Genomic DNA, 57671 nt, shown 5'->3' with positions numbered 1-57671 from the left:
CCAACGACATCTCCGACAACGGCCCCAACACCTCGGCGCCCGAGTACAAGGGCACCTACCCCAACACCACGAACCCGCTCCTGAGCGGCAACTCCGCGGTCCCCGGCTACCAGGCCGGCTCGTCGTTCAAGATGTTCACCATGCTCGCGGCCCTCGAGGAGGGCCTGCCGCTGGACACCACGATCTACTCGCCCTACCAGTACACGTCGCAGTACGTCGTGACGCCCGGCGGGCCCTCGGCGTGCGGGAACCGCTGGTGCCCCAAGAACGCCTCCGAGTCCGAGGTCGGCGACTACAACATGTGGACCGGCTTCGGCGAGTCGGTGAACACCTACTTCGTGCAGCTGGCCGAGCGCATCGGCGTCGACAAGTCCATCGAGATGGCCGAGCGCCTCGGCATCCAGTTCCGCAACCCGACCGACCTCAGCCACGTCACGAACAACCCCGAGACCTTCGGGACGTTCGTCCTCGGCGTCACCCAGACCACGCCGATGGACATGGCCGCCGCCTACGCGGCGCTCCCGGCCGACGGCCTCTACTGCGCGCCGATCCCCGCGACCAGCGCCGTGACCGGCACCGGCGGGGCGATCACCTTCGCGAGCGACTGCGAGCAGGCGATCAGCACCGATGTCGCGCGCGCCGCCGTCGACGCGGCCCGCTGCCCGACCGCGGACGGCGCGGTCGCCGGCAACTGCACGTGGGGCACCGCCCCGCAGGTCGGCGACGCCGTCGACGGGCCCGTCGCGGGCAAGACCGGCACCACCGACGGGAACTCCACGAACTGGTTCGTGGGCTTCACGCCCAACGCCGCGGCCGCCGCGTTCGTCGCCGACCCCGACAGCCCCCAGAACGTGGTGGGCAGCGCGAACCTCGGCAAGCCCGCCAACGCGGTCGCCGACATCCTCGCCGCGCAGTGGGACCTGAACGGGGAAGGGGAGTTCACGCCCCCGACCGAGCTGGTGCATTAGCGGGCCGGAGGGCCGGACATCGGTCGCCGGGGGCTCGTGAACACCCCCTAGACTCACTTCGGTGAGCGCCACCGCAGTCCGGCCCGAGCAGCCGCCCGCCGCCTGGCGGCCGACCCCGCTCCCCGGCCCCCTCCCCGCCGTCCGGGAACGCCTCGCCGGCACCCTCCCCGGCGACGCCCGCCGCGCCCTCTGGGTGACCCTCGCGGTCACCGGGATCGCCGCGGTGCTGCGCCTGATCGGCCTGAACCACCCCAAGGGCCTCATCTTCGACGAGGTCTACTACGCCCAGGACGCGCACTCGATGCTCTCCCACGGCGTCGAATGGGACCCCGGGGCCGACGGCTCGGCGTACGTCGCCCACCCGCCGTTCGGCAAGTGGCTCATCGGCCTCGGCGAGACGGCCTTCGGCTACGACGAGGTCGGCTGGCGCATCAGCGCGGCCGTCGCCGGGATCATCGGCGTCGCGATCCTCATCCGGCTCATGCGCCGCCTCACCGGCTCGACCCTCCTGGGCGGCACCGCCGGGCTCCTCCTCGCCGTCGAGGGCAGCCACTTCGTGCTCTCGCGGACCTCGCTGCTCGACATCTTCATCGCCACGCTCCTCCTCGGCGCCATGTACTGCCTCGTCCGCGACCGCGACTGGCGCCGCGCCGGATGGCTCGCCGCGATCGACGACGGCCTCGACCCCGCCCGGCGGCGCCCCCGCCTGGGCATGCCGTGGTGGCGGATCGCCTGCGCGGTGCTCCTGGGACTCTCCATGGCCACCAAGTGGAGCGCCCTGTGGTTCATCATCGCCGCGATCGTCCTGTACATCGTGTGGGACTGGCGCCTGCGCGTCGACGTCGGCGCCCGCAGGCCCTTCCGGGACACCCTCATCTACGAGTTCGGGCAGAACCTGTGGTTCGGGCTCCTCGCCATCGGCGTGTACGTCGCCTCCTGGACCGGGTGGTTCCTCAACGACACCGGCTCCTACCGGCACTGGCTCGCCGACCAGGGCGAGAGCGAACCGCCCGTCGTCGGCGCGCTCGTGAACTGGTGGCAGTACCACATGAGCGTCCTCGACTTCCACGAAAACCTCTCGTCCGAGCACGCCTACCAGTCCTGGCCGTGGGAGTGGCTGTTCAACCTGCGGCCTGTGGTCTTCTACTGGAGCTCGGACGTGAACTGCGGCGCGGGCGAGTGCGCCGGCGAGATCCTGCTCCTGGGCACGCCGCTGCTGTGGTGGACGTTCGTGCCCGCCGCGCTCGCGCTCCTGGTGTGGGCGCTCGTCAAACGCGACTGGCGGGCCTGGTTCCTCCTGACGGGCCTCGGCGCGGGCATCCTCCCGTGGTTCCTCTACCCCGACCGCACCATGTTCTTCTTCTACACGGCCCCGGCCGTCCCGTTCTTCATCGGCGCGGTCACCTGGGCCCTCGGCATGATCATCGGCAGGCACCGCCGCGGCGAGCCCTCCCTCGGCTCACCGGAGCGGCGCCTGACCGGGGCGCTCGTCGCGGGGGCGTTCCTCGCCGTCATCGTCCTGTGCTTCGCCTACTTCTGGCCGATCTACACCGGCGAGGCGCTGCCGCGCGAGGAGTGGCACGCGCGGATGTGGCTCGACTCCTGGATCTAGGAGGGGCCCCCGAACGACTCGCGGGGAAGAGACCCGGCCCACACCGCTCCCTCGCGGGCCCCGTGCGGCGCTGTGCTAATCTTGTCGCCGCTGGGGGCTTTGGCGCAGTTGGTAGCGCGTCTCGTTCGCAATGAGAAGGTCAGGGGTTCGAATCCCCTAAGCTCCACCAGCTCAGGGCCGGTTTCCCATCACGGGGAACCGGCCCTGAACCGTTCTGGTAGCAGTAGCGGTAGCAGCGGGGGCGGCCACCCGGTCCGGTGGCCGCCCCCGTCTTGCTTCGCGCGGTCTCAGAGGCGCACGGGCGCGCCCGTGCGGGCGGCCTCGTACAGGCCGGTCACCAGCGCGACGGCCTGCCGGTTCTCCTCCAGGCCCACCCGGACCGCCTCCTCGCCGCGGAGCGCGGCGAAGAAGTTCCGGTACTGGCGCACGAGCGCATCCGGTTGCGCCGCACCGGCACCGTGCTCCCCGGCCTGGTTCGGGCTCTGGCCCGGGGCGCCCATGAACACCTCGGGGCGCTCGGTGCCCGCCGGCGTGCGGTGGAAGAACACCAGCCGGTCGTTCTCGATCACCGCCGAACCCCGGTCGCCGTGCACCTGGAGGCGCGCGGTCAGTCCCGGGTAGACGGCCGTGGAGGCGTGGATCGTGCCGACCGCCCCGGACGCAAAGCGCACGGCCCCGACCGCGACGTCCTCGGTCTCGAGCCGCTCGTGGGCGAGCGTCGCGGTGAACCCCACGACCTCCACCGGGCGGCCCATGGCCGCCACCAGCAGGTCCACGGTGTGCACGCCCTGGTTCATGAGCGCCCCGCCGCCGTCGAACTCCCACGTGCCCCGCCACGCGCCCGAGTCGTAGTACGCTTGCCCGCGCCACCAGTCGATGTTCGCCGTCCCCGACGTGAGGCGGCCGAGCTCGCCCGCGCGGATCGCCTCGACCACCGTCTCGGTCGCCGGGTCGAACCGGTGCTGCGAGACCACGGCGACGAGCCTGCCGGTGCGCTCCCGGGCCGCGATGACGCGGTCGATGCGCTCGACGGTGACGTCGGCGGGCTTCTCGATCACCACGTGCGCGCCCGCGTCGAGCGCCCGGACGGCCGCGTCCCCGTGCAGACCCGTCGGCGTGCACACGACGGCGACGTCCGCGCCCGTCGCCTCGACGGCGGTCTCGACGTCGCCGAAGGCCTGCGCGCCGCAGCGCTCGGCCATGTCCTCGGCCCGGGCCGGGTCGAGGTCGACCACCGCCGCCAGCTCGGCCTCGCCGGGGAACGCCCCGAGGGCCTCGGCGTGCCGGGCGGAGATGACGCCGGCGCCGACGATCGCGAACCGCAGCGTCACACCAGCACCGCCCCGGCCTCGGCCGCGAGCGCCGCGAACGCGCGGGCGGCCCGCCCGAACGCTTCGGGCCCTTCGCGGTTCGGCCCCGACGGCGAGGCCGCCAGGTGCGGTTCGAGGGACGCGAACCCGGTGAACCCGTCCGCGCGCATCGCCGCGAGGGTCTCCCGCAGCTGACCGTCGCCCTCGCCGGCCGGCACGACCGCGCCGGTCGCCAGAATCGCGTCCTTGACCTGGAGGTACTCGAGGTAGGGGCGCAGGATCGCGTACCCCTCGTCGAAGGGCCGCACGCCGACCTGCACGAAGTTCGCGCTGTCCCAGGCCACCCGGAGCGCGGGCGAGTCGACCGCGGCCATCAGGTCGAGGACGCGCTCGGGCGTGTCGCCGTAGATGCCCTTCTCGTTCTCGTGCAGCAGGACCAGGCCCTCGGCCTTCGCCGTGTCGGCGAGGGCGCCCATGCGCTCGAGGACGGCCTCGCGCACCGACTCGGGGGTCTGGTCGGCCTCGCGGTAGTAGGAGAAGATCCGCACGTAGCGGGTCCCGAACGCGTCGGCGACCCTGACGAGGCGCCGCAGCCGCTCCACCTCGTATCCGACCGGCTGCGACACCTGGCTCTTCCCGATCGGGGAGGCCACGGCCGACACGGCGGTCGACCGCTCCCGCAGCGCGGCCGTGACCCGGGCGAGGACCTCGTCGTCCATGTCGACGACGTTGACCCCCCATGCGCTGCGGACCTCGACGTGCCGCGCTCCGTGGGCCGCCAGCACGGCGGCCTGGACCGAGGGGTCGGGGTCGATCTCGTCGCCGAAGCCGGACAGCGTCCATTGCACCTGCATCTGCTCCAACCTTCTTCCTCACCGTTGCGGAAATCCAGAGCATCGGCGCCTCCCGGCCCTGCTCGCGGGCGCGATCCGGCCTCCGCACGGGGGTGCCGTGCGAGGTCCGCCGGGATTGGGAAGCGCTTTCCGGGCGACCTTACCCGGCCCGCGCCCCGCACGCAATCCCCGAGCGGCCCGAAGCACCGGCCGCACCGCGACGAAAGGCCGGCCTCCCGCGCGGGAGACCGGCCTTCCGCCGCAGCGCTCAGACCGGGACGGGGACCTTCCGGAGGTCCTCCACCGCCGTCGCGTACGCCAGATCCCCCAACGGCTCCTCGGCGAAGAACCGCGTCATCAGATCCACCAGCTGCGCCGGACGCTCCAGATGGATCAGATGATCGGCCCGGGCCAACTCCACATACCAGCTCTCCGGGCAGGTCAGCGCGAGCTCCCGGCACAGCTCCGGCGGCGTCAGCGTGTCGTGCTCACCGGTCGTGAACAGCACCGGCACCGCCGGCGGCACCGACGTGTCGATGATGTCCCGCGACAGCAGGCGGTTCGTGTTCGCGACGAACTTCGCCAGATCGCCCTCGTCGGCCGTCCCGAACCGCAGCGACAGGATGCGGCGCACCACCGCCTTCGCCGCGATCTCCGGGTGCGGGCTCATCAGCGCCTCCACCGCCGCGGGCCCGAACCGCTCGCGCGGCCCCGCCTCCGCCAGCGCCACCGCCGCCCGCATCATCGGCCGGGACGCCGCCGGAATGCCCGCCATCGTCCCCGCCAGGACCAGCCGCGCGATCCGCTCCGGATGCGTCTGCGCCAACCGGTACCCCACCGACGAGCCGTAGGAGCCCGCGAACAGGTTCACCCGCTCGATGCCCAGGTCGTCCAGCATCCGCACCAGCGCCTCGGCCGGAACGTCCGGACCCAGGTACGGCGGCAGCAGATCCGCCTCCCCCCAACCGGGCAGGTCCGGGCACAGCACGTCCGCCGACGCGAGCATCCCCTGCTCGACCCGGCCCCAGTCCTCCTTGCGGTGCATGGCCCCGCCCACCAGCACGACCGGATCCAGGCCGGGACTCTCCGAACGCGTCAGACGCGACCAGAACACATATCCCGCCAACCGGTGCTGGCGGACTGATGAAGGGACGGTCGTGCGCGGCATGGAGGCTCCCGTTCCAAGTTCGCGGCACGGGACGCCGTGCCGGTGATACGGGACTTCACCCTAGTGGTCAAAATGCGAATTTCTGGTATTTTGCAGGGCGTTATACGCATGTCGACCATTCGAGTGAGGCACCGCCCCGACCCCCGACCCGCAACGGCCGCGAACGCACCGGCCCCTCCGGCGCCCCGGACACGCCGAAGGGCCCGGGGCACCGCCCCGAGCCCTCCCTCGCCTCGCCTTAGGCCGCCACGCCCTTCCACGCCCACCACAGGTCCGCGTACGCGCCGCCCGCCTCCAGCAGCTCCGCATGCGAACCCTCCTCGGCGATACGGCCCTCCTGCACCACCGCGATCCGGTCCGCCGACTCCGCCGCCTGCAACTGGTGCGCGATCGCCACCACCGTGCGCCCCTCCAACGCCGCCGCCAGCGACGCCTCCACGTTCCCCGCACTGCCCGGATCGATCCCCGCCGTCGCCTCGTCCAGGATCACCACGTCCGGATCCGCCAGGATCACCCGCGCCAGCGCCAACTGCTGCGCCTCCGCCAGATTCAACTCGTGGTGCTCCTCCCCGAGCATCGTGTCCAGCCCCTCCGGCAGATCCGCCACCCAGCGCGCGTCCACCATGGCGAGGGCCGCCAGCAGCGCCTCGTCACCGGCCTCCGGCGCCGCCAGATTCAGATTCGACCGCAGCGGGGCCGTGAACACGTAATGCTCCTGGGTCACCAGGATCACCTTGCGCCGCAACGCCTCCAACGGCACCTCCGCCACCGGCGCGCCCCCCAGCGTCGCCGACCCCCGGCGCGGCCGGTCGATCCCCGCCAGCAACCGCGCGATCGTCGACTTGCCCGCCCCCGACGGCCCCACCACCACCAGGCGCTCACCGCGCCGCGGATGCAGACTCAACCCGTGCAGCACGTCCGGCCCGTCCCCGTACCCGAACGTCACGTCGTCCAGACGCACCTCGGCGCCCTCCGGCACCGCCTCGCGCACCTCGTCCGGCATGAGATGCACGCCCTCGACACGCGCCATCGCCGCCCCGCCCATCTGGAACTCGCTGAGCGCCATCGTCGTCCGGAACACCGGGCCGTCCAGCCGCAGCGTCAGCATCGCCACCGCCACCACCTGGCCCACCGTGACCCAGCCCTCCAGGTACCACAGGCTGCCCACGACCGTCACGATCACCGCCGGCAGCAGGAACGTCAAGTCCACCGACGGGAAGAACCACGTCTGGATCCGGATGATCCCCCGCAGCCGCTCCATGTGGGTCCCCGCCCGCGCATACCCGGCCCCGCCCCGCTCGCCCTGCATTCGGTACGCCGCCACCGTCTGCGCCCCCGCCGCCGAAGCCGTCAACGTCTCCGCGATCTCGCTCATCGCCGCCCGCTCCGCCAGGAACACCGGACTCGCCAACCGCAGATAACGCCGGGCCGTCAGTATCAGCGTCGGCACCCCCACCAGGAACAGCAGTCCCAGCACCGGGCTCACCACGAACGCCGCCGCCGTGATCACCACCGCCTCGATCGACGACACCGCGACCTCAGGGCCCGTCTTGCGCAGCAACTCCGCCACGGCCCCCACGTCACCCGACGTGCGCGTCGCCAGGTCGCCCGTCCCCGCACGCTCCACCGTGCCCAGCGGCAGCCGCAGCACCCGGTCGATGAACGACTCGCGCAGCCTCGCCGCCGCCCGCTCGCCCAACCGGTACCCCAGCTTCCGGCCCGTGCGCATGAGCACCAACTGGAGCACCACGCACGCGACGATGACCCCGCAGATCAGATCCACCCGGGACGCCGTCCACCCCGTCCCGATCCCGTCGATGACCTCACCGAGCATCACCGGCAGCGCCGCCCCCGCACCGGCCGCGGCCAGATACAGGACGACGACCCCCGCGAAAGCCGCCTTGTCCTCCGCCACAAGGCGCTTGAGCGCACTGAAGATCGCGGCCCGATCGGCCACGGGCAGGCGGCCGGCCACGGCCGGCTCGGGCGTCTGAACACTCATCAGGACTCCTGTCGCGAAGTGAGGGCGCGGTACTCGCGCTGACGGGACAGCTCGGCATGGGTGCCCGCGGCGCGGACCTTCCCGTCCACCATCCACACCACCGCGTCGGCCCGGGCGAGCCACAGCGGCGAGGCCGTGACCACGGCCGTGGTGCGGCCCTTGCGGACCGCGGACATGCGCGAGGCGATGAGGTTCTCGGTGTGCGCGTCCACCGCCGAGGTCGGCTCCACCGCGAGGAGCACCTCGGCGTCGGCGGCCAGCGCCCGCGCGAGCCGCAGCCGCTGCCGCTGGCCCCCCGACAGGTTCCGGCCCCCGTTGGTGACCTCGCCCTCGAGCGACGACCCGAGACTGGAGTGGACGTCCCCGGCGCAGGCCGCCTCGATCGCGGCCAGCGCCTTCGCCTCGTCCACGCGCAGCGTCTCCCCGAGGCTCTGGGCGAACAGGTAGTCCTCCCTCAGCAGCAGGACCCGCTCGCGGACCTCGTCCAGCGCCAGCGCGTCCAAGCGCGTCCCGCCCCACTCGGCATCCGACTCGCGATAACGCGCCAGGCGCTCCATCGCCGCCTCGGCGGGCTTGGCCTCGGCGCTCACGACGACGGTGAGCTTCCCCGGCTCGATCACGGCCGACGACCCCGGGTCCCGCAGCGGGCCCTCCGCCCCGCGCCCGGCACCCTCGTCGACGATGTCGCTGCGCGTGTTGAAGAACGCGGTGAGCCGCCGGGAGGCGACCTGCGCGGCGATCACCGCCTGCGCCATGCCGATCATCGCGCCCGAGTGCTGGGCCACGAGCGCGGTCATGCCGAACGCCGCCGAGAGCTCGCCCACGCTGATCGACCCGCCCAGGGCCAGCCGCGCCGCCACCCAGGTGATGACCGCGATGAGCGCCAGCGGCAGGCTGGTGCGCAGGCCCTGCACCCACGAGTCGGCCCGGGCCACCCCGTACCCGGCCTCGCGCAGGTCCGCCGAGGCCGCCCGGTAGCGCCGGGAGAACTGGTCCTCGCCGCCGACCCCGCGCAGCACCCGCAGGCCGCCCACGACGTCGGCGGCCTGCCCGGTGAGCGTGGCCACCGAGGCCCGGTAGGCGATCTGGTGGTGCTGGAGCCGGCTCAGGACCGGCCCCACGACGAACCCGATGAACACCACGCCCCCGGCGATCACGACGCCGAGCACGGGAGCGATGTTCCACAGCATCCCGGTGCCGACGCCGAGCATGACCACGCCCATCCAGCCGAATCCGAGCTGGAAGATGAACGAACCGGTCTTGTGGGCGTCCTGGGTGGAGAGGTTCACCATCTCACCCGGGGAGACGGCCCCCCGAACGCCCGTCCCGGCCCGGTTCAGGTGGTCGGTCAGGTTCTGCACCGTGCGCACGCGCGCGTGCGACTCGGCCATGAACAGCGCCCGGTACCCGGCGATGAAGATCCACGAGGACGCGATCGCGACCCCGATGAGCACGAGCGACCACGGCAGCAGCGGCCCGGTGTTCCCGGCGAGGAGCACCTCGTCGATGACCTTCGCGATGGCCCAGGGGAGCAGCACCCAGGACGTACCGGAGATGCTGAGCAGTACGAACCCGACCGCGACCAGGCCTGTGTGGGACCGGGCGACGTACCAGAGGTAGCGCCACGGGTCGGCGGGTATGTCCGCGGGGGACGGCGTCGGAGGGCGCAGCGGATTCGGCTTCACAACTCACAAAAGTAGGCATGCCCCTTGCCGCGCGACAAGCGCTTATCCGATGGCGCTTGGTGTGATTCACAGCGCGGCGTCGGGCCGGTGGTCCCGGGTCGGGTTCGGTGCCGGTGCCGGTGCCGGTGCCGGTGCCGGTTCGTCGTTCGTGGGCGGGGCCGGTGTGCCGGCGCGTCGGTGTGTCTGCTCGTTGCCGGTGGTGGCGGCGGGGTGTCCGGCTTGGCCGGGTCGGACACCCCGCGCGCCGCTCCGCGGAGGAGCGGCACCGGGCGGGGACCACGCGCGGGCGGCTTCCCGCGCGCGACCTCGGTATGGCGACGTTCGCGAATCCCCTTCTGTCGCCGCCGTCCCGCCGGTGCCGAACGGCTTTTTTGCTATCTATGCAACACGACGAGCGACCAGACGGCAACAACGAGTTCACCGCCTGTGGATAACTTCCCGCAGACGGCGTTCTCGCTGGTCGTTCGGTTGTGGATAACTCGGTGCGCTGGGCCCTCACCAGGGCCTCGGCGGCGGCGTGGAGGCCTGCCGTGAAGCGCGGGTTCGCGCCCATCACCGGTTCGGCGCGGGCGATCGCGCGCCACGCGTCGTCCTTGTAGGTCTCGTCGCCGGTGACCTGCCAGGCCTCCAGCAGCGCCGCGGCCGCCAGCGCCCAGCCCGAGGCCGTGGGGCCGTCGTGGACATCGGCCGGGCGCGTCACCAGCGACTCCGCGTCCTCGGCGGTGTCGAAGAAGCCGCCCTCGTAGTCGGTGAAGCGCTCGCGGACCTGCTCCAGGAGCCCCTGGGCCCGCGCGGTCCACTCGCCGCCCAGCCGCAGGAACCCGAGGGCGAGGGCCGCGTAGTCCTCCAGGATGCCCGGGGCCTGCGAGGCGGTCCCGCCGAGCGAGGCGCGCGCCAGGCGACCGTCGGCGCCGATGTGGACCCGCGCGAGATGGCCGGCGGCCCTCTCGGCCGCCAGGAGCGAGTCGCGGTGGCCCGTGCGGGAGGCGTACTCCGCGAGCGCGGCGATGGTGAGCCCGTTCCAGGCCGCGACCACCTTGTCGTCGCGCCCCGGCTGCGGCCGGGTGCGCCGGGCCGCGAGGAGGCGGCGGCGCGCCGCCTCCCAGCGGGCCGAGTCGTCCGGGTCCCGCGGCAGCTCCAGGACGTTCGCGCCGTGCTCGAAGTTCGGATTCGCCGGGTCGATCCCGAAGGCCTCGGCGGCCCAGGCGGCGTCCTCGCCGAGGACCTCCTCCAGCTGCGGGAGCGTCCACACGTAGGTCAGGCCCTCCACGCCGTCGGTGTCGGCGTCGAAGGCCGCCGCGAAGGCGCCCTCCTCGGTCGTGAACTGCTCCAGCAGGAACGCCGCGGTCTCGTCGGCGACCCGCGCGAACAGCGACCCCTCGCCGTACAGGCGCGCGTACAGCCACAGGAGCTCGGCGTTGTCGTACAGCATCTTCTCGAAGTGCGGCACCGTCCAGGCCTCGTCGACGCTGTAGCGGGCGAAGCCGCCCGCGAGCTGGTCGTAGATGCCGCCGCGGGCCATCCGCTCCGCGGTGAGCTTCACGTGGTCGAGCAGCACCCGGTCGCCGGTGCGCACGTAGGCGTCGCACAGGAAGCGGAGCGTGGGGACGCTCGGGAACTTCGGGGCCGCCCCGAAGCCGCCGTGCACGGCGTCGGCGGAGGCCAGGACCGCCTGCGCGGCGGCGTCGAGCAGTTCGGGGCGGATCGGCGGCGCGGGCGGGCACGGGCCGTCCAGGGGGCAGGCGACGGTCACGTCGGCGAACGCCGGGCCGCCCTTCGCACCGGCCTCCACGATCGCGGCGCCCTGGTGCGTCAGCTCCTCGCGCTGCTCGCTCCAGGCGGTGTGGACGGCGTCGAGGAGGCGCAGGAAGTGGGGTTTGGGGAAGTAGGTGCCGGCGAAGAACGGGGTGCCGTCGGGGAAGGCGAACACCGTCATCGGCCAGCCGCCCTGCCCGGTGATGGCCATGGTCGCCTGCATGTAGACCGCGTCGAGGTCGGGGCGCTCCTCGCGGTCGACCTTGACGGCGACGAACCGGTCGTTGATCGCCGCGGCCACGGTCCGGTCCTCGAACGACTCGTGCGCCATCACGTGGCACCAGTGGCAGGTCGAGTAGCCGATCGAGATGAGTAGCGGGACGTCGCGGCGAGCGGCTTCGGCCAGAGCTTCCGGGCCCCACGGCCACCAATCCACTGGGTTGTCAGCGTGCTGGCGGAGGTACGGCGACAACGCTCCGGCTAGACGGTTCATGGTCACCAGCCTCCCACAGCTTCAGTCAAGCGTCTCCAGGCCATCCAAAAGGTCGTCGGCCAGAGCGGTGTAGGAGTCGGTGATGATGCGCGGATCCACCAGAATGCCGACTGCTTCAACGACCAGCCGCACCAGGACTCCGCCTGGTTCGGTTCGATCGCTTCGCAGGAAATCGACTGCGGCCTGGGTGATCTCTCCGGCGAGCTCATTCGTGCTCAGCATGGTGAGAGATGCTGCGAGTGTCTCCGTTTCGACTGTCTGGAGTATCCGGAACACGTCCAGACCGTCTTTGGCCTGCATACGTTCGGGAGTAGCGGTCCGCTCGCGGATCTTGGTGAGTTTTGCGACCAGGAGAGCGGCGGGCCCGGCGACTTTGACGGTGAAGACTCTCGGGTCGACATCAGGCTCAAGCGAGCGGATGTCGACAAGGATGTTGTCAATGATCGCGGGTTCGAGCCCTGCGGTCTTCCTTGCAACGTCGTTTCCGTGCGGGCCGAGCCGTGCACCTCGCCGTCCCCCTCTCCCCGCCATCTGCGCTTCCGGCACCATAAGGTCCGCTAGCACCCCGTTGGGCGCTCTCCAGGTGCCTGGCGGAGTTTTCAGTTCGAACCCGGCTTCGACGAGGGCGCGAACGAGGTTCGGGTCGTTGCTCAGCAGTGTCGCGTCGATGGCGAGATCAGCGTCGGTTGTAGTTGGGGAGACGGCGAGCGTCCCGTCTCCGGTGTGCAGGTATACGGCTTGAGCACCGACGAGGATCAGTGCGTCGATGTGGAGTTGTAGCGCCTGGAGTACATCGAGGAGCGCCCGCCGTGCGCCGACAAATTCGCTGGAGGTCATAGCGTCCATTCTTCGTCTTGGTCCGCGAGGGTCTCGATGAGCTGTTCCGCTTCTTGGGGGCCTCGGCCAGGGCTGGTCAGCAGGTCGGCCACGGTCTGACTCGGGGCGGTGTAACGATTGCCGCCGCTTTCGCGAGCGCCTCTGAGCACGACCTCGTCGAACGGTTCGAGCAGTACCGCGTTCGCGGCGTATTCGGCATCGCGTAGCCGGAGTTCCCGCTTGAGGCGGGGAACATCGTTCGAGTAGACCGCTAGCAATGACAGGGGCGTCAGTGCGGCTACGCCTTTCGGCAGATATCTACGGAGCGCGGCAGAACCGGCCAACACATGCGGGAGGCGCCGTTCAACGAGTTGCTTCGTCATCCAGTCGAGTCCGCGAGGAACTACAACCGGTGTCACATGATTGGTCGACATGACGTGGTAGTCACGTGCCCATGCCTGTACAAGCGATCGTTTGTGTATGCGACGCACTGTTGCCCGTTCGTCGCGATCCACCAGGTGCTCTTGCGCCAAATATCCGAGGATCCGAGCACTTGTGGCCGCACCGACTCCGGCATGCTCCGCCAAGGCACGGACTCGAGTGTCGGATGCGCCGTCGAGCAATGCCCGCACGACCCTCGCGGCTCCCGGCCCTTTGAGCGACTTCTGTCGCCGGTTCTCAGTGTCAGGGCTCGGATTTCGGCTTGCGCCGGCTTGCTTGATGAACAATGACGGGCGCTCCGCCTCTAGCTTGACGTTCCCCGTTGAGTCAAACCACCCGATCTCGGTCTTCTCAAGCAATTCCCGGGCGCGTTCAGAGATGAAATTCGAGACGATCACAGGTAGTACCGCTCCTGCTTGCTGCCCTTCCAAAACTTCGCGTGCATGTCGCAGCCGCTTCACCACTCTCGGGATCTCTGCGGGGGTGGTGGAGCCGGGCAACGTCTTGACTATGACGAAGGTCTGGCTGCCGTCGGGGCCGTGGATCACGAAGTCGTACCCGTGGTCGGATTCGCTCCGCCGTGCGAGAGCCTGATCGACCTCCCAGCTTTGAGGCAAGGTCGTCAGGAGGAACTGTATGAGCTCGTCTTCGAGGTCTGATCCACTTTTCTGCCTGATCCGCGTCATGTGGATCAGTGTATATTGCGGATCAGACGAGATCGGGACACATAACGACAGTCTTGACAACCAGGGGGCGGGTCGAGCAGCCGATCGAGATGAGCAGCGGGACGTCGCGGCGGGCGGCGTCGGCCAGCGCCTCCGGGCTCCACTGGCGCCACGCCACCGGGTTGGCGGCGTGCTGGCGCAGGTACGGCGAAAGGGCTCCGGCCAACTCGTTCAGGCCCAAGCCTCGCACACGCGCGGGGCGGCGGACAGGACCGGGAAGGTAGGGCTGGCGGTACCGTCGCGCGGGTGCTGGCGGGGGGACCGATTCGGGTGTGCGCGTCACTGATTTCGCACCCTGATTTCGCGAGGCTTACTGCATGATCATTCATGCCCCCCTTGGCGACAGCTGGAGCACCCTCAAGGGTCTGACGACGGCCGGGTTCGCCGCGATCGGCGCGGGGTTCGCCGCGATGGTCGTCCTCCACGCCACCTCCGGGCTCAACCCGGTCAAGGTCGTCATCAGTCTGCACCTGTACACGCCGCTGGGCTGGCTGCTGCCGGTCGCGCTCGTGCTCTTCGGGCTCGGGGCGTGCGCCTTCGCGGCGGTGGCGCGGCGGGTCGCGGCCCCGCGCTGGATGAGCCCGATGCTGCTGGCGTGGGCGGGCCTGCTGGGCCTGGTCGCGCTGTTCCCGACCGACCCGCCCGGGCTGCCGGAGGTCTCGCTGGTCTCGGCGATCCACCGCTACGCCGCGTTCTGCGCGTTCAGCACGATGGCGATCATGGGGCTGTGCTTCGCCCGGTGGGCGAAGGGCCGCGACTGCCCCGAGAAGGTGCGGCGCGCGGTGCTGGTCTGCAGCGGGATCGCCGTGGTCGCGCTGGTGGCGTGCTCGACGCCGTACGTCGCGGAGTGGTTCGGGGTGCCGCGCACGCCCGGTGCGTTCGGGGCGGGGCTGCTGCAGCGCACGACGGTCGGGTTCGAGCTGGTGGCGCTGGCGTACATCGGCGCCTGGCTCAGGGGATCAGTAGAAGCCCTCGGCCTCGGATTTGGCCCAGGCGCCGCACGGGTCGTCGTACCGGCCGGCGATGTAGCCCAGGCCCCACTGGATCTGGGTGACCGGGTTGGTCTGCCAGTCGTCGCCTTCGGAGGACATCTTGCTCCCCGGGTAGGCCTGGGGGATGCCGTAGGCGCCGATCGAGTTGGCGGCGAGCTCGTTCCAGCCGGACTCTTTGCTCCAGAGCAGTTCCAGGCACGCGAACTGCTCGAGGTCCCAGCCCCACTCGAGGGTGAGCGCGCAGCCGGTGGCGCGGTTCCCGGAGTATTCGCCGCAGCTGGACGGGACCTCCACTGAGGTCGGGTTGGTGTTCATCGCGGCTTCCTCGGCGGCCTGGTCGGCGTCCTCTTGGGCGTCGTTCAGGCCTTCGGCCCTGTCCACGGCGTAGTCGGCGACGGCGGCGGCCTTGACGGTGACGTCGGCGCCGGCGGTCTCGGCGATGTAGTTGACGTGCCGGTACCGGACCTCGTCGATCGCCGCGTCGATCTCGGCCTGCTGTTCGGCGGCGGCCTGGCTGGGGTGCCGGGCGTCGGTGGTGGCGGGGTCGTCGGTGATCGCGGCGACGGCGATGACGGCGCCGATCGCCAGCACCAGGAGGGCGGCGATCCGGGCCCCGTAGCGGGTCAGCTTGGGGATCATGGGGTGCGGCTCCAGACTCGCGCCGCCGCCCGGCGCGGGGCGGCGGCGGGGGTGTTCGTTGGCGTCAGTACCAGCCGACGTCTTCGGAGTGGTTCCAGGCTTCGCAGGGGGTGCCGTAGCGGCCCTCGATGTAGCCCAGGCCCCATTCGATCTGGGTGACCGGGTTGGTCTCCCAGTCGGAGCCCTCGGATTCCATCTTGGAGCCGGGGAGCGCCTGGGGGATGCCGTAGGCGCCGATGCCGTTGGCGGCGAGCTCGTTCCAGCCGGACTCGCGGTTCCAGAGGGCGACGAGGCAGCCGACCTGCTCGAGGTCGAAGCCGTGCTCCTGGGCGAGCGCGCAGCCGGTGGCCTTGTTCCCGCTGTAGTCGCTGCAGCTGCCGGGGATGTCGACGTTGGTGCGGCCGGAGTTCGCGGCCTCTTCCGCGGCCGCGGCGGCGTCCTCGGCGGCCTGGTCGGCGTCCTCCTGGGCGCTGTTGAGGCTCTCGGCCCGGTCGGCGGCGAAGTCCGAGAGGGCGGCGACCTTCGTCGCCACGTCGGCGCCGGCGGTCTCCTCGATGTAGTTGACGTGCAGGTAGCGGACTTCCTCGTACGCGGCTTCGGCTTCGGCCTGTTGTTCGGCGGCGGCCTGGCTGGGGTGCCGGGCGTCGAGTTCCGAGGGGTCGTCGGTCACGGCGTTGACGGCTATGACGGCCCCCAGTGCGAGGACGAGCACGGCGGCGAGTTTCGCGCCGTAGCGGGTCAGCAGTGGGATCATTCGCTCTACTCCTGTGTCCCGGGCGTCTGTGGACAGACGCCCGGGACACAGCATGCCAGAGCTGGCCGGTCAGACTTCGAGCAGGTTGGTGACCATCTCCGCGATCTCCGAACGCTCACTGCGGGTAAGCGTCACGTGAGCGAACAGTGGGTGGCCCTTGAGCACGTCGATGACGCTGGCGACGCCGTCGTGGCGGCCGACCCGCAGGTTGTCGCGCTGGGCGACGTCGTGGGTGAGGACTACTTTGGATCCCTGCCCGATGCGGGAGAGCACGGTCAGGAGCACGCCGCGTTCGAGCGACTGCGCCTCGTCGACGATGACGAACGCGTCGTGGAGGCTCCGGCCGCGGATGTGGGTGAGCGGGAGGACCTCGAGCATCCCGCGTTCGAGCACCTCGTTGATGACGTTGTCGTCCGTGACGGCCCCGAGGGTGTCGAACACGGCCTGGCCCCACGGGCTCATCTTCTCGCCCTCGCTGCCGGGCAGGTAGCCCAGCTGCTGGCCGCCGACGGCGTAGAGCGGGCGGAAGACGATGACCTTCTTGAAGACCTCGCGCTCCAGGGTCTGCTCGAGGCCGGCGCACAGCGCCATGGCGGACTTCCCGGTGCCGGCCTTGCCGCCGAGGGAGACGATCCCGATCTCGGGGTCGAGCAGCAGGTCGATGGCGACGCGCTGCTCGGCGGAGCGGCCGTGGATCCCGAAGGCCTCCCGGCCGCGCACGAGGCGGATCTTCTTGTCGACGGTGACGCGGCCCAGCGCCTTGGAGCTGTTGCCGTTGAGGACGAGCCCGGTGTGGCAGGGCAGCTCCACGTCGTGGGGGAGCTCGACGTCGCCGCCTTCGAAGAGCGCGTCGATGGCGTCGTCGGCGACCGACAGCTCGGCCATGCCCGACCAGGTCGGGTCCACGGCCTGGCCGTGGCGGTACTCCTCGGTGGGGATGCCGACGGCGGAGGCCTTGACCCGCAGCGGCATGTCCTTGGTGACGAGTACGGCGTCGGCGCCTTCGAGCGCGAGGGCCCTGGTGACGGCGATGATGCGCGAGTCGTTCGTGTCCACGGCGAAGCCGGCCGGCAGTCCGGAGGTGTCGACGTGGTTGAGCTCGACCCGGATGGAGCCGCCGTGGTCCCCGATGTCGATGGGCTGGTCGAGACGCCCGTGCTTGATGCGCAGTTCGTCGAGGCGCCGCAGGCACTCCCGGGCGAACCAGCCCAGCTCGGGATGGTGGCGTTTGGCTTCCAGCTCGCTGACTACGACGAGCGGGATGACCACGTGGTGTTCGTCGAACCGTGAGAACGCACCAGGGTCTGATAGCAGAACCGAGGTGTCGAGGACGTAAGTGCGTTGCACTGGCACGGTCGCCTCCCGGGTATCGATGTGTGGGGGACCTGGCCCCGTTGGTACTCACACTGTAGTTGGGAGGTACGTCACTCCGCCACCATAAAATGCATCGAAAGCAACACTGGTAGTCACGGGAACGTCGGAAATCCGACAAAGCAGACACGCCGCGTTATCCGACGATCACGGAAAGCGGCCCCGTTCTCGGTGAGAATGAGCATTGTGTCCACCGTGAGCGTCGCCGAACTCAAGTCGGCCATCGCCGCCGCCCTCCAGCAGGTCCGCGACGGCCAAGCCGCCATCACCGCCGCCAGCCAGAACATCGAGTCCGCACAGGGGAGCCTGACCGCCGTCACCGCCGGATCGGGCCACGACGCCGTCGCCACCGCCCAGGCCGCGCTCGCGCAGGCCGGCGCCGAACTGGAGCAGTCCCTGGCCGCGACCTTCGCGGCCGCCGAGCAGGCCGAGGCCTACGCCGCGACCCTCTAGAACGGAGACCCCTGTGGACGTCGCCGCCCTCGCCGGGCGCCTCAAGACCCTGGCCGCCGACCTCCCGCTGCCGAGCCTCGGCACCGCCGACGAGTGCTTCGAGGCCGCCCAGGCCGAACTCAAGGAGGCCTCACGGGAGTCGAACGCCGAGATCGGGCTCCACAAGCTCGGCGCCGCCCGCGAACGGCTCGCCGCCGCCCGCACGCGCCTGAGCGAGGCGGCGACGGCCCTGGACGACTACCTCGGCGCGATCGGCGCCGGAGCCGCCGCCCCGCCGGCCCCGGCGACCACCGGGGGCAGGACCGCCCCGCCGGTCCCGGTGGACCCCCGCCGCTGGTGGACCGAGCGCGTCAACGAGCTGTGCGACCGCACCGGCGCGGCCGATCCGCAGCGCGTCCCCCCGACCAGGTTGTTCAACGAACTGCTCAAGGCCGCAGGCGACGGCAACGCCGACGCCTACTGCAAGCGCCTGCGCGACGCCGGACCCGAGACGGGCGTGAAGCTCCCAGGTCTGGCCTGGCCGCTCGTGCGGACCCTCGCCGCAGAGCACCTCGGCAGGACCCCCACGGCCCGCGACGTGCCCGCGCTGCGCGACAAGTGCGCCGACAAGGTGCGCTCCCTGGTGCCGAAGGCCGAACCCGACCACATCGGCGCGGCCCTGGCCTCGGCCTGCACGCTGGGCCGCGGTGGATCCGGCGACGCGGGCGACGCGGCCCGCACGGCAGCGGTGGGCCCCGCGCTCGTCGCCGCCCTGCACCGCCTGCCGAGAGAGGGGCGGTGAACCGTGGACGTCTTCGACGCGACGGCACCCGCCGCGCCCTCGTCCGCCGCGGCGTCGTCGGGCACGGCCCGCCGGGCGGCGCGCGGTGCCGGACCGCACCGGAGCACTGACGGGACCGAGCGGAAGGCGCGACCATGAGCAGCTGGCGCAGACGACTGGTGGCGGCCATGGGCGACGAGCTCGGGCGCGCCCGCGGCGAGGCCCGGCTCCTCGCCGAACGCACCGCCGCCGCGGCGGAGGCCGAGGCCCGCAGGGCCGAGCAGATCCTCGGCGACGCCGACCGCAGGCAGGCGCAGTTGCGGAGCCTCCACGAGAAGATGATCGCCACCCTGAAGGCCCGCAAGACCGCCGCCGTCCACGCCGGACACGAGGCGGCCCTCGACGCCGCCCAGGGCGCCGCCCCGGCGGCGGCCGGAGCGCCCTGGAGCGAATGGCGCCCCGAATCGGCCCTCGACCGAGGCCCCGCCCCGATGCTGCGCATCGGCCGCATCGCCGACAGCGGTGCCGACCTGCCCGGCTTCTCCCTCCCTTCCCCTTCCCCCTGCCCACCCGCCTCCACCACCTCCTCGACCGGCACCGCCGCCGCGGCGGCCACCGGCGGCGCCCCGGCCGGCAGCGCCGCGGTAGCGACCGATACCGCTGCTGCCAGTGCCGGAGCCGATCAGGCCCTGGCGGACCGGACTGCGGGCGACGAGGGCGACCGGCCCCTCGCCGACGTCGCGTTCACCGGAGCCGATCAGGCCTCGGCAGACCCTGGGGCCGCGGGCACCGGGGCCGACCGGGCGCCCGCCGGTACCGCGACCCCGAGCGCCGAGACCGGCCGGGCCTTTGCCGGCACCGTGGGCGTTGCGGCCGACCGGGCCCTGAGCCCTGCGGCCACAGGCGACGGAGCCGACCGCGTCGCCCTCGCAGACCCTGCCGCCCGCACCGGCGGTGGGGCCGCCCTTGCGCTCGCGGGCCCTGCCGCCTCCGATGGCGGGGCCGACCGCGCCCTTGCGGGCGCTTCGGTCGCCCTCGATGCCGCCGCTGCCGTTGATCCTGGAACCGGTCTCGTCCTCGGCGCCGCTGGCGGCGGTGACCGGGTCGATCCCGTCGCCGTAGGCGCTGCCGCCGTGGACCAGGCCGGTCCTGGCGCCGCAGGTGGTGTTTCCTGCGGTGCTGCGGATGCCCATGACCTCGCCGTTGTCGGCGACGGGGTCGACCGCGCTTTCGCCGATGCCGCCGCTGCTACCGGATTGGCCGCCCGCGGCCTCGACGGCGTCCTGGGCGCCGTGTCCACCGCAGGCGCTCCCGGCGTCTCCAGCGGCTCGGCCGGCGGTTCCCGCGTCGGTGGTACCCCCGACGCGGTCCCCGGTCCGGAAGCGGGACGCGCCGCCGCTTCCGGTGGCGCCGGCTTCCTCACCGGTCCCGGCCCGTCCGCTGCCGTTCCCGCCGAGTCCGCCTGCGCCGCTGTCGATGCCGGTCGCACTGCCCTCGGCGCCGCTTCCTCCTCTCCCTCTCGCGCCGATGCCGGTGAGGCGAGTGTGGCAGGGGGGTACGACAATTCGGCACCCTCGGTGACCGCGGTCTCACTGCTCGCACTCGTGCCGCTGCTCGACCGCGCCCATCTGCGCATCGACGCCGATGCGGCGCATGCGCTCCCCGGCCTCCTGGCGCGCGCCGTCGGATCCGTGCCCGCCGGGCTCGTGCGCCTCCACGTGTACGACCCCGAGCACCTCGGCGGGTCCCTGTCCGCGTTCGCCGCGCTCGGCAAGGCCGGCCTCCTCTCCTTCGTCGGCCCCTCCGGGCTCCGCGAAGAACTCGACACCCTGGTCGAGACCGTGCGCCGCGTCAACGCCGACGTCCTCGCCGGCGAGCACGCCTCCCTCGCCGACCTCGCCGCCGCCACCGGCCGCCGCCCCGAGCCCTGGCGCGTCCTCGTGCTCCTCAACGCCGACCTCGCCTCCTGGCCCGCCCACGACCAGGCCCAGCTCGCCCGCCTGCGCCGCACCGGCGTCGCCGCCGGCGTCCACCTCGTCATCGTCGGCGACGACACCGCCGGCCCCGCCGACCTCCCGCGCCTCACCGCCACCGGCTACACCGGGCTCCCCGGCGCCGCCATCGCGCTCGACGCCCCGCCACCGCCCTCCACGATCACCGCCGCCGCCAAGACCCTCGCCGAGAAGCACAGCGCCGGCAGGGAACCCGCGCGCCTGGTCGACCTCCTCCCGCAGCGCCTGTGGGCCGCCTCCTCCGCCACCGGCCTCCACGCCGCCGTCGGCGAGACCCCCGCCGGCGACGTCACCCGGCTCCACCTCGGCGACAACCCGCCCCACGCCCTCGTCGGCGGCCCCTCCGGCTCCGGCAAGACCAACCTCCTCTACGCCTGGATCGCCGGGCTCGCCTCGAGCTACAGCCCCGACGAGCTCGCGCTCTACCTCCTCGACTTCAAGGAGGGCGTCTCCTTCGCGCGCTTCGCCACCGGCCGCCGCGACCCCTCCTGGCTCCCGCACGTGCGCCTGGTCGGCGTCAACGTCAACGACGACCGCGAGTTCGGCCTCGCGCTCCTGCGCCACCTCAAGGACGAGCTGCGCCGCCGCGCCGAGGCCGCCAAGGCCCACGAGGCCACCAAGCTCGAAGAGCTCCGCGCCGCCGACCCCGGCGGCCACTGGCCGCGCATCGTCGCCGTCGTCGACGAGTTCCAGGTCCTCCTCGAAACCCGCGACGCCGTCACCGACGAAGCCGTGCAGCTCCTCGATGACCTCGCCCGGCGCGGCCGCAGCCAGGGCATCCACCTCGTCCTCGCCTCGCAGGACATCGCCGGGATCGAGGCCCTGTGGGGCCGCCCGAGCCTGGTCGCCCAGTTCACCCTCCGCATCGCCCTGCCCAAGGCCCGCCGGGTCCTCGCCGAGAACAACCACGCCGCCGACACCGTGCCCCGCTTCCACGCCGTCGTCAACGACGAGTCCGGGCACACCGGCGCCAACACCACGGTCGCCCTCCCCAACGCCGGGCACGCCGACGCCTGGGAGCCCCTCCAGCGCCGCCTGTGGGAGGCGCGGCCCGCCGGGAACGAGCCGCCCGCGCTCTTCGACGGCGGCCACGTCCCCGATCTCGCCGCGGGCGTCCCCGCCCCCGAGACGGCGCTGCTCGGCCAGACCATCGACGTCGCCGCCCGCGGTGCCGAACTCGCCCTCCACCGCGCCCCCGGCCGCAACCTCGCGGTCCTCGGCACCCGGGCCGGCGAGGCCGCCGACGTCCTCGCCGCCGCCGCGCTCACCGCCGCGCGAGGCCAGCGCATCGGCGTCGACCTGTGCTGCCTCGAGCCCGACGCCGCCGCCTCCGCGCTCGCCCTCGCCGCCGCGCTCGAGGCCGAAGGCGCCGACGTCGACTGGCACGACGACCTCGCGTCCCTGTGCAAGGACTGGGAGCTGCGCTGCGACGGGTCCCTGCGCCTCAACCTGGTCCACGCCGTCGACGCCGGGTCCGCCCGGTTGGACGCGGCCGGCTCGGCCCGCCTGCGCGCCATGCTCATCGACGGGCCCGAACGCCACCTCCACACCCTCGGCTGGTGGCGGTCCGTGCCGCGCCTGCGCGAGGACCTCGGCGGCTTCGCGGCCCGCTTCGACGCCGTCGACGCCTGGCTCGCCCTCGACGTCCAGGGGCCCGAGCTCGCCCCGCTCTCGCCCGCCGGCGGCGGCCCGGCCTGGTACCCGCGCGAGCGGCGCGGCCTGTTCTTCGACCGCGCCCGCCACCGCTCCCCGCAGGTGGTCATCCCGTACCTGACGACCGCGGCCCTGCCCAGGCCCGAGTCCGTGCTGGACCTGCCGTAGAAGGGGCGCCGCCGATGGGAACCGAGACCGACTACCCGGCCGCCGTCGCGGCCTACCTGCGCGAGCGCGCCGACGCGGCCGCCGAGATCCGGGCCGCCGACCGCGCCTGCCGGGCCGAGGCCGACCGGCTCGCCGCCGCCGCCGCGGCGGCCCGGGCCGCCCGCGACGAGGCCGGGCGGGCCGCCGCCGAGGCCGCGGCGCTCGTGGCCGAGACCGACCGGAACGTCGCCGTCCTGTGGCGCTCGCTCGGCGACTTCGTGGGGCACCGCCGCACCGGGCCGACGCCCCCGGCCGGGGCGCCCGACCCCGAGCCCGACACCGAGCGCGTCCGCGCCCGCCTGGAGCGCTCCGGGCGGCTCCTGTCCCTCGCCCGCCAGGGTGAACTCCCCATCGAGGCGCCCCGCCACACCGAGGTGACCGCCGCCGCCATCGGCGCCGGCGTCGGGGCGCTGGCCGTCGCCCTCGCCCTGTGGATCCTGCGCGTCGAGGACACCGCCGTGCGCCAGGCCGCCGCGGCCCTGACCCTGTTCCTGGGGGTCGCGACCGGCCCGGCCGTGCTCGGCGTGTGGCTGTCGTGGCAGTACCGGGTGCGGCCGCGCCCGGGCCAGACCCTCGCGTGCGTCGGGGCGGCGATCGCGGCGGTGTGCGCGCTGGCGGGCGTGTTCATGAGGGGGCTGTAGGAGCGCCTTGACGGCATGGGGTACACCTGATGCGTCACCGAAACGTGAGGAGACCCGTCAATGGCCGCCATCGACGACACCGGCTCGTGGCACTACGGCCCCCTGCCGTCCACTGACGACGCCCCCGCCTGGATCTACGGGATCGTCCCCGACGGCTGGATCGCCGGCATGCCCGACGTGACCGTCGACCGCGACGAGATGATCATCATCTGCCCGCTGCCGACCCCCGACCACCCCGCCGACGCGACCGAGTCCGACCGGGCCGCGACCGAGGAGGGCCGGATCTCGCGCTTCCGCGAGGCCACCCGCGACATGCGCGTGCAGATCGCCCAGCAGCTCCAGTACCGCTACCACCGCCAGTCCTCGTGGGGTGCGCGCTGCGGTTCGACGACGATGGTCTTCACGCACCAGTCCCTGCCGGTGACCACGCGCCTGCGCCAGCCCGAGCGGCTCGTGCTCGACACCCTCGTGGGCTCCGGCGTGGCCGCCTCGCGCTCGGACGCGCTCGCCTGGTGCGTGCGCCTGGTCGAGCAGCACGCCGAGGACTGGCTCAAGGAGCTGCGCGAGGCCATGGTCAGCGTCGACGAGCTGCGCCGCCGGGGCCCCTCGGTCTGACCTCCCGCCGACGCGCACGGCGGCCGCGGTCCACGGTGATCGCGGCCGCCGTCGCCGTGTTCACCTGAAGAGCAGGAAGACCGCCACCGCGGCCAGGATCAGGACCACGGCCGCGGTGCCGACCGCCACGGTCCTGGCGCGGTTGGACTGCGGTTCCGGTTCGCGGTGCGCCATGGGCCTCTCCAACGCCTCGACCTGGACTGCTCGTGCAGTTGCAGAACTGCATCTTCGCCCAAACCGCCACGTCATGCGGGTATTCGCGCCAAAACACCGCGCGCCCTTGCGCGAAACTTCTTCGCCACAGCGCGCTAACGCGCTCGTTCCATGATCGAAACCGTTCGCGTTAGTTGTGAGTGTGCGTCAAATCGAGTCGCTCATGCTCGATCATGCTCGGCAAAGCATGAATCGCAAGTAGTTGTGATCGTTTCGAGCCCGAATGCGCACGAGGCGGGAAATGATACCTGGAATCCCTGTTCAGCGCAGGCCCAATCGAACACAAGTCCCTGCGCGTTCCCCCGTGTTCACGTAGCGTCCGAAGAGACCGGTCCCGGCCGGAGCGCCCGCGTCACATCGCCGCCCGGTCGCGGCCCGCCGCGAGCCGCGCCAGAGCACCGAACCGAAGGAGCCACCGTGAGCATCGAAACCGCCGCATCCGCCGCACCCGCGATCGGACCCGAGGATCCGACCGCCGCCCGGACCGGCCTGAAGTCCGCACCCACCCGCCACCACAAACTCCTGGCCTGGGTGGGCGAGGTCGCCGAACTGACCGACCCCGACCAGATCGTGTGGTGCGACGGCACCCAGGCCGAATGGGAGCGCCTGACCGCCGAACTCGTCGCGTTCGGCACCCTCGTCCCCGTCCCCGCCAAACCCGACTCGTTCCTCGCGCGCACCGACCCGGGCGACGTCGCCCGCGTCGAGGAGCGCACCTTCATCTGCTCGCTCGACCCCGAGGACGCCGGGCCCACCAACAACTGGACCGCCCCCGACTACATGCGCGAGACCATGACCGGCCTCTACCGCGGCTCCATGCGCGGGCGCACCATGTACGTCGTCCCCTTCTGCATGGGCTCGCCCGAGGCCGAGAAGCCCATGTTCGGCGTCGAGCTCACCGACTCCGCCTACGTCGCCGCCTCCATGCACATCATGACCCGCATGGGCACCGAGGTCCTCGCCGCGATGGGCGGCGACGCCGACTTCGTCAGGTGCCTCCACTCCGTGGGCGCGCCCCTGGCCCCCGGCCAGGCCGACGTCCCCTGGCCCTGCAACGAGACCAAGTACATCTCCCACTTCCCGGCCGAGCGCGAGATCTGGTCCTACGGCTCGGGCTACGGCGGGAACTCCCTGCTCGGCAAGAAGTGCTACGCGCTGCGCATCGCCTCCGCCATGGGCCGCGACGAGGGCTGGCTCGCCGAGCACATGCTCATCCTGCGCCTGACCAGCCCCGAAGGGAAGGTCTACCACGTGACCGGGGCGTTCCCCTCCGCGTGCGGCAAGACCAACCTCGCCATGCTCGAGCCGACCATCCCCGGCTGGAAGGTGGAGACCCTCGGCGACGACATCGCCTGGCTCCGCTTCGGCGAGGACGGGCGCCTGTGGGCCGTCAACCCCGAGTACGGCTTCTTCGGCGTCGCGCCCGGGACCGACTACCGCACCAACCCCAACGCCATGCGCACCATCGCGAAGGGCCACACCCTGTTCACCAACGTCGCGCTCACCGACGAGGGCGACGTCTGGTGGGAGGGCATGGGCGAGCCGCCCGAGCACGCCGTCGACTGGAAGGGCCGCCACTGGACCCCCGGCTCCGAGGAGCCCTCCAGCCACCCCAACAGCCGCTTCTGCACGCCGATCAAGCAGTGCCCGGTGCTCGCCGAGCAGTACGACGACCCGCGCGGCGTCCCCATCGACGCGATCCTCTTCGGCGGCCGCCGCGCCACCACCGTCCCGCTCGTGACGCAGGCCCGCGACTGGGTCCACGGCGTGTACATGGGCGCGACCCTCTCCTCCGAGACCACCGCCGCGGCCACCGGCCAGGTCGGCGTCGTGCGCCGCGACCCGATGGCGATGCTCCCGTTCATCGGCTACAACGCCGCCGACTACTTCGGGCACTGGATCGCGATGGGCAAGGCCGCCACCGACGAGGCGCTCATGCCGCAGGTCTTCTACGTCAACTGGTTCCGCCGCTCCGACGACGGCCGCTTCCTGTGGCCCGGGTTCGGCGAGAACGCCCGCGTCCTCAAATGGGTCGTCGAACGGCTCGAAGGCCGCGCCGACGCCGTCGAGACCCCCATCGGGCACTGCCCGACCCCCGGGTCCCTCGACGTCGACGGGCTCGACCTCACCGAGGCCGACCTCGAGGCCGCGCTCCGGGTCGACCGCGAGGAGTGGGCCGCCGAGATCCCGCTCGTCGAGAGCTGGTTCGCCCGCTTCGGCGACCGGCTCCCCACGGTCCTGTGGAGCGAACTGGACGCGCTCAAGCAGCGGCTCGACGTCCAGTAGGAGTTGCCAAGCGGCCGTGGCCTTCCGGGGCCGCGGCCGCTTCGCCGCGCGAGGCCGGGGCGCCCCCGCGCCCGGTCCCCGGCGGCGCAGCCGAGGCGAAGCTGCGGGCGGCGATTCCGCGGAGCCTACAATTGCCGGTTGTGGCGATCTCGAATCTGCTTTACCTGATCTACGAGCGTCGGCTCGCACGCGAGCTGACCGGCCAGCCCCTGCCCCGGCACATCGGCGTCATGGTCGACGGCAACCGGCGCTGGGCCCGCGACATGGGCCTGACCGACCCCAACGACGGCCACCGGGCCGGCGCCAAGCACATCGAGCGCTTCCTCGGCTGGTGCGACGAGCTGGGCGTCGAGCACGTCACCATCTGGCTCCTGTCGACCGAGAACCTCTCCCGCCCCAAGGACGAGCTCGACCCGCTCCTCGACATCATCGACGAGCTCGCCGGCGAGCTCGCCGAGGACGGCCAGCCCTGGCAGCTGCGCATGGTCGGCGCCCTCGACCTCCTGCCCGAAGAGCACCAGGCCGCCCTCAAGGGCGCCCAGCAGCGCACCGCCGAGAAACGCGGCATGCAGGTCAACCTCGCCGTCTGCTACGGCGGCCAGCGCGAGATCGCCGACGCCGTGCGGTCGTTCATGCTGGAGCAGGCCGCCGCCGGCGCGAGCCTGGAGCAGGCCGCCGAGGCCGTCGACGCCGCCTCCATCGCCCGCCACCTCTACATGACGGGCCAGCCCGACCCCGACCTGGTCATCCGCACCAGCGGCGAGCAGCGCATCTCCGGGTTCCTGCTGTGGCAGTCGGCGTACTCGGAGTTCTACTTCTGCGACTCCAACTGGCCCGACTTCCGCCGCGTCGACTTCCTGCGCGCCGTCCGCTCCTTCGCCACGCGCGACCGCCGCTACGGCAAATGACGTCCCCGGCCGGTCCCGCTACTTGACGGCCACGCCCGCCCGCTCGAACTCCTCCAGGGCCTTCGCCCTCGTCTCCTCCGCCACCGCGGCGGTGTAGTCGAGCAGCACCGTGGTGCTGAATCCCTCGCCCGCGGCGTCGAGCGCCGTGGCCCGCACGCAGTGGTCGGTCGCGATGCCGACGACGTCGACCGCGTCGACCCCCCGCTCGCGCAGCCACTCGACCAGGCTCGTCTCGCCGGCCGAGCCCTCGAACCCGGAGTAGGCGGCCTCGTAGGCGCCCTTGTCGAACACGGCCTCGGCCAGCGTGTGGTCGAAGTCGGGGTGGAAGCCGGAGCCGCGGGTGCCGACCACGCAGTGCGGCGGCCAGGAGTCGCGGAAGTCCGGTTCGGCGGAGAAGTGCGGGCCCGGGTCGATGTGCCAGTCGCGGGTCGCCACCACGTGGTCCCAGCGCCCGGGGGCGGCCCCGATGAGTTCGGTGACGGCCGCCGCGACGGCGGCGCCGCCCGCGACGGGCAGCGACCCGCCCTCGCAGAAGTCGATCTGGACGTCCACCACGATCAATGCCCGGCTCATATCACCGATCCTAGTGACGGACGGCCGCGCGCGGTAGGGGCGGTGCGCCGCCGCGTCGATATTTCCGCCCCGGACGCGACGGCGGCCCGGGAGCGAATGCTCCCGGGCCGCCGTCGCACTAGGTCAATGCCCCTTGACTTCCTTCACCAGATGGCCCCACTTCTCGTCGAAGACGGGCCGCTCCGAGCGGATGCGCGGGAGGCGGTCGAAGTTGCGCAGCGGCGGCGGGCAGCTGGTCGCCCATTCGAGCGAGCCGCCGTAGCCCCACGGGTCGTTGGTCTCGACCACGCGCCCGGCCTTCCAGGACTTGAACAGGTTCCAGATGAACGGCAGCGTCGACAGGCCCAGGATGAACGCGCCCACCGTGGAGATCATGTTCAGGGTCGTGAAGTCGTCGGAGATCTTGTAGTCGGCGTAGCGGCGGGGCATGCCCTCCGCGCCGAGCCAGTGCTGCACCAGGAACGTGGTGTGGAAGCCGATGAACGTCAGCCAGAAGTGGACCTTGCCGAGCCGCTCGTCGTACATCCGGCCCGCGACCTTCGGGAACCAGAAGTAGACGCCGGCGTAGACGGCGAACACGATGGTGCCGAACAGCACGTAGTGGAAGTGCGCCACCACGAAGTAGGAGTCCGAGACGTGGAAGTCGACCGGCGGGCTGGCGAGCAGGACGCCCGAGAGGCCGCCGAGGAGGAACGTCACGAGGAAGCCGAGGCTGAACAGCATCGGCGTCTCGAACGTCAGCTGGCCCTTCCACATGGTGAAGATCCAGTTGAAGAACTTCACGCCCGTGGGGACCGCGATGAGGAACGTCATGAGCGAGAAGAACGGCAGCATGACCGCGCCGGTCGCGTACATGTGGTGGGCCCACACCGCCATCGACAGGCCCGCGATCGCGAGCGTCGCGGCGACCAGGGTCTTGTAGCCGAAGATCGGCTTGCGGCTGAACACCGGGAAGATCTCGGAGACGATGCCGAAGAACGGCAGCGCCACGATGTACACCTCGGGGTGCCCGAAGAACCAGAACAGGTGCTGCCACAGGATCGCCCCGCCGGTCTCGGAGTCGAAGACGTGGGCGCCCAGCTGGCGGTCGGCCATGACCGCGAGGAGCGCGGCGAAGAGGATCGGGAACACCAGGATGATCAGCAGGCTGGTGATGAGGATGTTCCAGGTGAAGATCGGCATCCGGAACATGAGCATGCCCGGGGCGCGCATCGTGATGATCGTGGTGATCATGTTGACCGCGCCGAGGATCGTGCCGATACCCGAGACCGAGAGGCCGATGAACCACATGTCGGCGCCGATGCCCGGCGAGTTCACCGCGTTCGACAGCGGCTGGTAGGCGAACCAGCCGAAGGACGCGGCGCCGCCGGGGGTGATGAACCCGGAGACCGCGAGGATCGACCCGAGCAGGTACAGCCAGTACGCGAAGGCGTTCAGGCGCGGGAACGCGACGTCGGGCGCGCCGATCTGCAGGGGCACCAGGTAGTTGCCGAACGCGAACACGATCGGGGTCGCGAACATGAGCAGCATGATGGTGCCGTGCATCGTGAACAGCTGGTTGAACTGCTCGGACGACACGATCTGGAGTCCCGGCTGGAACAGCTCCGCGCGGATCAGCAGGGCGAGGATGCCGCCGATGGCGAAGAACGCGAACGACGTGACGAAGTAGAGCAGTCCGATCTGCTTCGCGTCAGTCGTGCGGAGTGTGCGGGCGAGCCAGGAGCCGTTCGGCTCGCGACGCACCGGCCAGGGACGCGCGACGATAGGCGTTGGCTCAAGCTTCGGCTCAACCGTGGTCACCTGTGGGCCTCCAGATTCATTTCCAGGTAGCGAACGCAGCATAGCCCCGCGAAACGCCGCCGATGCGGAGGGGCGATGCCGATGCGGCGTGGCGGAGCGTGATGGGACGGTGCGCGTTCGGTGGTTGTCGCAGGTCGACCGCAGTGCGGATCACCGCGGTCGGGGTCGGGGGCGTGGTGCGCGCGGACCGCCGCCTGAGGCGGCCGCGCGCGGGTGAGCAATCTCCTACGGTGCGGTGTCGCGGCGGGCTAGGCGCCGCCGCGGGCGTCCGGCTCCAGCGCGGCGTAGACCCGCTTGACCAGCAGGGCGGTCTCGTAGCCGACCTGGCCGAGGTCGCAGCCGGCGTTCGCCAGGACCGCGAGCTGGGCGCGGTCGCCGACCGCCATGAGCAGCAGCACGCCCTCGTCCATGTCGATGACCGACTGGCGGATCCGGCCGGCGTCGAGCACCTTGGCCGCGCCGGTCGTCAGGCTCGCGAGGCCCGAGGTGATGGCGGCGAGCTGGTCGGCCCGGTCGGTCGACAGGCCGCGGGACGCGGCGATGGCGAGGCCGTCGACGGAGACCGTGAGCGCCTCGGAGACGTCCGGCACCTTCTCCACGAAGGAGGTCAGGAGCCAGTCGAGTTCACCGACGTTCTTGTCCTTGCTATCCATCTCGCTGCTTTCTATTGGCGTTGTTCGTGTGCGGCGGCCGCCGCGATGCCGGACGCGAAACCGGCGAGCCGGTCACGGATCTCGGCGGGATCGAGGTCGGCTCCGCCGCCGCCCGCGCGGGGGCTGGGAACGGAGCCGGGGAGCAGCCGGGAACCTGGCGCCCGACGGGGCAGTTCGGCGCCGTTGACACTGCCCGAGGTTTCGAGTGCTCTGTTCACCTTCCTGAAGGTAACATCCAGCGTCTCGGGAGCAGGCCCCGCAGGGGGCTGCGCACCGTTGCCGCCGTTGTGTGTCGCCCCAGCTACAGGCCGTGGTTCAGGGGTGGAGCCGGCCTTGCGCGGGCGCGGCACGATCGGGTCGACGGCGCTCGGCGCGGACGCCTCGGCGCCCGTCCCGGTCACCGGCAGGTTCGCGGCCCGGGCCGACAGGGCGAGCCGCGCGGCCGAGCCGCCGGAGCCGTCGGGGGACAGGCCGAGCTCCTCGGCGTGCGCGCTCGCCGGGATGCGCACCAGCGCGAGCGTGCCCTTGCCCATGGTCGAGTGCAGCTGGACGCTGATCGAGTGCTCGGCGGCGAGCCGGCCGACCACGAGCAGGCCCATGGTCGCGGTCAGCTCCGAGGTGAGCTGGGTCGGCTCGGCCAGGCGGCGGTTGATCGCGGCCATCGGCTCGGGCGCGAGCCCGATGCCGTCGTCGGCGATGGAGATGACGATCTCCGAGCCCGAGCGCCGCGAGGTCACCCGCACCGACTGGGTCGGCGGCGAGTACGCGGCGGCGTTGTCGAGCAGCTCGGCGAGGATGCGCACCAGGTCGCCGGCGGGCTTGGTCTCGAGGCGGGCCGCGACCTGGTTCTCGACCACGACGCGCCCGGCGTCCTCGATCTCGGCCACGGCGTCGCGGATGATCATCTCCAGGCCCGAGGGGTGGTTGTAGCGCCGCTGCGGGTCGCCGCCGGCGAGCAGGAGCAGGTTCTCCTCGTTGCGCCGCATGCGCGCGAGCAGGTGGTAGACGCTGCGCCACTCGTCGGGGACCGCCTCGTCCGGGGCGTCGTCGACCAGGGACTCCATGACCTGCTGCTGGCGGCGGATGAGGCTCTGCCCGCGGCGGGCGAGCGTCTTCATCATCGCCTCGACGTCGATGCGCAGCAGGGCCTGGTTCGCGGTCTGGCGCAGGGCCTGGTGGTGCGCGGCGCTGAAGGCCTCGGCGAGCGAGTCGAGCTCGTCGGCGTAGCGGGAGTCGCCCGACAGGAGCGTCTGGCGCTTCGCGGTCTGGAGCAGCCGGTCCACCTCGTCGGCGTTGGCGGCCTGGGACACCGCGGCCACGGTCTTGGGCAGCGTGTCGTACGCGGCGGTCAGGGTCGCCTCGCGGACGCCGTCGACGCGGAGGCTGATGCGCCGCGCGAGCATGGCCGCCGAGACGATCGCCGTCAGCGCCAGGACGATCACCAGCGCGAACGTGGTCAGGAGGGTCCGGGAGGCGGCCTCGCGCATCGCGGTGACGTCGTCCTCCATCGCGTCGATGACCGACGCCTGGGTCGTGTCGAGCGCGGCCACGACCACGCCCTGCCCGGCCGAGAAGTCCTCGGGGGCGATCGTCGGGATGTTGCCGCGCAGGTAGATGCCGAGGGCCAGCTGGGCGTCGGTGACCGCCTCGGTGTCCATGGCCTCCCGGTAGACCGCGCTGGTGTCGGCCGAGGCGTTGGCCTGGAACTCCACGATCTGGCGGTCGAAGGAGCCCGAGAGGTAGGAGACCGTGGCGAGCTCGGCGCGGCCGACCACGACCTCGCCGTCCTCCTTGAGCAGCGCCAGGTCGGCGGCCACGGTGAACTGGATCTCGGCGGCGATGCGGCTGGCCTGCATGACCGCGGCCAGGGAGTCGAGGTGCGCCGAGACCTGCGCGTCGTCCACCAGCCGCGGCAGGATCGCGGCGACGCCGACGATCTGGTCGGCGACGTTGCGGTAGACCAGGTAGGCGGCCTCGACCTCGTCGTCGGTGAACTCGGCGTCGCCGGTGGCGAGCAGGTCGAACGCGGCGCGGGCCTCCTGGAGGTCGGCGGCCTTGTCGAACAGCGCCTCCAGGTCGTCCCCGAGGTCGGGGAAGCGCTGGACCGCCGCGTCCGCGGTCGACTCCAGGGCCTCGAACGCCCAGTCGGTCTCGCGGCGGGTCACCGCGGCGTCGAACTGGCCGCCGCCGCCGTTGATGACCGAGGCCACCAGCGGGCCGGCCTCGGCCTGGTGCACGTCGAGGGTCTTGTTGAGGGCCTTGGAGAGGTCGGCGAGGACCTCGGCGTCGGTCGCGTTCTGGTACTCGTCCCACACGCTGACCGTCTGGAAAAGCCCGAGCACCATCATCCCCATGAGGGCCGCCGCGATCGGCAGCATCAGCTGCATGCGGATGGGGAGACGACTGGTCCGCTGCCGGGCTTTACGGGACATCGGGGGCGTCCTTTCTGAGGGCGACGGTCCGCGCTGCGGCGTGGTGGGACCATCTTCGCTTGTCGGTGGGGAGCCTCGTGAGGCGGGGCACACCTCTTGAGGGTTCGCGGCTCAGCCCACGAGGGGTCTGGCCTCGGGATATCGGTACATACGGTGCCGACTGCGCAAAGCCAGCGAGGCGGCGAACAGGACCGGTCCGATGCGCCCGGTGTACATCGCGATCGTCAGCAGCCACTTGGACGGCTCGGACAGGTCGTCGGTGATGCCGGTGGACTGGCCGAGGGTGGCGAACGCGCTCGTCACCTCGAACATGATGGGCATGAGCTGGAGGTCGGGCTCGAAGCGCTGCATGAGGAACACGCCGAAGGCGTTGCAGGCCACGTACACCAGGGCGACCGTGAGGGCCTGGCGGATGACGGGCGGGGCGATGCGGTGCCGGAAGGCCGTGACGTCGGGCTCGCCGCGCACCTCGGCCCAGATCACCAGCAGCAGCACGAAGAACGTGGTGACCTTGATCCCGCCCGCGGTGGAGGCCGAGCCGCCGCCGATGAACATGAGGATGATCGAGGCGAGCTGCGAGTCCTCGCGCATCGCCCCGATGTCGACGGAGTTGAGCCCGGCGGCCCGCACCATCGAGGTCTGGAAGAACGCCGGGAGGATCCGGTCGTACCAGGGCCACTGCCCGAACGTGGCCGGATTCGACCATTCGAACATCAGGAACGCGATCCAGCCGCCCGCCAGGAGCACCGCCGAGCCGGCCAGCGTCAGCTTGGTGTGCACCGACCACTGCCGGCGGCCCCAGTGGCGCCGCGTCATCTCGAAGATCACCGGCATGCCCAGGCCGCCGAGGATCGTCGCGAAGCACAGCGGCAGGCAGATCCACGGGTCGGTGGCGTAGCTCATGAGCGAGTCGGAGAACAGCGAGAAGCCCGCGCTGTTGAACGAGCTCACGGCGTGGAACACGCCGTTCCAGACCGCCTCGGCCGGGCTGAACCCGTAGGCGGAGAAGCGGATCGCGAGCACCAGCGCGGCGGCGGCCTCGACGACGAGCGAGAACGCCACGGTCCGCAGCAGCACCGCCTTGACGTCGCCGAGGTTCAGCGCCTGGCTGATCTCCATGCGGGTCATGAGCTTGGTGCGCAGGCCCAGCCGGCTGGAGACCAGCAGGCCCACCAGGACCGCGCTGGTCATGATGCCCAGGCCGCCGACCTGGAAGCTCAGCATGATGACGAACTGGCCGAACCGGCTCCAGTGGACGGGGGTGTCGACCACGGCCAGGCCGGTGACCGACACCGCCGAGGTGGCGGTGAAGAACGCGTCGGTGAAGCGCGTGGTCGCCGTCCCCACGTGCGACACCGGCAGCATGAGCAGCAGCGTGGAGGCCGTGATCGCCGCGAGGAAGATCAGGGGGACCAGGCGGGCGGGGTGGCGGAAGAAGGCCTTGACGCGGTCGATCATGTCAAGTGGTGGAGGCGAAGGCCTCGACCTTGGTGGTCGCGCCGGAGACGATGAGGGTGTCCCCGCCGGCGACGACGGTGTCGGGAGTGGCGTAGGTGAAGTCCTCGCCCGACTGCTTCACGCCGACCACCGTCACCCCGTACTTGGAGCGCAGGCGCGACTCGGCGAGGGTCTTGCCGACCGCCTCGGCCGGCGCCTTGGTCTTGACGATCGCGAACCCGTCGTCGAACTCGATGAAGTCGAGCATCTTGCCGCTCACCAGGTGCGCGACGCGCTCGCCCATGGCCGCCTCGGGGTAGACCACGTGGTGGGCGCCGGTGCGGTGGAGGATCTGGCCGTGCTTGGCGTTGATGGCCTTCGCCCAGATCTCGCGGACGCCGGCCTCCTCGCAGGCCAGGACGGTGAGGACGCTCGCCTCGATGTCGGTGCCGATCGCGACCACGACGTGGTCGAACTCGCCGATGCCCAGCTGGGTCAGGACCGCCGACTCGGTCGAGTCCGCCTGCACCACGTGGGTGAGGATCTCGGAGGCGCGCTGCACGATCTCGGGGCGCTCGTCGATCGCGAGGACCTCGTGGCCGAGCCGGGTGAGGGACTCGGCGACGGCGGAGCCGAACCGGCCGAGGCCGATCACGGCCACGGTCTCCTCTGTGGGGCGCTCGCCCCTGCCGAACAGGTTCATCGGCTCCCTCTGCGGATCGGTCGCCGCCTTGCGCGCGCGGACACGGTGTCTGATTGTGCCACTCCCGGCCCGCGGCCGGCGGCCGCACCCGGGCGCCGTCGCAGGTCCGAACGCGAATCAGGGCAAAAAGAATGAGGGGGGCGGTCGATAACCCCTCATGACCGCCCCCCTCGAACACCCCTAACACTCTCCAAGGATGGAGGAGTCTCAATCCTACTCCGCGAGCACGGCCCGAAGGAAGTCCTGCGTCCGGGCTTCTTGCGGCTCAGAGAACATCGCCTCGGGCGGGCCCTGCTCGACGATCTGCCCGTTGTCGAACATCATGACGCGGTTGGAGACGTCGCGGGCGAAGCCCATCTCGTGCGTCACGATGAGCATGGTGATGCTCGTGGTGTCGGCGATGTCCCGCAGCACGCCGAGGACGTCGTTGACCAGCTCGGGGTCGAGCGCGCTGGTGACCTCGTCGAGCAGGAGGATGTCCGGGTCCATCGCCAGGGCCCGGGCGATCGCGACGCGCTGCTGCTGGCCGCCCGAGAGCTGGCTGGGGTAGTGGTCGATCCGGTCGGACAGGCCCACCAGGTCCAGCAGCTCCTTCGCCTTGGACTCCGCCTCGTCCTTGCCGCGCTTCAGGGTGTGCACCTGGGCCTCGGTGACGTTGCGCAGCACGTTCATGTTCGGGAAGAGGTTGAACTGCTGGAAGACCATGCCGACCTTCTGTCGCGCCTGCCGCAGGTACCGCTCGTTGGCGACGACCAGCCTGCCGCCCTTCTCCATATGCGAGTAGGGCCGGCCCTCGACGTAGATGACGCCCCCCTCGGCCGCGGGGTCCTGTGCCGGCGTGACCTTCTCCAGGGTCATGAGGAGCCTGAGGATCGTGGTCTTGCCCGAACCGGAGGGGCCGATGAGCGTCACGCGCTCGCCGGGGTCCACCTGGAAGTTCAGCTTGTCGAGGACCAGCAGGTCGCCGAAGCGCTTGTCGACGCGGTCGAAGCGGATGATGGGCTGGTCAGAAGTGGGATTTTGCAAGGCGATTCTCCAATCTCCGCGCCGCGACCGCCACCGGGTACGAGGCGGCCAGGAACAGGATTCCTGCGATGGTGTAGCCCTCGACGGCACCGGTGTAGTGCTGGCCCTGGAACTTCTGGGCCTGCGCGATCATCTCCAGCACGCCGATGGCGAACAGGGTCGGGACCTCTTTGAACATGGCGATGACCCAGTTGGCGACGGCGGCGGTCGAGCGCCGCATCATCTGCGGGAGGACGACCGCGCCCCACACCCGGTGCGTGGGCAGGCTCAGCGCGGTCGCGGCCTCCCACTGGCCCTTCGGGATCGCCTCGATGCCGGCCCGGTAGGACTCGGAGGTGTAGGAGGCGTAGTGGACGCCCAGCACCGCCGAGCCGACGATGAAGGCGCTCCAGTCGGGGTTGATGTACAGGCTCGTGGCCGTCCACACGAACAGCAGCTGCACCAGCAGCGGGGTGTTGCGGACGAACTGGAAGAAACCGGAGACGACGCGTTTCAGCCAGGCGGGGCCGGTGCGCTCGCCGATGGCGACCAGCAGGCCCAGGAGCACGGCGATGAGGCCGGCGACCAGCGTGACCTGGAGGACGACGATGAAGCCGTCCCAGATGGCGGGGAAGACCTCGATGACGGTCTCGTTGTTCCACTCGTTCATCAGAGCACGCCTCCTGCGGCGTTGGCGCCCTCTTCCGGCGGGGCGACGGCTCGGGTCTTGGGAAGTCTCGTGTTGATGCCGACGCCCCGCTTGGCCTTGCGCTCAAGCGCCCGCATCCCGGTCCAGATGAGCCAGGCCAGCACGAAGTAGACGACCAGGATCAGCGCGAGGTGCGGCAGCTGGTTCGCGCCGCCGTTCGCCCCGCCGATGATCCTCGCGATCCCGGTGATGTCGAAGACGCCGATGAGCGAGACCAGCGCGCTGGCCTTGAGCAGCATGATCGCGAACGAGGACAGCGAGGGGATCATCTCGGGCCAGGCCTGGGGGAGGACCACCAGGCGCAGGCGCTGGAACGGGGTGAAGTTCACGGCGAGGCTGGCCTCCAGCTGGCCCTTGGGCACCGCGGCGATCGCGCCGCGCACCACCTCTGAGGAGTAGGCCCCGTAGTTGAGGCCGAGCGCGATGATCCCGGCGAGGATGAGGTAGTCGAACTGGATGCCGAGGATCACGGGCATGGCGAAGGCGAACCAGAACAGCTGCACCACGACCGAGGAGCCGCGGATGAACTCCACGAACACGCGTGCCGGGGTGCGCACCGCCAGGTGCTTCGAGCTTGTCATGAGTCCGAGGGCGAACGCCACGAGCAGCGCCAGGGCCGCCGAGGCCACGGTGACCGTGATGGTCACCAGCAGCGGCTCGGCGTACCTGGGCAGCGAGTCTATGACCGCTTGGAAGTCCATGACGCCTACTGGTAAGTGTCCGGGCAGAGGTCTTCGGCGGTCAGGCCGTCGGGGTGGTTCGTCTCGGCGGTGAACCCGTACGGGCTCACCAGGCCCTCCCAGGTGGCGGTGTCGGCCAGGAGCTCGTCGAGCTTCTCGTTGAGCGCGTCGCGGAACTCGGTGTCCTTGGGCTGGAAGACCGCGGCGCCGGCGCCGATGATGTCCTCGCCGGTCTCGGGGTCGATGAGCCAGAACCCCTCGGTGACCTCGACTTCGGCGTCGGCGTCGGCGGCCAGCTGGAGATTCGCCGAGGTGAGTCCGACCGCGTCGCAGCGCCCGGCCTTGAGTTCCAGGATCAGCGCGGGCAGGTCGGGCTGGACGTTGACGCGCTCGGCGTCGAAGATCGCGTCGGCGACCTCCTGCTCACTGGTGCCGTTCATGACGCCGATCACGCCGTCGGTCTCGGCCATCTCGTTGAGCGTGGTCCATCCGCCCGGATTGCCCTTCATGACCAGCAAGGCGTCGGGCATGACGTAGTCGGGGTTCGCGAACGCGACCGCCTCGCAGCGGTCCGGGGTGATGTACATGCCCGCGATGACCATGTCGTGCGTGGTGCCCAGACCGGTGATGAGCGAGCCCCATTCGGTGAGCTTCCACTCGATCTGGTCGGCCTCGATGCCGAGTTCGCCCAGCAGGTGCTTCTGCACGTCGACCGATTGGCCGGTGACCACGTCGTCGTCGCCGGTGTAGGCGTACGGGGCCTCGTTCGCGTAGGCGACGCGGAGCGTGCCGCCGTCCTGGGCGTCCTTCAAGAGGGACGAGTCCTCGTCGCCGCCGTCGTCCGTCCGTGAGCAGGCGGCGAGCCCGAGCGCGGCGGCACCGACGGCAGAGCCTCTGAACAGGTTGCGGCGGTTGAAATGCGGTTCGTTCGACACGGTGGTCGCCTCCTGTGTTCTACTCCAGTTGTCTTGCCGACCCTAACGTTCTATTGTACGTTTGTCGACAATACGATGATCGACGTTCGGTAACGAAACCGTCAATGCGTCGACGGCGGCCGCAACCGGGGCTTGTGGCGAAGCGTGAAGTACGAGCGGCGCTAAGATGCTGCCCAGAAGCGACAGAAGAGGGGCGGGCAGACGTGTCTGATCGCAACAGCGGAGTGAGCGGGCTCGTGAACGCCCGCCAGGTGGGGCGCCTGGCGCCGGTGCGACGCACCTCGACGGTGGACCTCATCGCCGAGCGCCTCCGTGAAGCGGTCGTCGACGGATCGCTCCCGCCCGGCGCGGTCCTCGGCGAGGCCGAGCTCGCCTTCCAGCTGGGCGTCAGCCGCGGCCCCCTGCGCGAGGCCATGCAGCGACTCACCGCCGAGGGGCTCCTCGTCATCCCCAAGCGCCGCGGCCTAGCGGTGCGCATCATGACCCCCGAGGACGTGCGCGACATCCACTGGCTGCGCGCCCGCATCGAACCCGAGCTCGGCCGCCGCATCCTCGCCCGGCCCGCCGCCGAGCGCCGCACGGTCCTCGCCGAGCTCGGCACCGAGGTCAAGCGCATGCAGCGCGCCCTGCGCAAGGACGACGCCCGCGCCCTCGGCGACGCCTACCTCGACTTCCACCGCGCCCTCGCCGCGTGGGGCGGGTCCCTGCGCCTGGCGCGCATGATGGGCACCCTGCTCATCGAGACGCGGCTGTGCACCTTCTCCATGTACGAGCACTTCGAGGTCCACCGCGACCTCGTCTCCGAGCACGCCGCCTTCGTCGAGGCGCTGGCCGCCGAGGACGCGGCGCGTTTCGCCGTCCTGGTCGAGGCCCACCTCGACGCCGAGGTCCGGCGCCTGCTCGCCGAGCCCGAGGCGGCCAAGGAGGACGACGCCGACCGGCTCCTGGCCGAGACGCCCGCCGGGCCGCAGCCGCTCGACCGCCTCGACCTCCCCGAAGGCCTCTGAGCACCTGCCACCGTCCATGCGTCGAGTGAACCCCTCCGACGCCCCTTCCGCAGGCGGAACGACCGTTGTCGTATTTCTGACATCGCGCGTTCCGTGTCTGGACCGTCCGTTACAGGACCGATATAAAGAGGGCCCGCCCCCGGACAAAATTCGAGACGGAGCCCAAAATGTCATACCCCCGACGAATCTCCACAATGGCGGCGGCACTCCTCGCCGCCGTCGTTTCGACCCTCGCGCTCACCAGCGGCGCCGCCCAGGCCCAGACCGTCGAATACGTCGCACTCGGCGACTCCTACGCCTCCGGCGTCGGCACCCGCTCCTACATCGACGACGGCTCCGACTGCAACCGCTCGAGCGCGGCGTACCCGTCCCTCCTCGCCGAGGAGCTCGGCGCCGACCTCGCCTTCGCCGCCTGCTCGGGCGCGACCACGGGCGACGTCCTCACCGACCAGGTCGGCGCGCTCTCGAGCGGCACCGACCTCGTCACCATCACCGTCGGCGGCAACGACACCGGCTGGGCCGGGGTCGTCCAGCAGTGCGCCTACCCCTACCCGTGGACCTGCGACGCCCAGATCGAGGCCGCCGAGGAGTTCATTCGCGACCGGCTGCCCGCGAAGCTCCACGACGTCTACGACGCCGTCGAGTCCGCCGCGCCGAACGCCGACGTGATCGTGCTGGGCTACCCGCGCCTGTTCAACGGCGAGGAGTGCAACATCATCACCCGCATCAGCCCCGCCGAGCAGGCGCAGCTGAACGACGCCGCCGACCTGCTGGCCGACACCATCGGGCAGGTCGCGCTCAGCCACGGCTTCGACTACGTCGACGTGCGCGACGCCTTCGACGGCCACGCCGTGTGCGACGACGCCGAATGGCTCAACGGGCTCTCCTACCCGATCATGGAGTCCTTCCACCCCAACGCCGCCGGCCAGCGCGACGGCTACTTCCCGCTGCTGGACGCGCTCGTCTGAACCGCGACGGCGAAGGGCCCCGCCGGAGATCCGGCGGGGCCCTTCGGCGCGTGCGGTGCTAGAGCTCGCCGCAGACGACCCAGACGCCGTCCTCCTTGATGAGCTCCATCGTGTCGGCCTCGTCCTCGGTGCGCTCCGAGGTCCAGCCGCTGATGGACATGCCGTCCTCGCTCATCTCGGGCACCGGCAGGTTGTAGCTCACGGTGTAGTCGACGGTGGCGGTGTCGCCCGTCTCCTCCGAACCGGTGATCTCGTAGGCGAAGTCGACCTCGATGTCCACCGGGGGCACGTCCGACATGCCCGCGTCCTCCATGGCGCCGCTGAAGTCGAACTCCTCGGCCATCGAGTCCATCTCCGCCTGCGTCTCCGCGCAGGCGAAGGGCTTGAGGTCGTCCATGACCGCCTGGACCGCCTCGGTGTCGCCGGAGAAGGCGGCCTCGAACATCTCGCCCATCTTGGGGAGCAGCTTGTCCGCGACGTCCTCGGGGGAGTCCGACGCCGACGGCGCGCCGCCGCCCCAGGGCTGCACGACGAGGAGGACCACCGCGACGATGAGGACCACGGCGCCGCCCGCGATGCCCGCGATCAGGCCGGTCTTCGACTTCTTCGGCGCGGGCGGCAGGCCGCCCGGCCCGCCGTATCCGGGCTGCTGCCCGTAACCGGGCGGCGGGGTCTGGCCGTATCCGGGCTGCTGGGGCTGCTGGCCGTAACCGGGCTGCTGCCCGTAGCCCGGGGGCGGGGTCTGCCCGTACCCCGGCTGCTGCGGCTGCTGCCCGTATCCGGGCTGCTGGGGCTGCTGGCCATAGCCCGGCTGCTGCCCGTAGCCGGGCTGCCCTTGGGGCGGTTGCTGGTTCGGGTCGAAACCCGGCTGCTGAGGCGGGTAGGCCATGACTAATCCTCGTGTTATCGGGAGTGTGTCGCGCCAGGCTAACACGCCCGCACCACGGGTGCGGACCTTTGCGGCGCGGCCGCGCGGCGTCCACGAACGACGGTGCCGCCGGGACCCGAAGGCCCGGCGGCACCGTCGTTCACGTCGGCTCCTAGCCGCCCGCGGCGGGCGACTCGGACTCGGTCTCGTAGACCGGGACGTCGTCGGCGTCCACGGCCATCTGCTTGCGGGCCTCGTACGGATCGAGCGACGGCCCCTCGGGGATGAGCGAGATCATGGTGTCCGGCACCGAGACCGCGTCGACGCCGTCGTAGCCCAGCAGCTTCTGGGTCGAGTCGGTGATGCCCTGGTCGATGATGCCGTGGCGGAAGCCCTGGTCGCTGACCATGTAGGTGAAGCCCGAGATCGTCCCGCCCTCGTCGGTGCGGGCGTCGGCCAGCACCGCCATGCCCTGCGGCAGCACCGTCTGCGCGACCATGCCCTCGACCTGCGAGAAGATCTCCCCCTCGTCGGTGAACTCGACGGACTCGGCCGCGTCGGTCAACTCGTCGGGAGCCTGCTCGTACATGGCGATCGAGATCGAGGTGTCGCCCTCCTTCTGGGCCTCCTCCGAGTACACCGCGCACACGGCGGGCCTGCTGGCGTCGGTCGTCCACGGGTTCTTGCCCAGGTACTCCACGGGGTAGTCCGGGGGCAGGTAGGTCGCCGTGGCGCCGATGTCGCTCCGGTCGATCGGGTCGATCTCGATGGTCGCGCCGTACTGCGTCTTCAGCAGGGCCTCCATCGTCGGGGTGATCTCGGCGAACTCGTCGCCGTCGTTCTCGGTCTTGACGAGCACGTACAGGTTGTCGCTCTCTGAGACCGGGCGGCCGTACGTCAGCGGCGTGCCGTCGAAGGCGGTCACCCCCTCCTCGGAGGTCTCCCCGAACTCGGGCCGGATCTCCGGCGCCAGCGGCGGGCCCGTGGGGATCGCCCGGAGCATCGCCGCGTCGAGCGGGACCGCATCATTGACCGAGAGGCCCAGGTCGTCGATCACCTTGCTGGCGGGCCGGTCGTCGTCGCCGATCCCGTACTTGGCGCCGTTCCACAGCAGGTAGTACTCGGCCTCGACCTGGCTCTCGTCCACGGCCGTCTTGACGAGCATCCAGGTGTCGTCGGAGAGCTCCTTGTCGGGCGCCTCCAGGTCCATGACCGCCAGCTGCGTCAGCTGGAAGCTCGTCGTGCCGTTGTCCCGGCGCGGGATCGAGCAGGCGTTCCAGTCCTGCTTCTGGAGCAGCTCCTCGGGGCTCGGCGGCTGCGTCGGGATCCCCTGGATGCCGATGGTGAAGCTGCCGCGGGCGATCCCCGCCAGCGACGAGGCCTTCAGGTCCTGGACCTGCGGCTTGCCGTTGGAACCGGGCTTGGCCAGCAGCAGCGCCGAGGTGTAGTTCGTGACCTGCCACAGCCGCAGCTTGTCGTCCTCGGTCTCCTCGCCGCCGCTCTTGGTCGTGTACACGTACACGGAGTTGCTGCCCTTGATCGTGATGATCGCACCGGGCTCCGGCAGCGCGTTGCCCTTGTTGAACAGCGTCGCGATCGCGAAACCGCCGAAGATCAGGGCCAGCACCATCACCGACGCGAAGATCGACACGCCGATGCGCCGCAGCGGCCGCTCGATCGAGTCGGGGTTGGCCAGCACCAGCGCCTGGTTCATGCGCGAGGTGATGAAGCGGTGGGCTTCCACCTGCTCGCGCCGGGAGCGCATCTGGGGCATCGGAATTCGCCTCTCTCAGAGTCGACGTCGGGGTGGACTAGCCTCGCAGCGACAGCGCGATCGCGTACAGGTTGCAGACCCAGCCGACCAGCGGCAGGATCGACACGATGAGCAGCGCCTCGATGATGTCGAGGGAGCGGCCCCACGTGGGGGCGATCTTCTTCCCGGCCACGGCCAGGCCGTAGACCATCGCGATCAGCGTCAGCAGCGTCAGGGCGCCGAGGATGACCGTCAGCCGCACCAGGATGTTCCCCTCGCTCGCCACGAAGATCGCCGCCAGCGTCGCGGCCAGGCCGCCCATGCCGCCGGCGAGCATGACGATGCGGGCGGGGCGGTCCTCGATCGAGCGCGCCCGGCTCAGCAGCACCAGCGACAGGACCGTCGCCAGGATGAGCCCCTCGGGCATCTTGTCGGAGAACGCCAGCGCGATCGCGGAGACCAGGCCGACCACGGCCGCGAAGGAGAGCAGCGCCTCCAGGTAGTTCCCGGCGTGCTCGGAGAGCTTCAGGATCCGCTTGCCGTCGATGGCCTCGGTGTCCCCCTCCTTCAGCTCGTCCGTGGTGGTCGGCAGGGTCGGGGTCGGCACCATCGCCATCGACAGCGACAGGCGCGGGGCGGCCGGGAGGATCGCCAGCGCCAGCGGCGCCGCTATCCCCGCGGCCGTGGCGGCAGTGCCGTTCGGGATGACCATCATCAGCGCCGTCGAGATCCCCAGGACCACGGCCCCGAGGATCGTCACGATGAACACCGGCGCCGAGGCCATGTCGCCCACCGCCACCATCGCCAGCACGCTGAACAGCAGGATCGCCGCGGCGGCGATCATCACGTGCGGGCCCTCCAGGTCGAACAGCGACCGGCCGTCGGCGGCGATGAGCAGGCCGCCCACGCCCGCGTAGAACACCGAGGTGATCCCGAAGTACGTCGCCGCCCGCGAGTCCCCGACCGCCCGCGACAGCAGCGCCGAGGCGCCGACGAGGACCGCCGCCACCCCCAGGGCGACGATCGCGCTGGCCAGGTGCGTGGTGAGCAGGAGCGCGACCGCGCCCACGGCCAGGGCCGCGGTGCCGACGCCGACGCTGAAGCGCTTCGTGGCGATGTGGTCCCACCGGTTGCCGCGCTGCTCGGTCGCCGTGGCGACGGCGTCGATGACGTCGTCGAAGACGATCTCGGGCTTCGCCGCGTCGGCCGGGTTGAGGTACAGCATCTCGCCGTCGCTGATGCCCAGCTGCGAGCAGGAGTGGCCCGTGTCGAGGGCGTCCTCGCCGAGGCGGGCGAGGATCCAGCCGCCGTTGTCGCCGGCCTCGTCGATGTAGTACTCGCCGGCTTGGTGCAGGATCGTCGGCAGCAGGTCGGACAGGGGGACGTCTGAGGGCAGTGCGAGGTCGATCCTGGTGCGAGGACTGACGATCGTCACCCTGGAAAGAGTGGCCGACTTGGTGCTCACCGCGCGAACCTCCGGGTCAGGTCGGTAATCGGGGGACCGTTAAAGGATAAATCCCTCATGCAACGGCGGGTGTACCGCCATGGCCGCACGGCCATGGTCCTACGGCAGAGTGGCGATGCGGTTATACCCTGATAGTGCGATACTCGACAGAGCGCACTTACATCTTTTATACGGCAGCGCCCAAGCCACGGCCCGCGCGCGGCCTCGTCGAAGCTCGCGAGGCGCCGGCACCGCGAGTCGTGGCCGCGTCTCCCCCGGTGAGTACAAGGACCCTCTGTGACGACCAAACTCTTCCGCAGGCCTCCGCGCAAGCGCGGACCGCAGGCGCCGCGCGGCGACATCCTCCTGGAGTCGCCGCCCGACATGCCCGATCCGCAGCCCAAGAACATCGCGCAGTACCTGATGATCCTGCCGATGCTCGCCGGCGCGGCCGCCATGGCCATGATGATGATGACCCGCGTGGGCACCGGCTCGACGGCCTCGTCGGGCAGCAACACCATGCGCATCGCCATGGGCGCCATGATGGGCATCTCCATGGTCGGCATGATGGCCACCAGCATGGGCGGCAACCGCGCCCAGAAGAAGGCCGAGTTCAACGCCGACCGGCGCGACTACATGCGCTACCTCAACCAGGTGCGGCGCCGCGCCCGGAAGGGCGCCGAGCGCCAGTGGCGCGCCGCCCGCTGGCGCCACCCCGACCCGCGCGCCCTGTGGTCCCTGGTCGGCTCGCGCCGCATGTGGGAGCGCCGGCCGAAGGACGACGACGCCCTCGACGTGCGCGTCGGCGTCGGCAAGCAGCGCATGACCATGAAGCTGGTGCCCCCCGAGACCAAACCGGTCGAGGACCTGGAGCCGATGACCTCGATGGCGCTCAGGCGCTTCGTCGCGGCCCACTCGAACGTCATCGACATCCCCCGCTCGATGAAGTACACCGAGGCCGGGCGCATGGTCCTGCGCGGCGACCGCGCCCTGGTCCTGGACAACCTGCGCTCCCAGCTCACGCAGCTCGCCGTGCTCCACTCGCCCGACGACGTCATCTTCGCGGTCGTCGCCGACAACGAGCGCATGCCCGAGTGGCACTGGATGAAGTGGCTCCCGCACCTCCAGCACCCGACCGCCGAGGACGGGGCCGGACCGGTCCGCATGTTCTACAACACCACCACCCAGCTGGAGAACTCGCTGCGCGACCAGCTGTCGAGCCGCGGCGCCTGGTCACCAGGCGCCACCGCGGGGGAGGGCCAGGCACAGCTGGTCGTCATCCTCGACGGCGGCGAGGTCGACCCCACCGGGATCATCGCGGCCGACGGCATGGCCGGCGTGACCGTGTTCGACTTCTCCGGCTACCTGCCGCGCAAGCCCGGTCCGCAGATCAAGCTCTACGACGTCACCGACGAGGAGATCTACACCGACCAGGCCGGACGCCGCCGCGTCCTCGGCAAGCCCGACCGCCTCTCGTACAACCAGGCCGAGGGCATCGCCCGCTCGCTCTCGCCGTGGCGGCTCTCGCTCAAGAACGCCGCCGGCGCGACCGAGTCCGGCGACGAGGACGCCTCGCCGATGGCCAACCCGTCGAGCCTCCCCGAGATGCTCGGCTTCAACGACTCCGCCGCCCTCGACCCGGCCGTGCACTGGCGCGAGAAGCCCGTCAAGGACTACCTGAAGGTCCCGATCGGGCCCGGCCCCGACGGCGCCATCGTCGACATCGACTTCAAGGAGTCGGCCGCCGGCGGCATGGGCCCGCACGGCCTGCTCATCGGCGCCACCGGCTCCGGCAAGTCGGAGGTGCTGCGCACCATCGTCGGCTCGCTCATCGCCACGCACTCCTCCGAGGAGCTCAACTTCATCCTCGTCGACTTCAAGGGCGGCGCGACCTTCGCCTCCCTCGACGAGCTGCCGCACGTCTCGGCGGTCATCACCAACCTCGCCGACGAGATCGAGCTGGTCGACCGCATGGCCGACGCGCTCGAGGGCGAGCTGGTGCGCCGCCAGGAGGTGCTGCGCGCCTCGGGCAACTTCACCAACCGCTGGGAGTACGAGAAGGCCCGCAAGGCCGGGCAGCCGCTCGACCCGATGCCGACCCTGCTCATCATCGCCGACGAGTTCTCCGAGATGCTCGTCGCCAAGCCCGAGTTCATCAACCTGTTCCTCCAGATCGGCCGCATCGGCCGGTCCATCGGCGTGCACATGCTCCTGGCCTCGCAGCGCCTCGAGGAGGGCAAGCTCAAGGGCCTGGACACCTTCCTGTCGTACCGGGTCGCGCTGCGCACCTTCTCCGCGCAGGAGTCGCGCACCGTCATCGGCTCCGGCGCGGCCTACGAGCTGCCGCAGCAGCCCGGCCACGGGTACCTCCAGGTCGGCACCGAGGACCTGGTGCGGTTCCGCGCCGCGTACGTCGGCGGGACCTACAAGCCGCCGAAGCGCGTCGCCTCCCGGGCCGAGCGCATCGCCGCCGTCCAGCACAAGGTGCAGCGGTTCCTGCCCGGCTTCGTCGAGCTCCCCCCCGAGCCCGAGGTCGAGGAGGAGCCCGAGGAGGAGGTGGCGGAGGCCGAGGCCGAGGACGAGAACGAGAACGAGAAGCTCTCCGACCTCGAGGTCATGGTCAACAACTGCATCGGCATGGGCCGCCCGGCCCACGAGGTGTGGCTGCCGCCGCTGGCGGAGCCGCCGACGCTCGACCAGCTCCTGCCCGCGCTCGAGGTGGACCCGGTCCGGGGCCTGACGCCGCAGGGCTTCTCCCTCAACGGGAAGCTCCACGCCGTGCTCGGCGAGGAGGACCGGCCGTTCGAGCAGCGCCGCAGCCCGTTCGTGGTCGACCTCTCCGGCGCCCAGGGCACCGTGGCGATCGCCGGCGGCGCCCAGTCGGGCAAGTCGAACATGCTGCGGGCCATGATCGGCTCGCTCGCGCTGCTGCACACGCCGCGCGAAGTGCAGTTCTACTGCCTCGACTTCGGCGGCGGCACCCTGCGCGGCATCGAGGACCTGCCCCACGTGGCCGGCGTCTTCGGCCGCCAGGAGGAGGAGGGCGTGCGGCGCACGATCCAGGAGGTCAACGCGATCCTGGACGAGCGCGAGGCGTTCTTCACCGCCAACAAGATCGACGGCATGGGCTCCTACCGGCGCATGAAGAACGACGGGCGGTTCCAGGAGGACCCGTACGGCGACATCTTCCTCGTCATCGACAACTGGATGACCCTGCGCGAGGACTTCGAGCCGTTCGTGGACCAGGTCCGCGCCATCGGCAACCGGGGCCTGGCCTACGGCGTGCACGTCATGGTCACCTGCACCCGCTGGGGCGACATCCGCATGAACATGCGCGACATGTTCGGCCTCAAGCTGGAGCTGAAGCTCTCGGACAACATGGAGTCCGAGATCGACCGCAAAGCGGCGGCGAACGTGCCGAAGAACCGCCCCGGCCGGGGCCTGTCGCTCCAGAAGCTGCACATCCTCGCCGCCGTCCCCCGCATCGACGGGATCCGCGACGGCGACGACCTGCAACCGGGCGTGGAGGACTTCGTCAAGAAGGTCAAGCAGGCCTGGCGCGGGCCGGCGTGCCCGCAGGTGCGCCTGCTGCCCCGGCAGCTCCACGTGGCCGACTTCCTCAAGGCGGTTGACCGCTCGAAGCCGGGCATCCCGATCGGCCTCAACGAGGCCGGGCTCAAGCCGGTGTACCTCGACTTCCAGGCCGAGCCGCACCTGCTGGTCTTCGGCGACTCCGAGTGCGGCAAGACGAACCTGCTGCGGCACATCGCGCGGCAGATCCAGTCCACGTACACCGCCGACGAGGCGAAGATCATCATGGCGGACTACCGGCGCGGGATGCTGGAGGAGATCTCCAAGCCGACCCTGCTGGACTACGCCATGTCGGGCAAGCACTTCGAGGGCTCGGTCAAGAACCTGAAGGGGCCGATCGAGAAGCGGCTCCCCGGGGACAAGGTCACGCCCGCGCAGCTGCGCGACCGGTCGTGGTGGACGGGCCCGGACCTGTACCTGATCGTCGACGACTACGAGATGGTCGCCCAGCGCGTGAACCCGCTCGCCGGGCTCGCCGAGCTCATCCCGCAGGGCCGCGACATCGGCTTCCACGTCATCATCGCCCGCCGCGCCTCCGGCGCCGCGCGCGCGATGATGGACCCGGTCGTCGGCCTGATCAAGCAGCTCGAATCCCCCGGCCTGCTCATGAGCGGCCGCCGGGAGGAGGGCGCGATCTTCAACAAGCTCCGACCCAGCGCGCAGCCCCCGGGCCGCGGCACGCTGGTGCGGCGCAAGGACGGCGAGCAGCTCATCCAGACGACGCTGCTGCCGCCGAACGGCACCGCGTAAGCCCGAGCACAGGGCCGCCGACTGCAACCGGTCGGCGGCCCTGCGGCGTACTACTGTCGGAACGCGACCCCTTACCTCCCCCAAGGGCCCGAATGAGACCGCTGCTGACTCCCCCCAGGGTCGAGGCCGCCCCCACCGAGGCGGCCCCCGCCCGCGCCCGCCCGCGCCCGCCGCTCGGCGTGCAGGCCCTCCGGGGCCTGCTCCTCGCCGAGGCCGCCGCGGTCGTGTGGATCTGGCTGTGGACCTGGCGCGGCGTCCAGGCCTACGCCTGGCCGGGCGTCGACAACGGGCTCGACGAGCGCGGCCTGTCCTACCTCCTCATCCTGGCCCCGGCGATCCCGGTGAACCTGCTGGCGGCGGTCCGGCTCGGCCGCGGCGGCCGCCGCGCCCAGCTGTACCTCGCCGCCGCGGGGGGACTGGCGGCGGTGCAGCTGGTCCTGCTCCTGACGCCCTCGGCGATGCCCGTGCGGGAGGCGATGAGCGACGGCGCCGCCGCCGTCGGGACCCGCTTCCTGTTCACCGTCGTGCCGATCGCCTTCGCGGGCGCGCTGCTGGCCGCGACTGCCCGCGCCCGGGCCTGGCTCGGGGCCGGGCCCGACCGGACGGGGCGGCGCCTCGCGGGGCTCGAAGCCGCCGTGTGGTGCCTCGCCCTGGCCCTCGCCGCCGGCACGGGGACCGAGGTGCACCGGTGGGCCGAGGCCGCCTCGCAGCCCGGGGCGGCGGTGGGCGACCACACCGAGGACGGCACGTGGGCGCGGCTCGAAGGCGCCGTGGCCGACACCACCGAGGCGATCCCGGCGTTCTCCGGGTTCGCCGCCCGCACCGTCGAGGTCGTCGACTGCGGCTACCGCACCCCCGAGGGCCTGATGACCTACCGGTACCGCCTCACCTACGAGCTGCGGACGGCCGATTTCGCGACCTACGAGGCCGCCGTGGCGGCCCGCTGGGCCGAGGGCGACTACGTGCTCACCTACGACGGCGCGACCCTGGAGGGCACCCGCCGCATCACCGCTGAGCGGGCCGACGAGCTCACCCTCCAGTACACCGGGGGCGACGGCGCGGCCTTCCGCCTCGAGAGCGCCTGCGTGGAGCGGGTCGACCCGACCCCCGCCTGCCTGCCGCCCCAAGGCGACCCGACGACCGACAAGATCGAGGGCATCACCTGCCCGGAGACCGACTGACGCGCCGAGACGGCCGGGGCTTCCGACCGACCCGCCCGCTTTCGCGGCCTCAGGCGCACCGGTGCGCCTCGCGGTGCGAGTCGGATTTCACCGTTATCGAATCGTTGCGACATTACGGATGGTCACCTCGAATCGGATCTGCTGACACCCGGTGATCATTCGATATCACCAGTGTTGCCGAGGATCACCGAACGTAGTCTCCCGATGCGTACCATCGCCGCCGCAGGCCGCGGCCGCGTTTCGCCGTACCCTCCGAACGATATGGCGCTGTTATCGTCACGGTAAGTGATGACTCCTGCTCCGAGGCTGCGACAACGACGTCCGGCCGTTCACCCCCCAGAGGAGACCGGTTGGACGCCAACATGATCGACCATGTCCGCTCCATACTGCGATCGGCTTCCCCCGATGAACGAGACGACCTGGGCCGCAAGGTGTACGGAGAGTGCGCCATCGCCGCCCAGAACCCGGCCCGCCGTGTGGGGGCGCGCATGAACCTGCACGGCGAACTCACCGCCGTCGCGATCGAACCTCCCGACCTCGACTACGAACCGCAAGGCTGGGACTGGAGGGCCGAGGCGCTCACCGAACTGGTCAACTCCCTCAGCGAGCGAGTCGCCTCGATCCGAGCCGGAGTGGACGGTCCCGAGCCGTCGGAGGGACCCCGATGACCCGAATCGAGCAGGGACTCTCGGAACTGGCCTCCTCGATCGGCCGTTTCAAGGGCGTCCGGGAGTCCTTGGCCCAGGCGATGAGAGCGCAGGCCACCTCCCCCGACGGGACGGTCACCGTCACCGCCGACGCGGAACGCGCTTCCACGATCCGGATCGACGCCGACGGCGCCGCCGCCCTCGACCCCGGCGAGGTCGAATCCGCGGTGCTCCAGACCTACAACCGGGCCCAGCGGCAGCTGCGGGAGCAGATGCTCCGAGCCCTGCCCCCGAACCTCGACCACCCCAGCGGATAGGAGGCGCCCCGTGGCCGACGCGACGATGGACCCCGAAGCGGTCCTCGAATACAAGGAGCACCTCACCGGCCGGTACGAAGGCCTCGTGGTGCAGGAATCGCTGCTCGCCACCGAGGCCGGCGGGCTGGAGGGGATCGACGACACCGAGAGCGGCCTCATACCGCAGGCCGCCTGGTTCGGCCCCGACGCGCTCTGGACCGAAGACGTCGTCCAGGCGGTGGAGACGACCTACTTCCACCGGGCCGGAGAAGCCGCCACCGGCTCCAACCTCATCGAGCACCTCCAGGAGACGCTGCAGCTCTACGCAGACCGCTGGAGGGACGACGAGGAGTCGATCGCCGACGACATGGACCAGCTCACCGCCGAGCTCGAGAACTGGACGGGCTGAACCATGGCGACCGAGTACACCGAAGTCCCCGACGCGATCGATGCCGCGTGGGCGAACCCCGTCGCCGCCTTGCTGTCCGAATCCGACGCCATGGAGAAGATCCAGCTCCTGGACGACCTCGCCGAATCCTACGGCGTCGGCAACCCGGACGGGTCGTACGCCGATTCGCCCATGCCGAGCACGGTCGTCCACCAGCTCGCGCAGATCGACGTCCCCGCCATCCAGACGACCGCGGTCCGCCTCCACCGAACCTCGGCCGAACGATTCGCGAGCATAGCCGCCGACGGCCGGTTCGAAGACCTGCTCGCCGAGTCCTGGACGGGAGACCTCGCCGAGACCTTCCGCGAGTGGGTCGAGGGCGGCGGCGGATACCAGGGCATCGACGTCTACTTCGAGGAAGTCGTCCGAAAGGCCGAATCGACCGGCCTCGTACTGCTCAACCTCGGCGAACACCTCAAGGAGACGCTGGAAGAGCTCAGCAGCGCACTGCGGGAGCAGTTCTCCAGCCTCGACGACACGGCGGCCGCCAACGGGCACAACGTCAGCAGCATCTGGAGCTACATCCTGGGTCTCGGCGGCCCTCTCGGGGGAGTGGCGGGACTCCTGTCGGGGATGATCGCGACGATCCTGGCGGTCCTCATCTCCGCGATATCGATCATCATCCTGATCTGGGACTACTACCGGATCACCTCGGAGGACGTCCAGGGCTCGATCCAGGCGATGGCCGACTTCCACGGCGCCGTGGCGGGGCAGTCCACGGGGAGCGACGCGGACTCGGGAGAACTCGACCAGGCCGAGTTCGAAGGCGCGACCGCGGGGAGCGGGCATGACTGACCGGGACGAGGAGCTCGGCGTGCCGAAGGCGCACATGCTGAACCTGCTCAGGCTCACCGCAGTCGGGATGGCGGGCTTCGCGCTGGGCGCGCTGACGATCATCGTCGTCCCGGACCTCGCAGACGAGTACGGCGACCCCGGAGAGGACTCGACGTCGTTCACCGACGGGCTCAGCGGCGTCTGCGATGCGAGCGACTGGGAGTCGCACGCCGCCGACTCCGCCGAGTTCGAACTCGAAGAGGTGCGGTCGATCTCCGAGGACCTGCCGGAGGGCACCTCGACATGCCAGGTGCGCTTCAACGTGCTCATCGACGGGGCACCGGCCGGAAGCGCGATCGTCGACGTGTTCGCGTTCGACTACGTCGGATATGACCTTCCCGCGCAGATGCCATGGGGCACTTCCTACTCGGCGGGCTGTGAACGGTCGCTGGAGGCGACCCCCGCCTTGCTGCCGCTGATCCTCGAACCCCGGCCTCCATGGCTGCCCGGGGAAGACGACTGCGTCTTCTCCTCCGATCCGCGCGCAGGAGGAGCCTTCGCCACGCTCTGGGACGGTGACAGGACGGACGAGCCGGGAGGCCACAGCGGCTTCGCCCAGGTCAGCCTCATCGACCTCGACCCGAAGGCCGGCGAGGGCGCTGCCGCCAGGGCGGAGGCGTTCGCGCGGTTCTTCACCGAAGTCCTCATGAAGGTCGTCCGCGTCGAATTTCCGTAGGAGGGGAGGCCGCCCGACACGCCGACGGCCGCAACCTCAGCGTGCGGTGCGGCGAACGCGGCGACCACTGCGGGGGATTTCGGCTGGATGGACCGCCCGGTCGTGATCGACGGCCGCCCAGCGGGGATCGCGACCCGAACATTGGTCCGGTATCTTGTGGGGCAGAGCGGACAGCGCTGTAACGACCGGCACACGGAAGGGGTCCACCCTATGGCCACACCTCTCACGCCACCCCTCAGCAGACCGCCGCAAGCCGCCTCCGGCCGCAGCGCCCGCGCCGCCATGGGCGCGGGCTTCGTCGCCCTCGCCGCCACGGCCGCCATCGCGGCGGCACCCGGCACGGCGCTCGCCCAGGACACGACACTGAACGAGGACAACGCCTGGGCGGTCGAACAGGTCCAGGCCCCGGCCGCGTGGGAGACCACGAAGGGCGAGGGCATCACCGTCGCGGTGATGGACACCGGCATCAACGACCATCCCTTCTTCGAGGACAAGGACGTTCTTCCCGGGTACTCGGTCCTCTCGGACCATGAGGACGCGTGGAACGACGTTGACGGCCATGGCTCCGCAGTAGCTGCTGCAGTGCTCTTGGTGGCCCCTGAGGCCACCATCCTCCCCGTCTGGCTGGATTCGGGTGACAATGCCCTCAACGGTGGCATGGGAGAATCCGAGTTCGAGGCGTTTCGGTGGGCTGTCGATAACGGTGCCGATGTTCTTGTCGTCCCCTGGGGTATTTCCGGCGCTGGATTCGACGGGGAATACCTCGAAGTTCTGCAATACGCGATTGATAAGGGCGCGATAGTCGTTGCAAGTGCGGGGAACGACCCGGACGAGGAAGTCCGCTATCCCGGTTTCGTTCCAGGCGTGGTTACCGTTACCGGCACCAACCAAAACGGTGACATCTGGTTCGAGAACACCACCACCGGTCAGGAGGTTGTATTGGCGGCGCCCGCTGATTTGATGACGGCACCAGTGCCGCAGTTCGGCACGCTGGGCGATGGCACTGAACTGTATACAGAGGTTTACGGCGGTACATCGATGGGTTCAGGTTTTACCGGTGGTGTTGCCGCTTTGACCTGGGCAGCTCACCCTGAGCTTGATGCCAGTAACGTCATCCAGCGAATGATCCAGACAGCAGGTGACGGCAGTGGCAATCGCGACGGTGAGGCAGGCTATGGCCTTGTAAACGCCGAGCAGGCGGTCAATGCCGAAGGCATCGAAGCCGTCGAGGAGAACCCCCTCGGTTACCCGATGGGTGAAGCCGGTGCCAGCGGGGTGAGCCCCGACGAGGAGACCCCGTCGGCTGCCCCTGGAACCGATGCCGAATCGGCAGGACCTTCGACCGCTGCCGCAGGGCAGAAGGAGTCCAACCTCTCGGCCATCATCGTGATCGCCGCCGCAGTGGTACTCGTCGCCGCCGCGATCATCGTGTGGCTGGTTCTTCGCGGTCGCGGCCGCAAGACCGCCGATGCGCAGCCCGCACCGTTCGGTCCGGGCAACGGGCCGAGGCAGACCGAATACCAGCAAGCGGCTCCGTCCACCCAGCAGTACGGTGCTCCGCCCGGTGGAGGCCAGCACTATGGCGGCCCGCCTCCGGGCCCGCAGGGATACAGCAGCCCTCCGGCCGGCCAGGGCTTCAATCAGCCCGGTGCCCCAGGAGAACCGAGTCCTCCTTGGCAACCGAGCGATCCGAACCGCCGATAGCGTTCAGGGCCGCATCCGATGTCGCCATCGGACGCGGCCCTGGTGCTTTCGCGGCGTAACCGCGATGGGAACGACTGAGGGGCGAGCGGCCCAGGCCGCTCGCCCCTCATTTACTGCTCAGTGGCCGTCAGTCGTCGAGTTCTTCGTCGCGGACCCGGTTCCGGCTCCAGTCGACGTCGTCCTCCCGCAGCCAGGTCTCGCGGGTGTACGTCTCGTCGTCATCGTCGCTGTAGCCCGAGCGGGTGCCGCCGCGAGCACCGCCGCTGCCGCCGCGGTTCACGCCGCCGCGGTTGGGGTTCATGCCACTGCCGCGGTTGGAGTTCATGCCACTGCCGCGACCGCTGCTGTTGCCGCTGCCGGCGCCCGAGCGGCTGCCCGATCCGGAGGAGGCCCCCGATCGCGCCGGGCTGGTGCCCGAGCCCGTCCCGGTACCGCGTCCAGGGGCCGTCCCCGCGCCCGCACCAGTGCCTCGGGCGGGACCGAACAGGCCCGAACCGCTGGTGATGGTCGAGCCACCGCCACCGCCGCCCATGCTCGGGGTGTAGCCGCTACCGCCGCCCGCCGGAATCACGCCGGAGCCGCCGCCTTCGGCCAGACCACCGCTGTCGCCGTCGATGTCGCCGTAGGAGCCCGGAGCCCAAACGCTGTCCACGGGGTCCAGGTCGTCCTCGGTACCGACGATCCCGTCGGCTCCGGCCTGATCCGTGAGGCCGCTACTCATGCTGTCGCTGTCGCTGCCGCCAGGGGAGCTGGGGGTGTCGGCGCCACTGCTGAGTGAATTCTCGGCGAACACTCCACCGGTCGGCTTCTGGTAGGTCGAGTTGCCGGGCATGTCGCTGGGGGGAGGGGGCGGAGGCTCCGAGAAGTCCTTTTCCCTTGCCCATGCGTATTGGTCGCCGAGGTCGGCGACGATCTGCGCGATGGCCTCGTGGCGCTGGTCGAGGTAGTCCTCGTACTGGCGCTCGTACTGGGTCTTCTTCGTCTCGTACTCGGGCTTGGTCTTGTCGATGTCGTTGCTCTCGAGCCACTCGTCATAGGTCTCGGTCGAGCTGGGGTACAGGTCAGAGCCTTGCGCATTGCTCTGGGCGGTCTTGAGGTACCCGGCTAGCTTGGGGATGGTCACCTCACCCACCTGCTTCATGCCCTCTTCCGACTCGATGCTGTACCGCTCGACAACACCCATGCGGTTCTCGAACTCTTCGGCGGCCGAGCCGGTCCACTGCGTCCGCAGGGAGACGACGTAAGTGGACATCTCCTCGCGCGCGGCCTTCATGCCGCTCGCGGCGGAGGTCCAGATCGAACCGGCTTGGTCGACGGCCCAGTCGTCGCCTTCGTTCAGCATGTCCCACAGCTGCTCGTGGGTGTAAGTGCTCTTGTAGTAGTCCTTGCCTTTGCCCTTGGCAACCATGGCAGGCTCCTTCCTCGGGGTTCAGGTCGTCTGCGATCAGCGGGGCTAAAGCATCGGGGGTTCGTCTTCGGAGCCCGGAGTCTCTTGCCCGGGGGTCTCCGTGCCGGTGGCCGGGGGCTCGTTCTCGTCGTTCTCGTTGCTGACGTCCGTGACCTCGTGCTCCGAGACGCCTCCGCGGCTGTCGAACCCGCTCTGGACGTTGGTCAGGCCGGCCGAGACGTTGCCGTCGGACTCCAGGTAGCTGACCTTGATGTCCTCGCTGACCACGCGACCGGTGTCGAGTCCGTGGAAGACGCGGTCGAGCTGCTCGGCCCGCGACGGGTAGAAGGTGCCCTTGTAGACCTCCGCCAGCTCCCGGGCGTCGTCGAAGCCGCCGAACGGCACGTCCACGGTGTCGACCGTGCGGAAGCTGCCCGCGCTGATGTACTCGGCGTTCATGCCCTCGCGAAGGCGGATGACGGAGCCGCCCATCACCTGGCTGCGGTAGATGTCGAGGTCCTGAATCGTGAGCCCCATCTTGGAGATGAACTCGTCGAAGGACTCCTCGGTCATACGGAACTGTTGGTCGGCAGCAGTCGTGACGGTGTAGGAGCCGTCCGAGTTCCTCACAGCCGTGTAGGAGCCGTCCATTTCCTCAGGAAGCAACGTCATCACCTCGGTGCATGAGTGTCGTCAGGGGGTAGGTCTCGGCGGCCGCTCGCGTGCCTTTGACGTGCTGCGACGGGCACGGCCGCTCGATGTTGTGCTGAGACCAGCATACCGATTGCGCGCCATCCGGGGCCCGTTGGCCGCGCGGCTTGGCACGAACCGGGGAGATCGGGACACAAGGGAGCTGCGACCCCTCCATGTAGCTGGTATTTCACGTTCGCCCGAACGCTACGCGGCCCCGTCGCGCCCCGCGGCCGCCGAGCGGGCGAGGTGGCACAAAGTGGGGATACACGGGCGTTCTCGCGACTAGTAAACTCTGAGACGCACCACCAACCCGGTGAGTTTGCACGGACGGGTTATGGTGACTGCGGAATCGATGAAAAAACTCACTGGGATACCCCTGACGGCCTAGAGCCCTAGCGCCGCAGCCCCCGGTTCTCACGATCAGGAGGTGTATCGATGGTCGCAATGACAGCCGACACAGTCCACCAGGCTGCTGTCGACACGTTGAACGCGAAGAACGATGTTGACGGGACCCTGGCCGGCCTGAAGTCGCTGGTCGAGACGCTCGCCGACGCTTGGAAGGGCCAAGGCGCCGTCGCGTTCCAGAACGTCATGGAGCAGTGGAACAAGGAGTCCGCCGACCTCCTCGAAGCGCTCCAGAACATCGCGGACATGCTGGACACCAGCGCCACCGCGACCACGGAGCAGGACGAAGAGAGCGGCAGCGACTTCGCAGGCCTGCTGTAACAACCCCCCCGATACCCAAGGAAGAGGTGAACCGTCATGTCCGGACAGATCCAACTCGATTACGCGTTCATGGAGGAGTCGAGCCAGCGAATCCACCAGGACTCGCAGTCGATCAACGACACGCTCGCCGAGCTCGCCACGAAGCTCGACGCCCTCGAGTGGGACGACGCCGCGGCCGAGGCGTACACCGCTCAGCGCGAGGAGTGGAACCAGTCCATCGCGAAGCTGAACGAGATCCTGGAGCAGGTCGGCACCGCTGTCGACAACGCCAAGATCCGTTACCAGGAGACCGAGGCTGCGAACCGCGCGCGCTTCATGTAGAACGCGTACCTTCGCTTCACAGCATCGAGGGGCCCGGGCCGATCATCCGATCGCCCGGGCCTCTCGCCGTCCCCGCGGGGACGGCGAGACGGGGGGGGGGGGGGGGGGGGGCGGGCGCCCCCCCCCCCCCCCCCCCCG

46 protein-coding genes, 1 tRNA gene and 3 pseudogenes (1 of these 50 running past the window's edge) are annotated in these 57671 nt (G+C 70.7%); 23 read left to right on the top strand and 27 right to left on the bottom strand.

Features of this window, described 5'->3' with window-relative positions; all coding sequences use genetic code 11:
• The 3 genes from LO763_RS18115 to LO763_RS18105 form a co-directional block, all read left to right on the top strand.
• A protein-coding gene (locus LO763_RS18115) for a transglycosylase domain-containing protein (protein ID WP_230786898.1) crosses the window boundary here: on the top strand, nt 1-968 show its end. Its footprint begins 1177 nt before the window's first position; only the last 968 of its 2145 coding nucleotides appear in the window; its start codon lies beyond the left edge, outside the window; it ends in the stop codon at nt 966-968.
• 61 nt (nt 969-1029) lie between these two features.
• The gene (locus tag LO763_RS29980) at nt 1030-2580 is read left to right on the top strand and encodes a dolichyl-phosphate-mannose--protein mannosyltransferase (RefSeq protein ID WP_230786897.1); all 1551 of its coding nucleotides are present in this window, start codon (nt 1030-1032) and stop codon (nt 2578-2580) included.
• Between the two features lie 93 nt (nt 2581-2673).
• Nucleotides 2674-2749 (top strand) — tRNA-Ala (locus LO763_RS18105).
• 118 nt (nt 2750-2867) lie between these two features.
• Here the strand turns inward: LO763_RS18105 and LO763_RS18100 are convergent.
• The 9 genes and pseudogenes from LO763_RS18100 to LO763_RS18060 form a co-directional block, all read right to left on the bottom strand.
• Nucleotides 2868-3911: a Gfo/Idh/MocA family protein gene (locus LO763_RS18100; protein ID WP_230786895.1), complete on the bottom strand. Its 1044-nt coding sequence runs from the start codon at nt 3909-3911 to the stop codon at nt 2868-2870.
• On the bottom strand, nt 3908-4744 hold the full coding sequence (locus tag LO763_RS18095) for a sugar phosphate isomerase/epimerase family protein (RefSeq protein ID WP_230787120.1): 837 nt from the start codon (nt 4742-4744) through the stop codon (nt 3908-3910). The genes LO763_RS18100 and LO763_RS18095 overlap by 4 nt, the downstream gene beginning before the upstream one ends.
• Nucleotides 4745-4991: 247 nt before the next feature.
• Nucleotides 4992-5891 carry an alpha/beta fold hydrolase gene (locus LO763_RS18090; RefSeq protein WP_230786893.1) on the bottom strand — a complete coding sequence of 300 codons (900 nt, stop codon included), beginning with the start codon at nt 5889-5891 and terminating at the stop codon, nt 4992-4994.
• A gap of 238 nt (nt 5892-6129) precedes the next feature.
• Nucleotides 6130-7893 (bottom strand): ABC transporter ATP-binding protein, encoded by a 1764-nt coding sequence (locus LO763_RS18085; RefSeq protein WP_230786892.1) that lies wholly within the window; start codon nt 7891-7893, stop codon nt 6130-6132.
• A complete protein-coding gene (locus tag LO763_RS18080) occupies nt 7893-9431 on the bottom strand; it encodes an ABC transporter transmembrane domain-containing protein (protein WP_230786890.1) in 1539 nt (512 codons plus the stop codon). The genes LO763_RS18085 and LO763_RS18080 overlap by 1 nt, the downstream gene beginning before the upstream one ends.
• 1945 nt (nt 9432-11376) lie before the next feature.
• Nucleotides 11377-11826 (bottom strand): annotated as a pseudogene (locus tag LO763_RS18075) (DUF255 domain-containing protein); the annotation flags it as partial.
• 21 nt (nt 11827-11847) lie between these two features.
• The gene (locus tag LO763_RS18070; RefSeq protein WP_230786888.1) at nt 11848-12663 is read right to left on the bottom strand and encodes a hypothetical protein; all 816 of its coding nucleotides are present in this window, start codon (nt 12661-12663) and stop codon (nt 11848-11850) included.
• Nucleotides 12660-13769 carry a hypothetical protein gene (locus LO763_RS18065; protein WP_230786886.1) on the bottom strand — a complete coding sequence of 370 codons (1110 nt, stop codon included), beginning with the start codon at nt 13767-13769 and terminating at the stop codon, nt 12660-12662. Before LO763_RS18065 ends, LO763_RS18070 begins: the two co-directional genes overlap by 4 nt.
• Nucleotides 13770-13848: 79 nt before the next feature.
• A pseudogene (locus tag LO763_RS18060) lies at nt 13849-13998 on the bottom strand (DUF255 domain-containing protein); the annotation flags it as partial.
• Between the two features lie 127 nt (nt 13999-14125).
• Between LO763_RS18060 and LO763_RS29975 the strand changes: the two are divergent.
• Nucleotides 14126-14692, top strand: a pseudogene (locus tag LO763_RS29975) (DUF998 domain-containing protein); the annotation flags it as partial.
• 75 nt (nt 14693-14767) lie between these two features.
• Here the strand turns inward: LO763_RS29975 and LO763_RS18050 are convergent.
• The 3 genes from LO763_RS18050 to phoH2 all read right to left on the bottom strand — a co-directional run bounded on the left by LO763_RS18050 (nt 14768) and on the right by phoH2 (nt 17567).
• On the bottom strand, nt 14768-15439 hold the full coding sequence (locus LO763_RS18050; RefSeq protein ID WP_230786881.1) for an aggregation-promoting factor C-terminal-like domain-containing protein: 672 nt from the start codon (nt 15437-15439) through the stop codon (nt 14768-14770).
• A gap of 64 nt (nt 15440-15503) precedes the next feature.
• On the bottom strand, nt 15504-16193 hold the full coding sequence (locus LO763_RS18045) for an aggregation-promoting factor C-terminal-like domain-containing protein (RefSeq protein WP_230786880.1): 690 nt from the start codon (nt 16191-16193) through the stop codon (nt 15504-15506).
• A gap of 69 nt (nt 16194-16262) precedes the next feature.
• Nucleotides 16263-17567, bottom strand: a complete 1305-nt coding sequence (phoH2, locus tag LO763_RS29970) for an RNA 5'-3' helicase PhoH2 (RefSeq protein ID WP_439650305.1) — start codon at nt 17565-17567, stop codon at nt 16263-16265.
• Between the two features lie 183 nt (nt 17568-17750).
• Here phoH2 and LO763_RS18035 point away from each other — a divergent pair, with 183 nt between their 5' ends.
• The 7 genes from LO763_RS18035 to LO763_RS18005 all read left to right on the top strand — a co-directional run bounded on the left by LO763_RS18035 (nt 17751) and on the right by LO763_RS18005 (nt 27312).
• The gene (locus LO763_RS18035) at nt 17751-18017 is read left to right on the top strand and encodes a hypothetical protein (protein ID WP_230786876.1); all 267 of its coding nucleotides are present in this window, start codon (nt 17751-17753) and stop codon (nt 18015-18017) included.
• Between the two features lie 13 nt (nt 18018-18030).
• Nucleotides 18031-18798: a hypothetical protein gene (locus tag LO763_RS18030; RefSeq protein WP_230786874.1), complete on the top strand. Its 768-nt coding sequence runs from the start codon at nt 18031-18033 to the stop codon at nt 18796-18798.
• A gap of 1235 nt (nt 18799-20033) precedes the next feature.
• A complete protein-coding gene (locus LO763_RS18025; protein WP_439650304.1) occupies nt 20034-22610 on the top strand; it encodes an FtsK/SpoIIIE domain-containing protein in 2577 nt (858 codons plus the stop codon).
• Nucleotides 22611-22624: 14 nt separating this feature from the next.
• The gene (locus LO763_RS18020; protein ID WP_230786870.1) at nt 22625-23290 is read left to right on the top strand and encodes a hypothetical protein; all 666 of its coding nucleotides are present in this window, start codon (nt 22625-22627) and stop codon (nt 23288-23290) included.
• Nucleotides 23291-23350: 60 nt separating this feature from the next.
• Nucleotides 23351-23905, top strand: coding sequence for an ATP-binding transcription factor AbmR (abmR, locus tag LO763_RS18015; RefSeq protein WP_205324320.1), 555 nt, complete (start codon nt 23351-23353; stop codon nt 23903-23905).
• 666 nt (nt 23906-24571) lie between these two features.
• On the top strand, nt 24572-26404 hold the full coding sequence (locus LO763_RS18010; protein ID WP_369432027.1) for a phosphoenolpyruvate carboxykinase (GTP): 1833 nt from the start codon (nt 24572-24574) through the stop codon (nt 26402-26404).
• 140 nt (nt 26405-26544) lie between these two features.
• Nucleotides 26545-27312 (top strand): isoprenyl transferase, encoded by a 768-nt coding sequence (locus tag LO763_RS18005; protein WP_230786866.1) that lies wholly within the window; start codon nt 26545-26547, stop codon nt 27310-27312.
• 18 nt (nt 27313-27330) lie between these two features.
• Here LO763_RS18005 and LO763_RS18000 read toward each other — a convergent pair whose 3' ends face one another.
• From LO763_RS18000 to LO763_RS17955, 10 genes are all read right to left on the bottom strand, one after another.
• Nucleotides 27331-27885 carry an isochorismatase family protein gene (locus LO763_RS18000; RefSeq protein WP_230786864.1) on the bottom strand — a complete coding sequence of 185 codons (555 nt, stop codon included), beginning with the start codon at nt 27883-27885 and terminating at the stop codon, nt 27331-27333.
• A 123-nt stretch (nt 27886-28008) separates the two neighbouring features.
• Entirely contained in the window at nt 28009-29685 is a 1677-nt protein-coding gene (ctaD, locus tag LO763_RS17995; protein WP_369432024.1) for an aa3-type cytochrome oxidase subunit I, read from the bottom strand.
• 248 nt (nt 29686-29933) lie between these two features.
• A complete protein-coding gene (locus tag LO763_RS17990; RefSeq protein WP_230786860.1) occupies nt 29934-30338 on the bottom strand; it encodes a roadblock/LC7 domain-containing protein in 405 nt (134 codons plus the stop codon).
• 11 nt (nt 30339-30349) lie between these two features.
• Nucleotides 30350-32770, bottom strand: coding sequence for a sensor histidine kinase (locus LO763_RS17985; RefSeq protein ID WP_230786858.1), 2421 nt, complete (start codon nt 32768-32770; stop codon nt 30350-30352).
• A 111-nt stretch (nt 32771-32881) separates the two neighbouring features.
• Nucleotides 32882-34228 carry a TrkH family potassium uptake protein gene (locus tag LO763_RS17980; protein WP_230786856.1) on the bottom strand — a complete coding sequence of 449 codons (1347 nt, stop codon included), beginning with the start codon at nt 34226-34228 and terminating at the stop codon, nt 32882-32884.
• A gap of 1 nt (nt 34229) precedes the next feature.
• Nucleotides 34230-34910 carry a potassium channel family protein gene (locus tag LO763_RS17975; protein WP_230786854.1) on the bottom strand — a complete coding sequence of 227 codons (681 nt, stop codon included), beginning with the start codon at nt 34908-34910 and terminating at the stop codon, nt 34230-34232.
• A gap of 213 nt (nt 34911-35123) precedes the next feature.
• Entirely contained in the window at nt 35124-35936 is an 813-nt protein-coding gene (gene ehuA / locus LO763_RS17970; RefSeq protein ID WP_255672726.1) for an ectoine/hydroxyectoine ABC transporter ATP-binding protein EhuA, read from the bottom strand.
• Nucleotides 35917-36585 carry an amino acid ABC transporter permease gene (locus LO763_RS17965; RefSeq protein WP_230786852.1) on the bottom strand — a complete coding sequence of 223 codons (669 nt, stop codon included), beginning with the start codon at nt 36583-36585 and terminating at the stop codon, nt 35917-35919. Before LO763_RS17965 ends, ehuA begins: the two co-directional genes overlap by 20 nt.
• Nucleotides 36585-37325: an amino acid ABC transporter permease gene (locus LO763_RS17960; protein WP_230786850.1), complete on the bottom strand. Its 741-nt coding sequence runs from the start codon at nt 37323-37325 to the stop codon at nt 36585-36587. Before LO763_RS17960 ends, LO763_RS17965 begins: the two co-directional genes overlap by 1 nt.
• 5 nt (nt 37326-37330) lie before the next feature.
• Nucleotides 37331-38239 (bottom strand): transporter substrate-binding domain-containing protein, encoded by a 909-nt coding sequence (locus LO763_RS17955; protein ID WP_230786848.1) that lies wholly within the window; start codon nt 38237-38239, stop codon nt 37331-37333.
• 203 nt (nt 38240-38442) lie between these two features.
• On the opposite strand from LO763_RS17955, the gene LO763_RS17950 reads away from it, so the two are divergent.
• Nucleotides 38443-39246: a GntR family transcriptional regulator gene (locus LO763_RS17950; RefSeq protein ID WP_230786846.1), complete on the top strand. Its 804-nt coding sequence runs from the start codon at nt 38443-38445 to the stop codon at nt 39244-39246.
• Between the two features lie 194 nt (nt 39247-39440).
• Nucleotides 39441-40214 (top strand): SGNH/GDSL hydrolase family protein, encoded by a 774-nt coding sequence (locus LO763_RS17945; RefSeq protein ID WP_230786844.1) that lies wholly within the window; start codon nt 39441-39443, stop codon nt 40212-40214.
• A gap of 58 nt (nt 40215-40272) precedes the next feature.
• Here LO763_RS17945 and LO763_RS17940 read toward each other — a convergent pair whose 3' ends face one another.
• The 3 genes from LO763_RS17940 to eccD all read right to left on the bottom strand — a co-directional run bounded on the left by LO763_RS17940 (nt 40273) and on the right by eccD (nt 44300).
• Nucleotides 40273-41103, bottom strand: coding sequence for a nuclear transport factor 2 family protein (locus LO763_RS17940; protein WP_230786843.1), 831 nt, complete (start codon nt 41101-41103; stop codon nt 40273-40275).
• A gap of 151 nt (nt 41104-41254) precedes the next feature.
• The gene (eccB, locus tag LO763_RS17935; protein ID WP_230786841.1) at nt 41255-42856 is read right to left on the bottom strand and encodes a type VII secretion protein EccB; all 1602 of its coding nucleotides are present in this window, start codon (nt 42854-42856) and stop codon (nt 41255-41257) included.
• A 37-nt stretch (nt 42857-42893) separates the two neighbouring features.
• Nucleotides 42894-44300: a type VII secretion integral membrane protein EccD gene (gene eccD, locus LO763_RS17930; RefSeq protein WP_230786839.1), complete on the bottom strand. Its 1407-nt coding sequence runs from the start codon at nt 44298-44300 to the stop codon at nt 42894-42896.
• Between the two features lie 276 nt (nt 44301-44576).
• Between eccD and eccCa the strand changes: the two genes are divergently transcribed.
• From eccCa to LO763_RS17890, 8 genes are all read left to right on the top strand, one after another.
• A complete protein-coding gene (gene eccCa, locus LO763_RS17925; RefSeq protein WP_230786837.1) occupies nt 44577-48620 on the top strand; it encodes a type VII secretion protein EccCa in 4044 nt (1347 codons plus the stop codon).
• Nucleotides 48621-48712: 92 nt separating this feature from the next.
• Nucleotides 48713-49801, top strand: coding sequence for a hypothetical protein (locus tag LO763_RS17920; protein ID WP_230786834.1), 1089 nt, complete (start codon nt 48713-48715; stop codon nt 49799-49801).
• Between the two features lie 350 nt (nt 49802-50151).
• On the top strand, nt 50152-50469 hold the full coding sequence (locus tag LO763_RS17915) for a hypothetical protein (protein WP_230786832.1): 318 nt from the start codon (nt 50152-50154) through the stop codon (nt 50467-50469).
• Nucleotides 50466-50765: a YbaB/EbfC family nucleoid-associated protein gene (locus LO763_RS17910; RefSeq protein ID WP_230786831.1), complete on the top strand. Its 300-nt coding sequence runs from the start codon at nt 50466-50468 to the stop codon at nt 50763-50765. The genes LO763_RS17915 and LO763_RS17910 overlap by 4 nt, the downstream gene beginning before the upstream one ends.
• A 10-nt stretch (nt 50766-50775) precedes the next feature.
• Complete coding sequence (locus LO763_RS17905; protein ID WP_230786829.1) at nt 50776-51153, top strand: hypothetical protein; 378 nt, start codon at nt 50776-50778, stop codon at nt 51151-51153.
• A 3-nt stretch (nt 51154-51156) separates the two neighbouring features.
• Nucleotides 51157-51987: a hypothetical protein gene (locus LO763_RS17900; RefSeq protein ID WP_230786827.1), complete on the top strand. Its 831-nt coding sequence runs from the start codon at nt 51157-51159 to the stop codon at nt 51985-51987.
• The gene (locus tag LO763_RS17895; protein ID WP_230786825.1) at nt 51980-52702 is read left to right on the top strand and encodes a hypothetical protein; all 723 of its coding nucleotides are present in this window, start codon (nt 51980-51982) and stop codon (nt 52700-52702) included. Before LO763_RS17900 ends, LO763_RS17895 begins: the two co-directional genes overlap by 8 nt.
• Nucleotides 52703-52912: 210 nt before the next feature.
• Complete coding sequence (locus LO763_RS17890) at nt 52913-54406, top strand: S8 family peptidase (RefSeq protein WP_230786823.1); 1494 nt, start codon at nt 52913-52915, stop codon at nt 54404-54406.
• Between the two features lie 127 nt (nt 54407-54533).
• Here LO763_RS17890 and LO763_RS17885 read toward each other — a convergent pair whose 3' ends face one another.
• A complete protein-coding gene (locus LO763_RS17885; RefSeq protein ID WP_230787128.1) occupies nt 54534-55814 on the bottom strand; it encodes a hypothetical protein in 1281 nt (426 codons plus the stop codon).
• A 45-nt stretch (nt 55815-55859) separates the two neighbouring features.
• On the bottom strand, nt 55860-56459 hold the full coding sequence (locus LO763_RS17880; protein WP_230786821.1) for a hypothetical protein: 600 nt from the start codon (nt 56457-56459) through the stop codon (nt 55860-55862).
• A gap of 471 nt (nt 56460-56930) precedes the next feature.
• On the opposite strand from LO763_RS17880, the gene LO763_RS17875 reads away from it, so the two are divergent.
• Together LO763_RS17875 and LO763_RS17870 are read left to right on the top strand one after the other, a co-directional pair.
• Nucleotides 56931-57212: a WXG100 family type VII secretion target gene (locus LO763_RS17875; protein ID WP_230786819.1), complete on the top strand. Its 282-nt coding sequence runs from the start codon at nt 56931-56933 to the stop codon at nt 57210-57212.
• 36 nt (nt 57213-57248) lie between these two features.
• The gene (locus tag LO763_RS17870; RefSeq protein WP_230786817.1) at nt 57249-57533 is read left to right on the top strand and encodes a WXG100 family type VII secretion target; all 285 of its coding nucleotides are present in this window, start codon (nt 57249-57251) and stop codon (nt 57531-57533) included.
• The last annotated feature ends 138 nt before the right edge of the window (nt 57534-57671 follow it).

The sequence above is a fragment of the Glycomyces amatae genome (assembly GCF_020991375.1).
Classification (GTDB): domain Bacteria; phylum Actinomycetota; class Actinomycetes; order Mycobacteriales; family Micromonosporaceae; genus Glycomyces; species Glycomyces amatae.
This window is presented reverse-complemented; position numbering and strand designations above follow the sequence as displayed.

Bases quoted from the DNA above. Each gene is read 5' to 3' on its own strand.
- LO763_RS18095 (WP_230787120.1), bottom strand. From the start codon at position 4,744: ATGCAGGTGCAATGGACGCTGTCCGGCTTCGGCGACGAGATCGACCCC.
- LO763_RS18090 (WP_230786893.1), bottom strand. From the start codon at position 5,891: ATGCCGCGCACGACCGTCCCTTCATCAGTCCGCCAGCACCGGTTGGCG.
- LO763_RS18085 (WP_230786892.1), bottom strand. From the start codon at position 7,893: ATGAGTGTTCAGACGCCCGAGCCGGCCGTGGCCGGCCGCCTGCCCGTG.
- LO763_RS18070 (WP_230786888.1), bottom strand. From the start codon at position 12,663: ATGACCTCCAGCGAATTTGTCGGCGCACGGCGGGCGCTCCTCGATGTA.
- LO763_RS18065 (WP_230786886.1), bottom strand. From the start codon at position 13,769: ATGACGCGGATCAGGCAGAAAAGTGGATCAGACCTCGAAGACGAGCTC.
- LO763_RS18050 (WP_230786881.1), bottom strand. From the start codon at position 15,439: ATGATCCCCAAGCTGACCCGCTACGGGGCCCGGATCGCCGCCCTCCTG.
- LO763_RS18045 (WP_230786880.1), bottom strand. From the start codon at position 16,193: ATGATCCCACTGCTGACCCGCTACGGCGCGAAACTCGCCGCCGTGCTC.
- LO763_RS18020 (WP_230786870.1), top strand. From the start codon at position 22,625: ATGGGAACCGAGACCGACTACCCGGCCGCCGTCGCGGCCTACCTGCGC.
- abmR (WP_205324320.1), top strand. From the start codon at position 23,351: ATGGCCGCCATCGACGACACCGGCTCGTGGCACTACGGCCCCCTGCCG.
- LO763_RS18000 (WP_230786864.1), bottom strand. From the start codon at position 27,885: ATGAGCCGGGCATTGATCGTGGTGGACGTCCAGATCGACTTCTGCGAG.
- LO763_RS17990 (WP_230786860.1), bottom strand. From the start codon at position 30,338: ATGGATAGCAAGGACAAGAACGTCGGTGAACTCGACTGGCTCCTGACC.
- LO763_RS17985 (WP_230786858.1), bottom strand. From the start codon at position 32,770: ATGTCCCGTAAAGCCCGGCAGCGGACCAGTCGTCTCCCCATCCGCATG.
- LO763_RS17980 (WP_230786856.1), bottom strand. From the start codon at position 34,228: ATGATCGACCGCGTCAAGGCCTTCTTCCGCCACCCCGCCCGCCTGGTC.
- LO763_RS17975 (WP_230786854.1), bottom strand. From the start codon at position 34,910: ATGAACCTGTTCGGCAGGGGCGAGCGCCCCACAGAGGAGACCGTGGCC.
- LO763_RS17965 (WP_230786852.1), bottom strand. From the start codon at position 36,585: ATGAACGAGTGGAACAACGAGACCGTCATCGAGGTCTTCCCCGCCATC.
- LO763_RS17960 (WP_230786850.1), bottom strand. From the start codon at position 37,325: ATGGACTTCCAAGCGGTCATAGACTCGCTGCCCAGGTACGCCGAGCCG.
- LO763_RS17945 (WP_230786844.1), top strand. From the start codon at position 39,441: ATGGCGGCGGCACTCCTCGCCGCCGTCGTTTCGACCCTCGCGCTCACC.
- LO763_RS17940 (WP_230786843.1), bottom strand. From the start codon at position 41,103: ATGGCCTACCCGCCTCAGCAGCCGGGTTTCGACCCGAACCAGCAACCG.
- eccB (WP_230786841.1), bottom strand. From the start codon at position 42,856: ATGCCCCAGATGCGCTCCCGGCGCGAGCAGGTGGAAGCCCACCGCTTC.
- LO763_RS17920 (WP_230786834.1), top strand. From the start codon at position 48,713: ATGAGACCGCTGCTGACTCCCCCCAGGGTCGAGGCCGCCCCCACCGAG.
- LO763_RS17910 (WP_230786831.1), top strand. From the start codon at position 50,466: ATGACCCGAATCGAGCAGGGACTCTCGGAACTGGCCTCCTCGATCGGC.
- LO763_RS17900 (WP_230786827.1), top strand. From the start codon at position 51,157: ATGGCGACCGAGTACACCGAAGTCCCCGACGCGATCGATGCCGCGTGG.
- LO763_RS17895 (WP_230786825.1), top strand. From the start codon at position 51,980: ATGACTGACCGGGACGAGGAGCTCGGCGTGCCGAAGGCGCACATGCTG.
- LO763_RS17890 (WP_230786823.1), top strand. From the start codon at position 52,913: ATGGCCACACCTCTCACGCCACCCCTCAGCAGACCGCCGCAAGCCGCC.
- LO763_RS17885 (WP_230787128.1), bottom strand. From the start codon at position 55,814: ATGGTTGCCAAGGGCAAAGGCAAGGACTACTACAAGAGCACTTACACC.
- LO763_RS17875 (WP_230786819.1), top strand. From the start codon at position 56,931: ATGACAGCCGACACAGTCCACCAGGCTGCTGTCGACACGTTGAACGCG.
- LO763_RS17870 (WP_230786817.1), top strand. From the start codon at position 57,249: ATGTCCGGACAGATCCAACTCGATTACGCGTTCATGGAGGAGTCGAGC.